The organism is Shewanella septentrionalis, assembly GCF_025370265.1.
In the GTDB taxonomy this organism is placed as follows: domain Bacteria; phylum Pseudomonadota; class Gammaproteobacteria; order Enterobacterales; family Shewanellaceae; genus Shewanella; species Shewanella hafniensis.
This window is the reverse complement of sequence record NZ_JAMTCC010000033.1, coordinates 1-57295: the sequence shown is the minus strand read 5'-3', so window position 1 is coordinate 57295 and position 57295 is coordinate 1. Positions and strand designations below refer to the sequence as shown.

The 57295-nt window shown below is 46.9% G+C and carries 50 protein-coding genes, 1 tRNA gene, 1 rRNA gene and 1 riboswitch; of the genes, 20 read left to right on the top strand and 32 right to left on the bottom strand.

Annotated elements, in window-relative coordinates; translation table 11 throughout:
• Nucleotides 1-38 precede the first annotated feature (38 nt).
• From rrf to fusA, 4 genes are all read left to right on the top strand, one after another.
• Nucleotides 39-154 (top strand): 5S ribosomal RNA (rrf, locus tag NE536_RS17375).
• 36 nt (nucleotides 155-190) lie between these two features.
• Nucleotides 191-267: transfer RNA gene (locus tag NE536_RS17370), tRNA-Asp, on the top strand.
• Between the two features lie 434 nt (nucleotides 268-701).
• Complete coding sequence (locus NE536_RS17365) at nucleotides 702-2156, top strand: diguanylate cyclase (protein WP_261273462.1); 1455 nt, start codon at nucleotides 702-704, stop codon at nucleotides 2154-2156.
• A gap of 441 nt (nucleotides 2157-2597) precedes the next feature.
• Nucleotides 2598-4691 (top strand): elongation factor G, encoded by a 2094-nt coding sequence (fusA, locus tag NE536_RS17360; protein ID WP_220592060.1) that lies wholly within the window; start codon nucleotides 2598-2600, stop codon nucleotides 4689-4691.
• Between the two features lie 196 nt (nucleotides 4692-4887).
• Here fusA and NE536_RS17355 read toward each other — a convergent pair whose 3' ends face one another.
• Nucleotides 4888-5775 carry a LysR family transcriptional regulator gene (locus NE536_RS17355; protein WP_261273461.1) on the bottom strand — a complete coding sequence of 296 codons (888 nt, stop codon included), beginning with the start codon at nucleotides 5773-5775 and terminating at the stop codon, nucleotides 4888-4890.
• A gap of 93 nt (nucleotides 5776-5868) precedes the next feature.
• On the opposite strand from NE536_RS17355, the gene NE536_RS17350 reads away from it, so the two are divergent.
• Nucleotides 5869-6021, top strand: a complete 153-nt coding sequence (locus tag NE536_RS17350) for a hypothetical protein (protein WP_006082989.1) — start codon at nucleotides 5869-5871, stop codon at nucleotides 6019-6021.
• A 266-nt stretch (nucleotides 6022-6287) separates the two neighbouring features.
• Here NE536_RS17350 and napB read toward each other — a convergent pair whose 3' ends face one another.
• The 11 genes from napB to NE536_RS17295 form a co-directional block, all read right to left on the bottom strand.
• Entirely contained in the window at nucleotides 6288-6719 is a 432-nt protein-coding gene (napB, locus tag NE536_RS17345) for a nitrate reductase cytochrome c-type subunit NapB (RefSeq protein WP_261273460.1), read from the bottom strand.
• Nucleotides 6716-9211 carry a nitrate reductase catalytic subunit NapA gene (gene napA / locus NE536_RS17340; RefSeq protein WP_261273459.1) on the bottom strand — a complete coding sequence of 832 codons (2496 nt, stop codon included), beginning with the start codon at nucleotides 9209-9211 and terminating at the stop codon, nucleotides 6716-6718. The genes napB and napA overlap by 4 nt, the downstream gene beginning before the upstream one ends.
• Nucleotides 9208-9477: a chaperone NapD gene (locus NE536_RS17335; RefSeq protein ID WP_006082986.1), complete on the bottom strand. Its 270-nt coding sequence runs from the start codon at nucleotides 9475-9477 to the stop codon at nucleotides 9208-9210. The genes napA and NE536_RS17335 overlap by 4 nt, the downstream gene beginning before the upstream one ends.
• A gap of 253 nt (nucleotides 9478-9730) precedes the next feature.
• Nucleotides 9731-11374: a DUF7305 domain-containing protein gene (locus NE536_RS17330; RefSeq protein WP_261273458.1), complete on the bottom strand. Its 1644-nt coding sequence runs from the start codon at nucleotides 11372-11374 to the stop codon at nucleotides 9731-9733.
• A gap of 18 nt (nucleotides 11375-11392) precedes the next feature.
• Nucleotides 11393-11962 carry a PilW family protein gene (locus tag NE536_RS17325; protein ID WP_261273457.1) on the bottom strand — a complete coding sequence of 190 codons (570 nt, stop codon included), beginning with the start codon at nucleotides 11960-11962 and terminating at the stop codon, nucleotides 11393-11395.
• Nucleotides 11963-11964: 2 nt separating this feature from the next.
• The gene (locus NE536_RS17320) at nucleotides 11965-12375 is read right to left on the bottom strand and encodes a prepilin-type cleavage/methylation domain-containing protein (protein ID WP_220592065.1); all 411 of its coding nucleotides are present in this window, start codon (nucleotides 12373-12375) and stop codon (nucleotides 11965-11967) included.
• A complete protein-coding gene (locus tag NE536_RS17315) occupies nucleotides 12372-12809 on the bottom strand; it encodes a GspH/FimT family pseudopilin (protein WP_261273456.1) in 438 nt (145 codons plus the stop codon). Before NE536_RS17315 ends, NE536_RS17320 begins: the two co-directional genes overlap by 4 nt.
• Complete coding sequence (locus tag NE536_RS17310; RefSeq protein ID WP_006086002.1) at nucleotides 12810-13190, bottom strand: type IV pilin protein; 381 nt, start codon at nucleotides 13188-13190, stop codon at nucleotides 12810-12812. It abuts the gene before it with no gap.
• 317 nt (nucleotides 13191-13507) lie between these two features.
• A complete protein-coding gene (locus NE536_RS17305; RefSeq protein ID WP_261273455.1) occupies nucleotides 13508-14716 on the bottom strand; it encodes a lipocalin-like domain-containing protein in 1209 nt (402 codons plus the stop codon).
• Nucleotides 14716-17370 carry an ABC transporter permease gene (locus tag NE536_RS17300; protein WP_261273454.1) on the bottom strand — a complete coding sequence of 885 codons (2655 nt, stop codon included), beginning with the start codon at nucleotides 17368-17370 and terminating at the stop codon, nucleotides 14716-14718. Before NE536_RS17300 ends, NE536_RS17305 begins: the two co-directional genes overlap by 1 nt.
• On the bottom strand, nucleotides 17360-18034 hold the full coding sequence (locus tag NE536_RS17295; protein ID WP_261273453.1) for an ABC transporter ATP-binding protein: 675 nt from the start codon (nucleotides 18032-18034) through the stop codon (nucleotides 17360-17362). The genes NE536_RS17300 and NE536_RS17295 overlap by 11 nt, the downstream gene beginning before the upstream one ends.
• A 462-nt stretch (nucleotides 18035-18496) precedes the next feature.
• Nucleotides 18497-18632, top strand: a riboswitch (glycine riboswitch).
• Between the two features lie 250 nt (nucleotides 18633-18882).
• On the opposite strand from NE536_RS17295, the gene NE536_RS17290 reads away from it, so the two are divergent.
• The 3 genes from NE536_RS17290 (at nucleotide 18883) to NE536_RS17280 (ending at nucleotide 26783) form a co-directional block, all read left to right on the top strand.
• Nucleotides 18883-20241, top strand: a complete 1359-nt coding sequence (locus NE536_RS17290) for an alanine/glycine:cation symporter family protein (RefSeq protein ID WP_261273452.1) — start codon at nucleotides 18883-18885, stop codon at nucleotides 20239-20241.
• A gap of 143 nt (nucleotides 20242-20384) precedes the next feature.
• Complete coding sequence (locus NE536_RS17285) at nucleotides 20385-25718, top strand: PAS domain S-box protein (protein WP_261273451.1); 5334 nt, start codon at nucleotides 20385-20387, stop codon at nucleotides 25716-25718.
• Between the two features lie 48 nt (nucleotides 25719-25766).
• Nucleotides 25767-26783 carry a response regulator gene (locus NE536_RS17280; RefSeq protein WP_028759378.1) on the top strand — a complete coding sequence of 339 codons (1017 nt, stop codon included), beginning with the start codon at nucleotides 25767-25769 and terminating at the stop codon, nucleotides 26781-26783.
• Nucleotides 26784-26871: 88 nt separating this feature from the next.
• Here NE536_RS17280 and ygfZ read toward each other — a convergent pair whose 3' ends face one another.
• A complete protein-coding gene (gene ygfZ, locus NE536_RS17275; RefSeq protein ID WP_261273450.1) occupies nucleotides 26872-27834 on the bottom strand; it encodes a tRNA-modifying protein YgfZ in 963 nt (320 codons plus the stop codon).
• A 176-nt stretch (nucleotides 27835-28010) separates the two neighbouring features.
• Nucleotides 28011-29240 carry a phosphoglycerate dehydrogenase gene (gene serA, locus NE536_RS17270; RefSeq protein WP_012088338.1) on the bottom strand — a complete coding sequence of 410 codons (1230 nt, stop codon included), beginning with the start codon at nucleotides 29238-29240 and terminating at the stop codon, nucleotides 28011-28013.
• A 154-nt stretch (nucleotides 29241-29394) separates the two neighbouring features.
• Between serA and NE536_RS17265 the strand changes: the two genes are divergently transcribed.
• Nucleotides 29395-30003: a DUF2238 domain-containing protein gene (locus NE536_RS17265; RefSeq protein ID WP_261273449.1), complete on the top strand. Its 609-nt coding sequence runs from the start codon at nucleotides 29395-29397 to the stop codon at nucleotides 30001-30003.
• Nucleotides 30004-30398: 395 nt separating this feature from the next.
• The gene (locus NE536_RS17260; RefSeq protein WP_063883912.1) at nucleotides 30399-31064 is read left to right on the top strand and encodes a helix-turn-helix transcriptional regulator; all 666 of its coding nucleotides are present in this window, start codon (nucleotides 30399-30401) and stop codon (nucleotides 31062-31064) included.
• Between the two features lie 172 nt (nucleotides 31065-31236).
• On the opposite strand, the gene NE536_RS17255 is transcribed toward NE536_RS17260, so the two are convergent.
• From NE536_RS17255 to sfsA, 10 genes are all read right to left on the bottom strand, one after another.
• A complete protein-coding gene (locus NE536_RS17255) occupies nucleotides 31237-32727 on the bottom strand; it encodes a curlin (RefSeq protein WP_261273448.1) in 1491 nt (496 codons plus the stop codon).
• A 14-nt stretch (nucleotides 32728-32741) separates the two neighbouring features.
• The gene (locus tag NE536_RS17250; RefSeq protein ID WP_261273447.1) at nucleotides 32742-33161 is read right to left on the bottom strand and encodes a curlin; all 420 of its coding nucleotides are present in this window, start codon (nucleotides 33159-33161) and stop codon (nucleotides 32742-32744) included.
• Nucleotides 33162-33724: 563 nt separating this feature from the next.
• A complete protein-coding gene (locus tag NE536_RS17245) occupies nucleotides 33725-34252 on the bottom strand; it encodes a DUF4124 domain-containing protein (protein ID WP_261273446.1) in 528 nt (175 codons plus the stop codon).
• Between the two features lie 407 nt (nucleotides 34253-34659).
• Nucleotides 34660-35505, bottom strand: coding sequence for a pantoate--beta-alanine ligase (gene panC, locus NE536_RS17240; protein WP_261273445.1), 846 nt, complete (start codon nucleotides 35503-35505; stop codon nucleotides 34660-34662).
• Between the two features lie 27 nt (nucleotides 35506-35532).
• Nucleotides 35533-36327, bottom strand: a complete 795-nt coding sequence (gene panB, locus NE536_RS17235; protein ID WP_106649539.1) for a 3-methyl-2-oxobutanoate hydroxymethyltransferase — start codon at nucleotides 36325-36327, stop codon at nucleotides 35533-35535.
• Between the two features lie 56 nt (nucleotides 36328-36383).
• A complete protein-coding gene (gene folK / locus NE536_RS17230) occupies nucleotides 36384-36872 on the bottom strand; it encodes a 2-amino-4-hydroxy-6-hydroxymethyldihydropteridine diphosphokinase (protein WP_115335433.1) in 489 nt (162 codons plus the stop codon).
• Nucleotides 36872-38413: a polynucleotide adenylyltransferase PcnB gene (locus tag NE536_RS17225; RefSeq protein ID WP_012586871.1), complete on the bottom strand. Its 1542-nt coding sequence runs from the start codon at nucleotides 38411-38413 to the stop codon at nucleotides 36872-36874. The genes folK and NE536_RS17225 overlap by 1 nt, the downstream gene beginning before the upstream one ends.
• A gap of 19 nt (nucleotides 38414-38432) precedes the next feature.
• Entirely contained in the window at nucleotides 38433-39347 is a 915-nt protein-coding gene (gluQRS, locus tag NE536_RS17220; RefSeq protein WP_261273444.1) for a tRNA glutamyl-Q(34) synthetase GluQRS, read from the bottom strand.
• Nucleotides 39348-39510: 163 nt separating this feature from the next.
• The gene (gene dksA, locus NE536_RS17215; protein ID WP_006082967.1) at nucleotides 39511-39954 is read right to left on the bottom strand and encodes an RNA polymerase-binding protein DksA; all 444 of its coding nucleotides are present in this window, start codon (nucleotides 39952-39954) and stop codon (nucleotides 39511-39513) included.
• A 163-nt stretch (nucleotides 39955-40117) separates the two neighbouring features.
• Nucleotides 40118-40822, bottom strand: a complete 705-nt coding sequence (gene sfsA / locus NE536_RS17210) for a DNA/RNA nuclease SfsA (RefSeq protein ID WP_006085987.1) — start codon at nucleotides 40820-40822, stop codon at nucleotides 40118-40120.
• 188 nt (nucleotides 40823-41010) lie between these two features.
• Here sfsA and pepB point away from each other — a divergent pair, with 188 nt between their 5' ends.
• Nucleotides 41011-42303: an aminopeptidase PepB gene (gene pepB, locus NE536_RS17205; RefSeq protein WP_261273443.1), complete on the top strand. Its 1293-nt coding sequence runs from the start codon at nucleotides 41011-41013 to the stop codon at nucleotides 42301-42303.
• A gap of 190 nt (nucleotides 42304-42493) precedes the next feature.
• Nucleotides 42494-43015 carry a GNAT family N-acetyltransferase gene (locus tag NE536_RS17200; RefSeq protein ID WP_261273442.1) on the top strand — a complete coding sequence of 174 codons (522 nt, stop codon included), beginning with the start codon at nucleotides 42494-42496 and terminating at the stop codon, nucleotides 43013-43015.
• 289 nt (nucleotides 43016-43304) lie between these two features.
• Here the strand turns inward: NE536_RS17200 and NE536_RS17195 are convergent, their stop codons facing one another.
• The 3 genes from NE536_RS17195 to NE536_RS17185 form a co-directional block, all read right to left on the bottom strand.
• Entirely contained in the window at nucleotides 43305-44192 is an 888-nt protein-coding gene (locus tag NE536_RS17195; protein WP_006082963.1) for a phosphoribulokinase, read from the bottom strand.
• 90 nt (nucleotides 44193-44282) lie between these two features.
• Nucleotides 44283-44528 (bottom strand): YheU family protein, encoded by a 246-nt coding sequence (locus NE536_RS17190; RefSeq protein WP_012196716.1) that lies wholly within the window; start codon nucleotides 44526-44528, stop codon nucleotides 44283-44285.
• Nucleotides 44512-45555: a hydrolase gene (locus NE536_RS17185; RefSeq protein ID WP_261273441.1), complete on the bottom strand. Its 1044-nt coding sequence runs from the start codon at nucleotides 45553-45555 to the stop codon at nucleotides 44512-44514. Before NE536_RS17185 ends, NE536_RS17190 begins: the two co-directional genes overlap by 17 nt.
• 188 nt (nucleotides 45556-45743) lie before the next feature.
• On the opposite strand from NE536_RS17185, the gene NE536_RS17180 reads away from it, so the two are divergent.
• Together NE536_RS17180 and NE536_RS17175 are read left to right on the top strand one after the other, a co-directional pair.
• Complete coding sequence (locus tag NE536_RS17180) at nucleotides 45744-46250, top strand: hypothetical protein (RefSeq protein WP_012088345.1); 507 nt, start codon at nucleotides 45744-45746, stop codon at nucleotides 46248-46250.
• Nucleotides 46251-46319: 69 nt separating this feature from the next.
• Nucleotides 46320-47915 carry a GMC family oxidoreductase gene (locus tag NE536_RS17175; RefSeq protein WP_006085980.1) on the top strand — a complete coding sequence of 532 codons (1596 nt, stop codon included), beginning with the start codon at nucleotides 46320-46322 and terminating at the stop codon, nucleotides 47913-47915.
• Between the two features lie 91 nt (nucleotides 47916-48006).
• On the opposite strand, the gene NE536_RS17170 is transcribed toward NE536_RS17175, so the two are convergent.
• Together NE536_RS17170 and NE536_RS17165 are read right to left on the bottom strand one after the other, a co-directional pair.
• Nucleotides 48007-48672, bottom strand: coding sequence for a cupin domain-containing protein (locus NE536_RS17170; protein ID WP_261273464.1), 666 nt, complete (start codon nucleotides 48670-48672; stop codon nucleotides 48007-48009).
• 133 nt (nucleotides 48673-48805) lie between these two features.
• Entirely contained in the window at nucleotides 48806-49588 is a 783-nt protein-coding gene (locus NE536_RS17165; protein ID WP_261273440.1) for an SDR family NAD(P)-dependent oxidoreductase, read from the bottom strand.
• A gap of 102 nt (nucleotides 49589-49690) precedes the next feature.
• On the opposite strand from NE536_RS17165, the gene NE536_RS17160 reads away from it, so the two are divergent.
• Both NE536_RS17160 and NE536_RS17155 read left to right on the top strand, forming a co-directional pair.
• Entirely contained in the window at nucleotides 49691-50026 is a 336-nt protein-coding gene (locus NE536_RS17160) for a winged helix-turn-helix transcriptional regulator (RefSeq protein ID WP_261273439.1), read from the top strand.
• A 113-nt stretch (nucleotides 50027-50139) separates the two neighbouring features.
• Nucleotides 50140-50550, top strand: coding sequence for a GFA family protein (locus tag NE536_RS17155; protein WP_261273438.1), 411 nt, complete (start codon nucleotides 50140-50142; stop codon nucleotides 50548-50550).
• A gap of 84 nt (nucleotides 50551-50634) precedes the next feature.
• On the opposite strand, the gene NE536_RS17150 is transcribed toward NE536_RS17155, so the two are convergent.
• The gene (locus tag NE536_RS17150) at nucleotides 50635-51096 is read right to left on the bottom strand and encodes a TIGR02444 family protein (RefSeq protein ID WP_261273437.1); all 462 of its coding nucleotides are present in this window, start codon (nucleotides 51094-51096) and stop codon (nucleotides 50635-50637) included.
• Nucleotides 51097-51150: 54 nt separating this feature from the next.
• Nucleotides 51151-53064: an ABC transporter ATP-binding protein gene (locus NE536_RS17145; RefSeq protein WP_261273436.1), complete on the bottom strand. Its 1914-nt coding sequence runs from the start codon at nucleotides 53062-53064 to the stop codon at nucleotides 51151-51153.
• Nucleotides 53065-53317: 253 nt separating this feature from the next.
• Here NE536_RS17145 and NE536_RS17140 point away from each other — a divergent pair, with 253 nt between their 5' ends.
• From NE536_RS17140 to NE536_RS17125, 4 genes are all read left to right on the top strand, one after another.
• Nucleotides 53318-53521: a YheV family putative zinc ribbon protein gene (locus tag NE536_RS17140; protein ID WP_012088350.1), complete on the top strand. Its 204-nt coding sequence runs from the start codon at nucleotides 53318-53320 to the stop codon at nucleotides 53519-53521.
• A gap of 648 nt (nucleotides 53522-54169) precedes the next feature.
• Nucleotides 54170-54502, top strand: coding sequence for a hypothetical protein (locus NE536_RS17135; RefSeq protein ID WP_261273435.1), 333 nt, complete (start codon nucleotides 54170-54172; stop codon nucleotides 54500-54502).
• A gap of 174 nt (nucleotides 54503-54676) precedes the next feature.
• Nucleotides 54677-55141 (top strand): hypothetical protein, encoded by a 465-nt coding sequence (locus NE536_RS17130; RefSeq protein WP_261273434.1) that lies wholly within the window; start codon nucleotides 54677-54679, stop codon nucleotides 55139-55141.
• Between the two features lie 66 nt (nucleotides 55142-55207).
• Nucleotides 55208-56005 (top strand): DUF6602 domain-containing protein, encoded by a 798-nt coding sequence (locus NE536_RS17125; RefSeq protein ID WP_261273433.1) that lies wholly within the window; start codon nucleotides 55208-55210, stop codon nucleotides 56003-56005.
• A gap of 251 nt (nucleotides 56006-56256) precedes the next feature.
• On the opposite strand, the gene NE536_RS17120 is transcribed toward NE536_RS17125, so the two are convergent.
• Nucleotides 56257-57295: IS91 family transposase (locus NE536_RS17120; protein WP_425347537.1), on the bottom strand; the 1039-nt coding region annotated here is incomplete at its 5' end.

Below are 57295 nucleotides of genomic sequence, written 5' to 3'. Positions count from 1 at the left end.
CGTGAGCCAGAGATGGACACGGTAATAAGCAGAATTTGCTTGGTGACAATAGCCTTGTGGAACCACCTGATCCCATCCCGAACTCAGAAGTGAAACGCAAACGCGCCGATGGTAGTGTGGGGTCTCCCCATGTGAGAGTAGGTCATCGCCAAGCGCCTAATTTAGCTTAATGTGCAAACGTTAAGTTAAAGGAGCGGTAGTTCAGTTGGTTAGAATACCGGCCTGTCACGCCGGGGGTCGCGGGTTCGAGTCCCGTCCGCTCCGCCAACATCAAGACGAAAGCCTCTACAGCAATGTAGAGGCTTTTTTCGTATTGGCATGTTAGAAAATTTTACTTTTGCCAAAATAATTACGGGTCTGCTTTATCTTTATAGACAGATAAGTCGTCGATATCATTAGCAATTAATCGTGGCCTGTTAGGCTCGCTAAATCTGAAAGCTCTAATCTGAGTATCAGAAATAAGTGATACTTTGCCTCATTCATTATTTACTTCAATGTTAGCCATCCTCACTCAAGAGGCTTTTATACCAGTCTACACATCCATTATTGTGTCGCGTAGGCACATATTCTGGCGTTTTGAGCCGACTATAGATAAGTAACTGCTTCGCACTCATCGTGATGGGAATTGGTATTATGCGGTTTTCACGTATACACTTTTTTACATTCCCCATCGAGCATCTGCTTTTAGGTTGAAATTATCAATGGAATTGCGTGGCTTATTGAGGTTATTGCCGCTATTGATGTGTATGCCATTACTGGCTTATGCCGACCGTTTAGCGATGGCGAATGCCAAGCTTGCTGGCCAAGACACTAGCGTTAGCACGATTCAGACAGTCCGTTATTGCGTTGATCCTGACTGGTTACCCTATGAAGGAATCCGAGAGGGTAAACATCTGGGTATTTCGTCAGACTATATTGATTATATCGAATCGCATTCCTCCCTTAAGTTTCAGCTGGTGCCGACTTCCTCTTGGACCGAGACCTTATCTTTTTTGCAAAGCGGACAGTGTGATTTAACTCCTATGCTGAATAAAACCCTGATACGAGAGACTTATCTGCACTTCAGTGATGTTTATTTTCGCTCTCCTAATGTATTGGTGTCACTTAAAGATCAGCCTTTCTTGCAAGGATTTGAGAATATTGGTGCACGTACTTTGGCCGTACCTAAAGGCTATCGTTTGGCCGAATATATTCAGCATTATTATCCTCAGATAGAGACGCTTACCGTTGCCAGTGAACCCGCAGGATTGCAATCTGTGCTGGATAAACGCGCCGATCTTTTTGTGGGATCGATGTTTTCGGTTAACTCTTATATCCAACAAACGGGATTTAATCATTTGAAAATAGCCGGTTGGGGTGGTCCAGAAGATGAGCTGCGGATGGGCGTCGCTTATGGTCAAGAGTCCTTGTTACCTATGGTAAATAAGGCCTTAAATGCTGTGAGTGAGCAAGAGCGGATCACGATTTACCAGAAGTGGAATAATGTGACTGTGATAGATGAGACTAATTATTCACTTGTTTACCAAGTGATCTGCGCGACATTTTTGTTACTGCTCATATTAGGGGCGAGAACTTACTTTATTAGTCAATATAACCGTAGACTCACCGATAAAAATCAGCAGCTCGAAACCTTGCGGCAGCAGCTTGAGACTTCTAATGCGGAACTTGAATTTTTATCTACCCACGATCCCCTGACCAAGTTGTATAACCGACATTACTTTAATCGCCTTTTTATTAATAATGAGCAACATGATAAATCTGCTAAGGCAGGCATGTGCCTGGTGATGATTGATATCGATTACTTTAAAGAGATTAATGACACGCTGGGGCATAACGTCGGCGATCGGATCCTTGAACAAGTGTCACAGGTGCTACAGCATTGTGTGCGTGAATCTGATGTGGTTGCCCGTTGGGGTGGCGAAGAGTTTGTGATCCTCTGTCAGCAGTCATCTTTACCCTTAGTTGAAAGCTTGTGTGTGCGGATAGCTGAGAGGATCAAACATTATCAATTTACTGACAATGTGCAGTTAACTTGCAGTTTTGGCGTCGCTAAGCTTGCCGATAGCGAACCTATGATGTTGTGCTTTGAACGTGCCGACCGCGCGCTTTATCGTGCTAAAGCGCAAGGGCGTAATCAAATGTGCACCGACAGGTAAGCATTAGCGCAAGTATGATTTACTGTTATTTAAGTAAATGGTTGCTACTGAGATGAGTTTACTAAGCCATCTTTATTTTTGAGGAAGGATTAGCATTATTGCACCAGCCGTAATGCTCATGGGTTAATGTTAGTGGTTTGTACCTAACAATATGATAGAAATTCATTAGAAATGACCTTATCCCATTAGAATGTAGTTTTTTTAACGTTTTTTATTGATTGAGTGAAAAATAAGCTAAAGAGTTTTACTCATTTGTTTTAGTTCGTGTTTATGGCCATTTTATTAAATTATTACGCGACTTTATCGTGAAAAAGTAGTCTAGCCATTTGCGCCGAGAAGGGTTCCAATTTACAATATGCGCCTAAAATAATCTGATGTGCGGTGTGTCGGTGTTTGTCGCATACTCCGTCTACTTCTTAAACTACTCATTAAAGTTGAATCATGACCGAATTATCCAAATACAGAAACATTGGTATCTTCGCTCACGTTGACGCGGGTAAAACCACGACCACCGAGCGTATCCTTAAGCTAACCGGTAAAATCCATAAAATCGGTGAAGTTCACGATGGTGAATCTACCACTGACTTCATGGTACAGGAAGCTGAGCGCGGTATTACTATTCAGTCTGCTGCAGTTAGTTGCTTCTGGAAAGATCACCGTTTCAACGTTATCGACACCCCAGGACACGTTGACTTCACAGTTGAAGTTTATCGTTCTCTGAAAGTGCTTGATGGCGGTATCGGTGTATTCTGTGGTTCAGGCGGTGTTGAGCCTCAATCAGAAACTAACTGGCGCTATGCGAACGAATCTGAAGTTGCGCGTATTATCTTCGTAAACAAGTTAGACCGTATGGGTGCTGACTTCTTACGTGTTGTTAAGCAAACTAAAGACGTATTAGCTGCTAATCCACTGGTTATGGTTTTACCAATCGGTGTTGAAGACGAATTCACAGGTGTTGTTGACCTGTTAACTCGTAAAGCTTATGTATGGGATGATTCAGGTTTACCAGAGAACTTCGAAGTTCAAGACGTTCCTGCTGACATGGTTGATCTTGTTGAAGAATACCGTGAAATGCTGATCGAAACAGCCGTTGAGCAAGACGATGCAGTGATGGAAGCTTACATGGAAGGCGAAGAGCCATCTATGGAAGACATCAAGCGTTGTATCCGTGCGGGTACTCGTACTATGGCATTCTTCCCAACATACTGTGGTTCTGCATTCAAGAACAAAGGTATGCAACTGGTTCTTGATGCTGTTGTTGACTACTTACCATCACCAGATGAAGTTGATCCACAGCCATTAACTGACGAAGAAGGCAACGAAACTGGCGAATTCGCTATCGTTTCTGCTGATTTACCGTTAAAAGCATTAGCGTTCAAAATCATGGATGACCGTTTCGGCGCCCTGACTTTCGTACGTATCTACTCTGGTCAACTGAAGAAGGGTGACACCATCCTGAACAGCGCTACAGGTAAAACTGAGCGTATCGGCCGTATGTGTGAAATGTACGCTGATGACCGTATTGAAATTGAATCTGCTCAAGCTGGCGACATTATCGCTATCGTGGGTATGAAAAACGTTCAAACTGGTCACACTTTATGTGACGTGAAACACCCATGTACTCTTGAAGCCATGGTGTTCCCAGAGCCAGTAATCTCTATCGCAGTTGCGCCAAAAGATAAAGGCGGATCTGAGAAAATGGGTATCGCTATCGGTAAGATGATCGCTGAAGATCCATCATTCCGCGTAGAAACTGACGAAGATTCAGGTGAAACCATCCTTAAAGGTATGGGCGAACTTCACTTAGATATCAAAGTAGACATTCTGAAGCGTACTTATGGCGTTGAATTGATCGTAGGTGAGCCACAAGTTGCTTACCGTGAAACCATTACTCAAATGGTTGAAGATCAATACACTCATAAGAAACAATCAGGTGGTTCTGGTCAATTCGGTAAGATCGAATATATCATCCGCCCTGGTGAGCCAAACACTGGTTTCGTGTTCAAATCTTCAGTAGTTGGTGGTAGCGTTCCGAAGGAATTCTGGCCAGCAGTTGAGAAAGGTTTCGCGAGCATGATGAACACAGGTACTATCGCTGGCTTCCCAGTGTTAGACGTTGAGTTCGAATTAACTGACGGTGCATTCCACGCAGTTGACTCATCAGCAATCGCGTTCGAAATCGCTGCTAAAGGCGCTTTCCGTCAGTCTATTGCTAAAGCTAAACCACAACTTCTTGAGCCAATCATGAAAGTTGACGTGTTCAGCCCAGATGACAACGTGGGTGACGTGATCGGTGACTTAAACCGTCGTCGCGGCATGATCAAAGACCAAGTTGCTGGTGTAACAGGTGTTCGCGTTAAAGCTGACGTACCGTTATCAGAAATGTTTGGCTATATCGGTACTTTACGTACAATGACTTCTGGTCGTGGTCAGTTCTCTATGGAGTTCTCTCACTACAGCCAATGTCCAGCTAGCGTAGCTGAGAAAGTTGTTGCTCAAGTTAAAGAACGTAAAGCTGCTGAAGCTAAGAAGTAATTCTTAACTTATCTTGGCTAATATTTAGTTAGCTAATAAAAACCGCTGTCGGCCCCTAGGCTCACAGCGGTTTTTTTATGGGTGAGTTCCAACGGTCATCACCCGCTTCGGTTGACGAAGCTTCGTATCTCTTTGTTTAAAGTCCGTATCCTTTTGTTTTACAGAATGTCATTTCTCGCTTTATCTTCTCAGTATTTCAGCGCTCAGTTTTTTGTTTACTCAATTCAAGCAAGGCCTTGGCCGCCGGTGTTAAAGGTAAACTTTGACGCCAAATAAGCGCCAGATCCCATGTCATTGCGGGTTGCATAGGTTTAAAGACCAGTTTGCTGGTGCTTAGTCTATTGCAGATAGGCTCAGGTAAAATGGCGACACCCATATCGGCCTCAACCATGGCGGCGAGAAAATCCCATTGGCCGCTGCGAAAGGCAATATTGAGCTGAACACCTGCTTTGCGGCTGAGCCGATTGATCAGTTTAGCGAGGGAGAAGTCTTCGTTATAGAGGATAAAAGGGTAGGGTTGGAAGTCCTGCCAGTTTAAGTGGTCTTTCTCGGCTAAGGGATGCCCCTCTGGCAGGCATGCGAGTAAAGGGTACTTAGTCAGGGGTTGATTGACGAGTTCGGTCTCATGGGTCGTGGGGAGCGCAGTAAAGGCGATATCGAGACTGTTATTGAGTAGGGCTTGCTCGCAGCCAAATCCGCCGTACTCATGCATGTGTAGCTCAACTCCTGGGTAGCGCTTACGATAGCTAGTGAGCAAACCTATAATTAGGCTGCTCATCATGGGACACACCCCTAGCCGTAATCGCCCCGACTTGAGACCGCTGAGGTTACTCATGTCCTCCTGCAATCTATGCCATTGACCGAGGATTTCCCGCGCACTATGCTCAAATAGCTGCCCTGCCTGAGTTAGCTCAACCTTTTGGTTATTTCGGATCAGCAAGGTTTCCCCTAGGCTTTCTTCGAGTCTTTGGATGATTTTGCTCAGTGTCGGCTGAGTGATAAAACATTTCTGTGCGGCGCGGGTAAAGTTTTCGGTTTCCACTAGGGTCAGAAAACATTGTAAGGTCTTGATTGGGATGTTCATGCTTAAATGGAATCCATATTATGGAATTTATTCATTTTACTAATGATGGCTTAAATATTACTTTGACCTTGTTAACAAAACAGGGGAATACCGATGAAATCAAGTTCGAGTCTATGGGTAGGGGCTTTGTGGCAGGCGGCTATGCCTGTGGCAAAAGAGGTGCAAAACGCTAAAGCGGCGCAAGTCACTAAAACGGCTCCAGCGGGTGATTTGCATAAAGCAAAACAACAAGTAAACCCAGCCTAGGCTGGGTTTTTACTTTTCTGCGTTTTAGGTTCTGCTCTTATCTTTATTTCCCTGTATTCTCACTTTGCCTTTTTAACTTCTGCTCAATCCTTCCTCGGTGAAAGAACTGTTCAGCAACGGACGCTGAGCCAGCGATAGACGTTTAGTCTTATATTTACTTGAATGCTCATTACTGACTCTAAGCCTATTCATTAGGATAGGATGCTTAAATAGTAAAAAAGCCACCCTATAAACTTGGGTGGCTTTGCTCTGCAGGGGAAAGTGATTTACTTGTCTGAGAACTGATTCTCCACGAGTGGTTGCTTGTTTTCGGCTTGAGCGACATGGCATTGAGTACAGAAATAGTTATGTCCGTTCACTGTGCCTTTATCATCAATCACATGGGACTTAGCGACAGGCGTGGCTTTCATGCGTTTTGCCTTGTCCCAACTATGGCAGCTTAAACAGCTATTTTTATCTAAGGTGATCTTGTAATCGTCCTTATGTGGGATGAGCGGGGGTTGCTCGCTAAAACTGCGCTCAATGGCGGTGCCGCGACTGGGATAAATCGCCATGGCATCGGCTGGGCGAATGTCGGTGATCGCCATGTTTCCTGCGAGAGATTGAATATTAACTGGTGCTACGTTGGTGACGGTTTGCTGACCTGAACAGCCGGTAATGGCGACTAGTAACGCAGTTAAGGTGAGTATTTTTCTCATTGGTTATTCTCCGCCTTGAAGACTTTCACTGGGCATTTTTTAAAGTCAGTTTCTTTTGACAGGGGATCGGTCGCATCCAATATCAGTTTGTTGACTAACTGGCGCGCATCGAAGAAAGGCATAAATACTACGCCGCGTGGCGGTTTGTTACGGCCTTTAGTTTCAACTCGGGTTTTCACTTCACCGCGCGGTGAGGCCACTATGACTTCGTCACCACGTTGTACGCCGCGAGCTTTCGCATCTTCTGGATGCATAAAAATCTGCGCGTCGGGGTAGGCACGGTAAAGCTCGGGTACGCGGGCGGTCATTGAGCCAGTGTGCCAATGCTCCAGCACGCGGCCAGTCGACATCCACAAATCGTACTCTTCATTCGGCTCTTCGGCGGCGGGCTCATAGGGCAGGGCGAAAATTACCGCTTTGCCATCTGGCTTGCCATAGAATTTAAAGCCTTCACCCACTTTGACATAAGGATCGCTCCCCTCAACGAAACGACGCAGCGTTTCTTTGCCATTAACGACTGGCCAGCGTAGGCCGCGGGTTTCGTGGTAACGGTCAAAGTCGGCTAAATCATGGCCATGGCCACGACCGAAAGCTGCATATTCTTCGAAAATACCTTTTTGCAGGTAGAAACCGAAGTGTTCGCTCTCATCGTTTAATTCGGCTTTGCAATCGGAAGTTGGGAACTTGTCGATCACGCCATTGGCAAATAGCACTTCATATAAGGTTTTATCCGCGTATTCCGGTTGTTTGGCTATCAGTTCGGCTGGCCAGACTTCGGAGACTTTGAATCGTTTCGAAAATTCGACTAGTTGCCACAGATCTGAGGTTGCGCCTTCTGGAGCTTTTACTTGTTGATGCCACATATGAGTACGGCGCTCGGCGTTGCCGTAAGCTCCTTCTTTCTCGACCCACATTGCCGTTGGCAAAATTAAATCTGCCGCCATGGCTGTGATGGTTGGATAAGGATCTGAAACCACGATAAAGTTTTCTGGGTTACGAAAGCCAGGGTAAATCTCATCGTTGATGTTAGGGCCTGCCTGCATATTATTGGTACACATGGTCCAGTAACAGTTGAGCTTGCCATCTTTTAGCATTCGGCTCTGGAGTACGGCATGGTAGCCAGGTTTGGCAGGAATTGTCCCTTCAGGCACCTGCCATAGTTTTTCGGTAATGGCGCGGTGCTTGTCGTTCGTCACTTCCATATCGGCGGGTAAACGATGGGCGAAAGTACCTACTTCACGTGCAGTACCGCAAGCCGAAGGTTGACCGGTTAATGAGAAAGGACTGTTACCCGGAGTGGCAATTTTGCCCGTGAGCAAATGGATGTTGTAAAGCATGTTGTTCGCCCACACGCCGCGAACGTGTTGGTTAATGCCCATGGTCCACAGACTCATGACTTTAACGTTAGGGTCGGCATAGGCTTTGGCTAAAATCTCCAGCTTCTCTGGCTCGACGCCACTCATCTTGGCGGCATATTCCAGCGTATAAGTGCTGACAAACTTGGCATACTCGTCAAAGTTAATGGGCGTGGATTTACCATTGCCTGGATTTTTAGCTTTTTTCTCTAATGGATGATCTGGACGCAGGCCATAGCCGATATCATCTACCCCAAGGGCAAACTTAGTGTGTTTGCTAACAAAGTCGGTATTAACGGCTTTATTTTCAATAATGTAATTGGCGATATAGTTGAGGATCACTAAGTCCGACTGTGGGCGGAACACCATAGGGTTATCGGCTAAATCGAAGCTGCGGTTCTCAAAGGTCGACAGCACATGCACTCGGCACGTTGGACTGCTTAAACGTCTATCGGATATTCGTGCCCACAGAATTGGGTGCATCTCCGCCATGTTTGCGCCCCAGAGCACAAACTGATCGGCGGCTTCTAAATCGTCATAGCAACCCATGGGCTCATCGATACCGAAGGTACGTATAAAGCCGCCCACAGCTGAGGCCATGCAGTGGCGCGCATTGGGATCTATGTTGTTGGTAAGGAAACCTGCTTTATGAAGTTTAGAGGCGGCATAACCTTCCCAGATGGTCCACTGACCTGAACCGAACATACCGACTGAGGTTGGGCCCTTAGTGGCGATGCTGTTTTTCCACTTAGCGGCCATAGTATCGAAGGCAACATCCCAGCTTACTGGGGTAAACTCGCCTTCTTTGTGGTATTTGCCGTCTTTCATCCGCAGCAGCGGCGTGGTTAATCTGTCCTTGCCGTACATGATTTTTGATAGGAAATAACCTTTAATACAGTTAAGGCCACGGTTGACTGGACTCTCAGGATCGCCCTTAGTGGCGACCACTTTACCCGCTTGGGTGCCGACTAACACGCTACAACCCACACCGCAAAAGCGGCAAGGGGCTTTATCCCATTTGATATTGTCTGGCTGTTCGGTGGCTTCAACCATTTTAATGGGAAGCGTGACACCAACGGCTGTTGCGGCGGCAACCGCTGCGTTGGCCTTGAGAAACTCGCGGCGGCTTATGCTCATAATCTTTCCTCACTTTCTTGTTCTAAAGGTGCGACTTGGTGGTAAATCAAACAGGCAGATAACACGCCGGACAGGGCATTAATGGCTTCAATATTGTCGAGAATCGCCCTTTGGCTACTCCCTTCGAGGGTGACAACCAATTTTCCCTCGGGCGTAACCGCATGAATATCGGCGCCCATTAATGAGCGGATATTGGCTTCAACCTGCTGTAAGACTTTAGGTGCGGCATGCACCACAAGGCTGGTGACGTGGTATTCCTGACTCATAAGTGCTGACCTGTAGTGGCGTTAACTCGGTTGCTTAATATTAAAAAGGAAAGCAACCGAGTGCTGATACTGGCGAGTCTAGACCTGATGAAAAATGTGGGTATACCTCACAAGAGGTATTGCAAGCGATAGTCGATCCGGATCAAAGTTTTGCGAGTGATCTAACTCTCAGTTTGAAATTTAAGCTGTGTGTTTATAGTGGATGAGGTGTGTTGTACTTGCCCGTATATGGGATACGGCCAATAATTCAAGATTATAAATATTGCCAACCTTTAAGTACTATCGCGGGGGGAATGGCATTGTCACTGCCTAAATCGGCTTCGCCTAAAGCATTGTCATAATGGATCTTGCCATCGCCCGTAGCGGTAATGGATTTGCCTCTTACCGAGCCGAAGATTTCGGGACCACCGGGCAGATTGACTTTGGATTTAGGCGCATAAAGCGCGGCGTAAATCGGCACGCTTCCACTGACAGTCACATCTTTATTTGAACCAGAGTAAATCGCTAATGGCGGTTTATTGCTGCTGGTTAGGGTTTGGCTTTTAATGTTATTACCGTTGTTGGTACCCGCCGTAAAGGAAACCTCACCATTCACAAATAGCGTTAGGCTTGAGCCCGGGGCGATATTGAGTTGGTTTGCGCCACTCATTTTAAAGTCACCATTGATGATCAGTGTGACATCCCCACCGCTGATGTTTAATACACCATCGCTACTCATGACTAAACTGTCGAGATTAAATACTGGGGTTTCAGAACCGAAGATGTTCTCTGAACTTGAGGACAGGGCAGGAAATGCATTACTGTTACCTGAACTCGCAGTCGAGCCCGTTGGGGAAATGGTAACATTCTGGGTTGATGCAATTGTTCTCGCGCCATTGTTGGGCATTTTAAACCCTCCCATTACGGCACCAATATCTAATGGATCACAGGACTTAGTGGGAACGGGAGGGACATTGGGTGCTAGATTCACCGTTTGGCCAATGCTGCTATTTTGATGAAAGGTGCCATCGCCGCCATATTGAAGTGTTCCATTCACTTTGGCACCGGGAGCCGTTGATGCGTTGTTATTGGCTTGCACTGAGCCTTCAACAGTGCCACTGTTTTTTAGCTCGAAATTATGACCCGCAGCGATATTCCCACCGACCGTACCTGTGCCTACGATGACATCTTTATTGCTTTGAATATTGCCCATTAGGGAAGATGAGCCGGTTAATGTGACATTTCCCGTTGCACTGACATCGCCGTAAATCGGCGAATTGCCCGACAAGGTTACATCGGCATTCGGTTCAACCGTCGTCACATTGCCTTTGCCGTGCTTATTGAGTTGGCTGTTGCCTTGATCATTATTGAAGCTATCGCCGTAGGCGCCTTTTCGTGAGTCATAACCATCGATTGTACTACTACCAGTCAGATTGAGGCTCTCGCAGGAAACGATGGCATCGTTAAAAATGTTATTGCCCTTTGCGCCTTTTAGGGCGAAGAGTGCATTGAGTTTGGCCTGACCTTCTAAGTGTTGCCCTGTGCTGTTGACGCTGAGTTCGGCGCTAGGGGTCACGGTTTTTGTCAATGTATAGGCGCTGCTGTCGATACTGCCTGAGGCACTCTTTGGCAGACTGTCATGTAAGGAGACCGCCGTGCTTTGAGGTGCTTTAATTAAAGTTGCTTTGAGGGTGTTATAGCTTTCATACATGCCTTGTTCGGCGGTGAGTTGCGCATTGACTTGCTTCTGGAAGTTCCCGCTCAGCCGCTCTTGTACTAAGTTATCTCGCAGTGATGTCACGACCAATAAACTGGCTAATATACTGAAGACTAAGACGATAAGTAACACTGCACCCTTTTGCTTATTAATACTGCCGCGAAGTGGCGAAGCGTGAGCAAATGAACGTTCCGTGTGCATGTCTGTGCTTCCTCGTGCCTATGGCACTTGTTGTGAATTTATGGCTTGTTGCCAAAGAGGTTTACGCAGTGCGATCTGTAAGCTAATACCCTGATCATATTGGGTCGGTAAAGCTAAGGGTTTCAAATTAATACTGACGAGTTCACCAGTTTGAGAGAAATGAGCCGCTTCTAGCCCAGTGAGAAGCGTTTGTGCGCCATCACCATCGTCGCAGGATAAGTTAGGTGCTAAAAAGCTAAAGGTTTCGGTGTAATCAGCGGTTTTACTTTGGCCTAAACAGCTAATACTCGGTTGGCTTGCGGAGGCACGCGTGCTTAGGACGAGTTCGTTAGCCGATACAAGGGCGACATTATCCGCCTGTTTGATGCTTTTACTGAGCGTTAGCGTGGCGTACCTTAAGGCGTCAGCGGCATTTTCTAGACGTTTACTTTCCTCAACAGTAGTCTTAAGTGGCGCAAAGAAATTGATCACAGCGATCATGATGATTAGCCCTAATACCATGGCAATCATCAGTTCGGATAAGCTAAACCCCGTTTGTCTTGAGGTGAGTTTAATGTGTCTCCGTTGAGTGCGATGAGCTGAAATCACAGTTAAACCTTACACAGATGCGGAAAGCTGGCGTTAAGACTGACGCTATTATTGGTATCGACTCGACCATCTTGCCAAGTCACAGTAATTGCCATGTTGTCTTGATAAGTGGCGGGTAATACTAAGTCAAAGCCTGCGGGGAAATCTTGGCTTAAACTGGCTCTAAAATTGATATCTTCGAAGCGGGCGGGTTGCTTTTGCACTTCGCATAATCTTGGCCAAATCTGCTCAATGACATTTTGCGCTTGCACTGTGGCAACAGTGTATTGAAAGCTATTGCTGGCATGTTGTAGCGATGATAGCTGCGCTTTTGCCAGTGCAAGCAATGAAGTGACTGATACCACGAGTGAAACTAAAACTTCTGTCATGGTAAAGCCAAGGTGCTTTTTACCTATGTGATTGAAGGCTTTCATGCACAATCCTCACTTTGAAGTTGACTTTGGCCGCTCGGTAAAATGCATAAATTCATGTTTTCACCTTGACTGTTCGTCAATGAAATACTGGTTTTGGCGGTGTTGCCCGTGGCACTGATGCTGATGCTAGTCAGTCCTGTTACATCAATTCCATGCGTCGGAGGCGTAAAAATCTTCAATTCGTTATCGTCGCTATCTTTAATGACCCAAAGTCCTGCTTCTGTTGCCGTGAGAGTAATTAAAGTACTGCGTTTTATCGCTTCGCTGCGGGCAAATTTATAGCTAGAGACCAATTCATTCGCGGCGGCTGTTAGCTGTTCACGTGCCATAACGTCGCGGTAAGAAGGGAGGGCTAAGCTGCCTAAAATACCGATAATCGCGACGGTAACCATAAGCTCAACTAAGGTAAATCCATGATTCCATGGGTTTGACATTTAATTCGTCCAACAATTGGCAGCGGGAGTTCGCACGCCTTTCTGATTAATGCTTAAGGTGCCACAGCTATCCGATTGGCGGCTGGTTGGGACTGCCGAGAGGGAGAAACTTAACTTGTCGTCCGCCGGTGTGTAGCTAAAAGTGTAGTAAGGACTGTTGGTTAAGGTTTGCGCAGCAGGATACTTACCTTGACGGGAATAATTGCGTTCTAATGCTTGCACGCTCGTCATCAAATATTGCTGGGCATCGAAACGACGACCTTGCTTTAGGTATTCGGAAAAAGAAGGGATAGCGATAGCGGCGAGAATGCCGATGATGGCTACGACGATCATGAGTTCAATTAAGGTAAAACCTTTCTCTATGCGGATGATAGAACTCATTCACAACTCCATTTGTGCTGGTTGATGCGTATTGCAGTCACTCATTAACGTGAGAGTTAAACTGTTATCTGTACGTTATGACAGCGTTGTCATTTCAATTTATGATAATGTATTTGGGTTGACATTAAAATGCAACAATTGGTTGATTATTAGTCTTGAACTCGATCGCAAATAGGGTGTTATTGTGGGCTTGGTCACGTATTGCGTGTTGCGATGTCTTTATACAACAGCAGCTTAAGATCATTCTCTGAATAACTATCTTGTTATGCTACTTCGCGCTGACTTAGCATTTCTGGTTATAAGAACTATGTTTGGGCTCAATAGCCCGTCAGTTCCATATAACCTGTACCAGTATGGCTGCCAGAGAGTTGCACTGGGCCTTCCCAGTAGGGCGTTGATAATGGCATAGCGCTATTGGGATTGAGCGGGATGATAGTGAGATCGATATTCTCGCTGGGGATTTTTACCTGCCAGCTAACGGGATAGTCGCCATTGACTGTGCGTTGCCATTTAAGAGGCGTCATCTGAATGTCATTGGGATTGTCAGTGGAATTGATGTTGCGCCCAGTGCCATCGGCAAACATTCTTCTGGCGCTATAAAATGCTGAGATAGGCGTATTCTTTGTGTTCTCTGTTGGCGACTGATCCCGTAACTGAAACAACATCAGCGTCGAGCCATCATTTAACCTAAGTGCAAACCAATCCCAGCCCTGTTGCGTTTTAGTGAGAAATTGCGAGCTCCATTCCCTGTCGAGCCAACCTTGGCCTGTGACTTGCTCCACTTTGCCATTGCGGTTGATTTCACCTGAAATTTCAATAAAGGGTTGGCTGTAGTAGTAAGAGGCTACTTGGCCGTCGCGGCTTTTAAGGCTATAGCCGTTAGCGCCTTGGTATTGTAATGGCGCTTGGCTATTCAGCTGAAGTCGATAGCTAAAATCAGGATTCTCCACCGTTAAGGTCGCGGGAAAGAGTGCATTGGTTTCGCTCTGCCAGTGCCAGTTATCGAGGCGGATTTGATAGGGATCTAATTTCACCTCGGCAAACTTGCTATGGCGGCGTGACCACTTTTCGTGGGCCAAGTGAGCATTACTCGAGGTTAATGCACTGTGGGCTAAATAAAGCTGTTGAGTCTCCCAAGTGGATTCACTTTTGGGCGTTGCATCTGTTACTTGCGGAACTATTATTTGTGGAGCGATTGTTTGCAGAGTTGTGGGTTTCAGGGCGACCCTAAACTGCGTCCACTGGGCGCCGAGTTGCTCACCTGTTTCTGTGGTTAAATTCGCGGTCAGATACCACCATTCCTGGCGAAAGCCATTGTGCGCCAAGTGATCCCGCGGAAATTCAAATCTATAGCCGGGAACAACAGGCGTAAAAGCTAAATCATCTTGATTAGTAGAGGTTTTTCCCACCACATTGGCCATGGATTTGGACTGAGTGTTTTGAGCCTGTGGCGTTTGGTCGCAGCCGCCGATAAGCATTAACCCAACTACTGCCCATACAATACTGTTTAGATTGAGTGTTTTCATCACAGGGTCTCCTGCTGCAGACTGGCGACCAGTGGCTTGCGGGTTTGCCAATACAGAGGTAAGAGTACGGCTAAGGTGCAGGTGGTTAAGGCAATCAGTATTGCTTCGCCATAGGCTTGCCAATCCCAAATCATTTTTATCGTCCAGCCAAAGGCTTGCAAGGTGATCTTGTTGATGAGCAGGTAACCTAACAGCGCGCCCGTTGGCATAGCGAGCAGGCAAGTGATCAGCACCACAATCAGCATCTGCATAAACACCATGCCGCGCAGCGCATTACGACTCACACCTAAGGAGTACAGCCGTGCCAGTGGCGCTTGCCGTGCCTGAGTTAACATTAAACAGGCACTAAAAAGGCCAATCGCGGCGACAATCAGCGTCAAACTATTTAGCACTAAGGTAATTGAAAAAGTCCGCTTAAACATGGCGATAGCTTGGGTTTTAATCTTAGTTTGGCTGTAGATTTGCGCTTGCGATAAGCCTAACTCGGCAGCCAGTTGGATTTGCAGTTCATCGAGCTGTGCTTCACTTATCCTTCTGCCCTGCGCGTCACCATGTAAACTCGCCGCCAAGCTGACTGGCAGCACAGGTAACTGTGCCTTTTGCCAAAGCGGCTGACTGATAATCACCTCGTTGCGGGTATTGCCGTGGTCATAATAAATGCCGCCGATAATGGCTTGGCTGTTACCCGTTTTCTCTAGCACATCCAAGGACACGCTATCGCCAAGCTGCAATTGATATTTAATGGCTAAGGGCTCGCTCACTAAGATCACGGGAGCATTAAAGTAGGATTGCCACAACGTGGGTAGGCTTTCTTTTAGGGCGCTGGTGTGGCGAATCGAATATTCATCACGGCTAAGTAGGCTAACTGGAATTGTTTGTGCGTGCGAATTATCCGTCGAGACAGGGAGTGAAAGCTGGGCTTCAATTTGCCACTGCTGATAAAGACCGCTGACTCTAGGATCGTGCATCAATTGGGTTTGAATCGTGTCGATGCGCTGGCTCGGTGGGCGAATATAGATATCGGCATGCAAGCGGGTTTCTAGCCAAGTCCGCAGGGTTTGCTCGAAGCTACCCACTAGGGTGTTCATCGACACATTGGCACTGAGCGCCAGCAAGATTGCCATCATAGCCAAGGAGAGCGGTGCGATAAGCTCGCGGGTTTCGGCGAGCAGATATTGCCATAATCCAGGGCGTGCCAAGGGCATTAACGCACTGACGCCCCAATGTAATAATTGCGGCAACAACAAGGGGATCGCGATAGCGACGATACCGAGTAACACTAAGCTGATGTTATAGCTTTGACTGAAGGGAAACAGCAGCGCCGCTACGGTTAGTAAACCACAGGCTAAGGCAAATTGAATGCTATGGGTTTTGCGGTGTGCCTGCATCTGCTGATAACGATTCGCCCCTTGTGCCAGTGCTTGGCGCGTAAGATCTAAATACAAGGGCAAGCAAGCGGCGAACGCAGCAACTAAGGTGAGGGCAATCGCCTCGATAAGCCAAGTCCATTGCCAAATACCGGGGAGTAAATGGGCGCCATACATTTGCTCAAGGGTCATGGCGACCATAGGTTGCAGCCAGTGGCTGAGTTGTAAACCACTGATAAAGCCCAAACTTGAGCCTATGACAACCAACAAAATTAATTCTAACATTAGCGCCGTCATCAAGGCGCGGCGCTCGATTCCCTGTTGTAATAACTGCACTAACAGTTTTTGTCGTTTCATTAAGCTGTAACGCACACCGTTGTAGGCGATAAAGAGGCCGACAACGAAGGCTAACATACTCATGGCATTGAGATTAAGGTGAAAACTGCGCGTCAGCGCTATTAGCGCTTGGCCTTGATCTTGCTGGCTAAAACTGGCCTTTTGCGGCGTAATGCCCAAAGTGTCGAGATGGGATTTTAGTTGAGGTAAGTTTTCTCGCTCGCTGAACATGGCGATATAGCTTAATCGGCCTTGCATATTCAGTAATTGCTGGGCGAGGGAAATATCGGCCAAGATGGCGCTGCCGAGGCCAAAATTATCATCAATTGCAATGACATCTAAGGTGCTATTTTCTAAAACAAGTTTACCCTCTGGCGCTACTTTGGCGGCTAGACTGCGGCTCATTATCACAGTGGGGGCGCCGTTGAGCAGATCGGCAAGCGGCAAGTCATTCATTTGCGGCGAGGTCGTTGACTGCGTTTCAGTCGAGGCGTTACTTCTCGCTTTTTGTAGCGTTAATGCGGCAATCAAATCGCTGCCTTCCAGTTGCCAAAACTGACCATTCTTACCGGAAATTTTGCCGTTCACCACGGCGAGACTCTGACTTAATCCAGCTCGTCTTAAGGCGAAATAAACAGATTCATCTAAGGTGTTTTGTCCAAGAGGCGGTGTGAGTAACACATCGGCACGCTGGCTCAAAAGCTCAGTCGCATCGCTATAACTGCGCACCGCATTGTCGTTGGTCGCTTTAACCCCAATCAGTAGCGTCACGGCCAAAGCTATACCAAGCAGAATGGCTCCTGCTTGTATGGGCGCATGGCGATAATGGGCGATAAACACCTTTAGGCTGAGCCATGTCAGTCTCAGCCAAGTTTGCTTAAGTCCTGTTTGCTTAAGCTCTATCTGCTTAAGCTCTGTGGGAGTCGCCTTAGTGAGCGGTTTATTGTTCATAGATAGCGACTGCACCTTGGGATAAGTGCCAACGTTTTTGCATAAAGGCGGCGCACTCTTCGCTGTGGGTCACCATCAAGATACTGGTTTGGCTTTCCCGTGCCAGTTCACACAGTAATGCCATGACTTGCTTACCCGATACATCATCTAAGTTACCTGTGGGTTCGTCGGCTAGCAGCAAGGTCGGTTTATGGGCTAAGGCGCGGGCGATGGCGACCCGCTGTTGTTGACCGCCGGACAGGGCTTCAACTGGGCGATGAAGTAATGGTAAGAGCCCGAGTTTTTCAACCAGATAGTCACACCAAGCTGACCATGGCTGCGCCGTTAAACTTAAGGAGAAGGCGATATTGTCTTTCACGTTTAGGGGCGTGAGTAAGTTAAATTGCTGAAACACAACGCCCAAGGAATCGCGCCTGAAACGGCTCCACTCTTTATCTTGCCAAGTGGAGGTGGACGCTTGTTCTAGCAATATTTCGCCCGAGTCTGGTGTTTCAAAACCGGCAATGAGATTGAGCAAGGTGCTCTTACCGCTGCCGCTCGGGCCTGTGAGTGCGACGGTTTCACCCCTGTGGATCTGTAGATTGACCGCTTGCAGCACTTGATGATATTGCTCACCATCGCGAAAGCCTTTGGTTACTTGATTAAGCTTAGCGACGTCGACCATTGAGCAACTCCTTTATATCCATTGGCGGCGGGTGTAGTCAGTAGTGTTTTCAACTGTGGCTGCAACATATCCTGGCTGCAATTTAGTGTTGCAATCCAGTGTTCAAGATAAAGCATTTTCTATTCAGATAGATACTGATTTTTCCAGTAATGGGATCATAAACGGGATCACAAAACATAAATCGTCACTTGCCGTAAAAATAGTCAATTGAGTTAAATCCTCGACGAACTGTGAGCAAACGGCTTGAGCTGACGCCGCGTTTGTTGCATTCTGTGCGTCCTGTTAGCTTGGGAGTTAATCTCAATCTAGCAATCCGTTCGGATGAAGGTAGCAGGAGAGTGGGGAATTGACCCCACACCGACGAGGCAACTTTGGTTTTAGTGAAGCGACGGTTTTATTGAATCGAATCTTCCCATAAAAACAAAGCACTCTTTCAGGTGCCGATAGGCGTGGACTGTTACTGGACGAGCCTCTGGAGAGACTGCCAATTGCACTTAATTTAACTTAAAGTGTGATCAGGTGGCGCCGAAGGCGAAAGTGTCGTGGTGTTATTGAACCGCGACGCGAAACGCTCAGGCAAAAGGACAGAGGAGAGGATGACTGCACAGTCCCTGTCGTTTGTCGTCGTGGGCTATTTTTACCCTTTGCTTGAGATAGCGTATTTTTGCATCTATTGAAAGCACTCGTTTAGAGGACTCGCTTGCTGCGCATTTCGCGTTCAGCTGGGGTGAATCTCAGTCGAGCACAGGCTAGAAATAGTTTGCAATAGCGTCCGACTGCGGCGCGTCACAGCCATTTCTTTTCCTCCTCCGTTTATTAATTTTGTTGTTTAATATTCGAGGAATATCATGAGTTTTCAAGCTTTTCTTGCCAGTATTAATGGCATCGTCTGGGGCCCAATCACCCTTTGTTTGCTGGTGGGCACGGGGATTTACCTCACTGCACGCCTCAAGCTTATCCAAGTTTTTCGTCTGCCTATGGCGCTGGGATTGTTATTTAAACCGGCAAAAGGTCATGGGGATTTATCGTCCTTCGCAGCGCTTTGTACTGCCTTGTCCGCCACCATAGGCACGGGCAATATTGTCGGCGTGGCGACGGCCATCAAAATGGGCGGTCCTGGGGCGTTATTTTGGATGTGGCTGGCGGCATTTTTTGGCATGGCGACTAAATATGCCGAGTGTATGCTCGCAGTAAAATATCGCACGACCGATGCGCGCGGCCAGATTGCGGGTGGCCCTATGTACTATATCGAGCGCGGCCTTGGTCTGCCTTGGATGGCGAAATTGTTCGCTCTATTTGGGGTTGGTGTGGCCTTTTTCGGTATTGGTACTTTTGCGCAGGTTAACGCCATCAGCGATGCGCTGACGATTGCCTTTGAAGTACCGACTTGGTTGACGGCGACCGTGCTGACAGTGCTCGTTGCCGCCGTTACTTTAGGTGGGGTTAAGCGCATTTCGAATGTGGCGCAAAAGCTAGTGCCTGCCATGTCGATTGGTTATGTGCTGGCCTGCGTGTGGATTTTAGTGGGATTTTCTGAGCAAATTTTACCCGCCTTAGGTTTAGTGATTGAATCGGCCTTTACGCCACTCTCGGCAGCGGGAGGTTTTTTAGGGGCGACAGTGGCGCAGGCGATTCAAATCGGTATTGCTCGCGGCGTGTTTTCCAATGAATCAGGTCTTGGTAGCGCGCCGATTGCAGCGGCTGCCGCTAAGACCAATGAATCCGTTGAGCAAGGTTTAGTCAGCATGACGGGCACCTTCTTCGATACCATCATTATTTGCACTATGACGGGCTTAGTGCTGATCATCACTGGTGTGTGGAGTGGTGAAACTGCGGGCGCGGCGATGACGAGCGCGGCGTTTGCCCTCGGCGGCTCAGCGGTTGTGGGTCAGTATCTGGTGACCATTGCGCTGGTGTGTTTTGCATTCACGACGATTCTAGGCTGGCATTATTACGGTGAACGCTGTTGGTATTACTTGGTCGGCGAGCGCGGTTTACGCTTGTATCAAGTGGTGTTTTTAGTACTGATCGCGGGCGGCGCTTTTATCAAGCTCGATGTGATTTGGTTATTGGCCGATACCGTTAATGGTTTGATGGCGATTCCAAACTTGATTGCCATTGTGGGCTTGAGGCATATCATCATCGCCGAAACCCAAAGTTATTTTGCCCGTATCTTACCGAATCAAACTTTAGAAACGGCTTCTTAGAGACGGCTTATTAGTGTTGTTAAAACAATAAATTACTTCACATTATTTTAACGTTCGCATTGTCGTCACTGGTTTCTTGGTTTACTTTATATGCACTATTTAAAAAATAGTGCATATAAAATCGAGGACTTTAAGGCGACGCCATGGACAAAAGTAAACTTCGTACTTTTCGCAGCAGAATATTATCCCACATAGCCTTGCCTCTCGTTTTAATCATGGCGAGCGTTTATGCTGTCAATGCTTGGTTTAGTTATCTCTCCACTGAGAATCGGCTTTACCATAGCCTGACGCAAGAGGCGAGTCACTCGGCTTCGCGTCTGCAATTGTTACTCGAGCACGCACAAGCTAATACCCAAGGCCTTGCTGATTTTATTGGTTTTTTGTCGAGTAAAGAAGATATGAATGACACTGAGAGCGTGAAAAGTGTCTTGATGAATCGGCTCAAACGTAATCCTGATTTCTTTGGCTCCGCAGTCGCGTTTAAACCCAACACCTTTCCCAATCGCAAACTCTTTTCTCCCTATGTTTACCGCGACACCAGTGGTAGCGACGATCTCCATTATATCGATATTGGTGCCGAGGGTTACGATTATACCGATGGTACTTGGGATTGGTGGAACAATGCCATCAATCAAGCGGCGGGCTACTGGTCAAAGGCCTACTTTGATGAGGGGGCGGGTAATATTCTGATGGTGACTTATTCGGCTCCTTTTGGTGAGGCGGAGCATTATTTTGGCGTCGCGACGGTTGACTTAGCGTTAGATGGCTTGCCAAAACAATTAGGAATTGCGCCTAATCGACTGGTGGTTTTAGACGATCAAGGACGGCTTATTTATCATGTTGATAAAGACAAAGTACTGGCCACGACTTCGACACAGTTGTTTGATAAAAATAAACATAGGAATGCTGACTTTTGGGCCTTACAAACGAAAGGACTTGATGGTCAGGCTAGGTTTGTTGACGACAAGGATGTGGTGTACCTCGCGAGTATTGCGACTGTCCCACAGCTAAAATGGCGCGTTATAGTGCTAGCACCAGAGCAAGATTTGTACACAGCACTGCTCGATGATATCGCATCCATAATACTCAATTTAAGTTTATTAACCCTCTTATTATTGTTGACTTGCTATCTGGCCGCTAAGCGACTAACTCGGCCGTTAGAGCAACTCGAGTCGGGTATCTTGTCCTTTGGGCAGGGGAAAACCCAGCAGCTCATAATTCCCCAAGGTGCTGTGAGTGAGATAGTGACGCTGAGCAATACCTTCAATCAAATGGCACAATTACTCGCAGAACGTGAGCAAGCCATTCTTGATTCCCGTGGTAACCGCTTTGCTCGCCTGATTGATGGTATGAGCGATAAGTCTTTCTATTGTTCCCTCGGTCCTGACGGCCAGCTGGCGCAGGTGAGCGAGGGCGTGACTAAGGTGCTGGGGATTTCCCCTGAACTGCTCAAGCGCAAATATCAAAGGCTATTTTCGGCCAATCCCCTCAATGAGCAAAACTGGCAATACACTGATTTGGCTTTGAAAGGCCAAAATGTGCCTTCGCATCAAGTGGAAATGCTGGATGATCAAGGGCATTTAAGAAGGCTCGATGTGTTTATGCAGCCATTAATGTCTGACACAGGTGAGCTAATGTCGGTGGAGATGTTATTTACCGATGTCACAGAGCAGTTTTCAGCGGCGGTCTGGTCAAATGCGGTACTGGAAGCCGCGCCAGAGGCCATGTTGATAGTTGATGAGCAGGGGAAAATCGTCTTTACAAACAGTCGCTGCCAGCAGCTCTTTGGATACGAAACGGGCGCTATGTTGGGGTTGCAGGTTGAGACGTTATTGCCGCAAGAGTTAGGAAATGGGCATGTGCTCGAGCGGCAAACATTCCTGCGTGAAGGCCGCGATAGAAGCATGGCAAATGCCCGTCATGTGCGGGCGTTAAAAGCCGATGGTAATGAATTTATTGCAGAAATAGCGCTGAGTATTCTTCCCACCGCCTTTGATGGACAGAGGCAAGTGGCGGCTTCAATACGCGATATGACACAAAAACTGGCCGTTGAGCAGAAGATCCGTGATAGCGAACAGCGTTTTCGTGGGCTAGTGACGAATATTCCCGGCGCCGTTTATCGGACTCGCATCGGGGATGTGTGGGTCATGGAATATATCAGCGACAATATCGCCGAGATTACCGGTTACGCTGCAAATCAATTTATTGAGAATCGCCAACGCACATTCGCATCCTTGATTTTGGAGGAGGATCTTGCCCTATGCCATCGCCACATCGACCGAGCGCTGGCACAACAGGAAACCTTTGAGGTGGAATACCGTATTTGCCACCGCGATGGCAGCATCCGTTGGGTGCATGAGAAAGGTAAGGCGAGTTATACCGAAGAGGGCATGCCACTCTGGTTTGACGGCAGTATCGACGATATTACCGAGAGTAAACTCGCCTTAGTCGAACTCGAAGCATCGCGTCAGCAACTGACCAATATTACTGAGTCGATTCCTTGTACTGTATATCAATTGCAATGGCATTCTCCAACAGACCGAAGATTTGCCTTCCTCTCTGGTGCGGCAATGAAGATGCTTGGGCTACATCGTGATGATCTGATGAGCAATTTTGACATCATAGCCGAGCGGATTTTTGACGAAGAAAGACCAGATGTTGTGCGAGCATTATCGGGTCAGAGTGAAGACAGGTTGCAATGGATACGTGAGTTTCGCTATCGCCACCCTAATGGCAGCATACGTTGGATGGAAGCTGGCGCGAGCGGTCATTTGGGTGAAGAGGGTGCCATCACGTGGAATGGTTATGTGATGGACATTACCCAACGCAAAACCATAGAGCAGGAGTTAGCCCTAAGTGAGGCGCACTTTAAGGCGCTGTTCGATGGGGCGACCATTGGCATAGTCAATGTGGATATTAAAGGCGTTATTTTAGATTGTAATGACCAATTCTGTGCCGATATGGCGCTGTCACGTAACCATTTACGTAATACTGCAATTTTTGAGGTTCTCAGTGAGCAAGATCAACCCATAGCCAAGGCGCAATTTCAGGAGTTGGTTGAAGGTAAGATTGACCATTATCGCGGCGAGCGCAGTTTTATTCGTCCTTCCGGTGCGCCTTTGTGGATGACAGTCAATGTGTCGGCACTGCTTGATGCCCAAGGACAATTTGAATCGGCCGTGATCAGCATGGTCGATATGACAGAACTTAAATTGCTCTCAGATGAACTGCTACTCGCCAAAGAGCAAGCCGATGCGGCCAGTAAAGCCAAGGGCGACTTCTTGGCGAATATGTCCCACGAAATCCGCACCCCAATGAATGCCATTATTGGCATGTCCCAGCTGTGCTTACAGACCGAGTTAGATAAAAAACAGAAGAATTATGTGGAGAAGATTGAGCGGGCATCGCAATCTTTGCTGTCAATTATCAATGATATTCTGGATTTCTCAAAGATTGAGGCGGGTAAGTTAGACATAGATTCAGTCCCATTTCAGCTCGACACTATGTTGGAAGATCTCAGCGATATGTTTTCTGAGAAAGCCGCCCACAAACAGATTGAATTATTGTTTGCCGTTGCGCCCAATGTGCCTCGTTATCTGTTAGGGGATTCGCTGCGGTTAGGGCAAGTGTTGATTAATCTGATGAATAACGCCATTAAGTTCACCGAACGGGGTGAGGTGTTATTGTCGCTAAGCTTAGTTGAGCAGCAAGATGATGATGTCGTGCTGCGTTTTAGTGTGCGTGACAGCGGCATAGGCTTAACTGAGCAGCAGCAAGCAAAATTATTTAAATCCTTTACCCAAGCGGATACTTCAACCACCCGTAAATACGGTGGTACAGGCTTAGGTTTGGCTATTTGCAAGCAACTCGTTGAACTCATGGGGGGCAATATTGGTGTCGAAAGTCAATTTGGTCATGGCAGCACTTTCTATTTCACTGTGAAGTTACAAATTTCCGAGGGCCAAAAATTAGTGCTTGAGCAAGAGCTTGAGGGCATGTCTGTGCTGGTGGTAGATGATAACGCGACCGCCAGAGACATAATGCGTACAACGCTCGAAAGTATGGGCTTTAGAGTCGATACGGTTCGTTCAGGTGAAGAAGCAATAAACCGCTGCCTACTGCAGACCTATGAAGTGGCATTAATCGATTGGAAAATGCCCAATATGGACGGGTTAGAAACCGCCCGTCAGATCCAACTACAGGCTAAGTCTCAGCCTAAGATCTTGATGGTATCCGCCCATGCGAATCATGAATTTATCACTCAAATTGAGCAATTAGCACTGGCGGGGTACATCAGTAAACCCATCAGCGCCTCACGCATGCTCGATGGCATAATGAATGCGATTGGCCGTGAAGGCATATTGCCAGTGAGACGCCGCACTGAAGAGCTGGCTCCGCAGTTATTATTGCCACTTCAAGGGAAACGTATCTTATTAGTGGAAGATAACGAGATGAACCTTGAAGTCGCCAGCGAGTTTTTAGAGCAAGTGGGGATTATTTTATCCATAGCGACCAATGGCCAAATTGCCTTAGATAAGCTATCCCAACAGCATTTCGATCTAGTGTTGATGGACTGCCAAATGCCGGTGATGGATGGTTATCAAGCCACTAAAGCAATAAGGAAAAGGCCTGAGTTGGCAAATTTACCTGTCGTCGCTATGACTGCGAATGCGATGGCGGGTGATAGAGATATGTGTCTTCGGGCTGGGATGAATGACCATATTGCCAAGCCCATAGAAGTGAATGTGCTCTATCAAACCCTATTGAAATACCTCGGCTCTTCTTCTGGAATTTCTGCTGCGATAAGGGCGGAAGCCTCAACTCGGTTAACTTCGTCCTGCACACAGGGTGAAGTCAGCAATGGCGCAGATCAAACGGTATTGCTCAAGTGGCCAGAACACCCTGAGTTGGATATCGATAGAGGTTTGCAACTGGTGCAGCATTCGACGCGTCTTTATCAACGAATCTTTGATCGTTTTGTGAGCAGTCAACGTAATGTCGTGGAGCAGGTTCGCAAAGCCATCGCGGCGAATCAAGTCGAAGATGCGGTGCGTATCGCCCACACCCTTAAAGGCTTAGCGGGTAATTTAAGTTCGGCAAAATTGGTGGAATTAGCGCGTTTGCTTGAGTTGCATTTAACAGAGAAAGCGCCCTATGAAGATGAATTAGTTCAGATTCAACCGCTAGTGGCCTCTATCTGCGATGCGATTGAACAGGCTAAGCCTGCGATAGTGAATCAAGCCGAGCCCCGAGCGGTGGACTTGCTATCAGATGAGGACTTGAGAGCCGCATTACGGGTCTTACGTCAGAATCTAGATGAAGCCGATGCCAGCGCTGTGGCAAAAATTGATGCGTTAAAGCCGAAGGTGAGTAGTGCAATGTGGCAAACATTAAGCCCCGCTTTATCTATGATTAACCAGTATCAGTTTGATGAGGCAATCGACTTAATTGACGATGTGATTACACAGTTAGGATAGAAAGCGGTAGCGCGAATTTATAATGTGTGACATTGAGTGGAGTTGTTAATGGAAAAAGCAACAATATTAGTCGTCGATGACACACCTGAGAATATTGATATTTTGATCGGTATTCTAGGTGATGATTACAAAGTCAAAGTGGCGATCGATGGGCCAAGGGCATTAGCGTTAGTGACAAAATCGCGGCCTGACTTGATTCTGCTCGATGTCATGATGCCAGGTATGAATGGCTATGAAGTCTGCAAGCTGCTAAAGCAAGAGCCGCTGACCAGCCATATTCCGGTGATATTCGTGACCGCCTTATCTGAAATTGCTGATGAAGCCCAAGGTTTTGCATTGGGCGCGGTGGATTATATTACTAAGCCTGTCAGTGCGCCTGTCGTTAAAGCGCGGGTTAAAACGCATCTTGCGCTCTATGATCAAAAACGTCTACTCGAACAACAAGTTAAAGTTCGTACCCACGAATTAGAAGAAACCCGTTTCGAGATTATCCGTCGTCTTGGCCGTGCTGCTGAATACAAGGACAACGAGACGGGTCTACATGTTGTGCGTATGAGCCATTACGCCCGCATATTAGCGATAAAGCTCGGCTTACCGACAACCTTTTGTGACTTGATTTTTAATGCGGCGCCTATGCACGATATTGGTAAAATCGGTACGCCCGATGCTGTGCTGAAAAAGCCAGGGAAACTTGATGCGCAGGAATGGGAAATTATGCAGCAGCACGCCGCCATAGGTGCAGAAATTATTGGAGAACATAGCGATCCGTTATTGCAAATGGCCCGTCGTATCGCCTTAACTCACCATGAGAAGTGGGATGGTTCAGGTTACCCCAATGGCTTGGTAGGTGAAGAAATTCCCCTTGAAGGGCGTATCACCGCGATTGCGGATGTGTTCGATGCGCTGACTTCGCAACGGCCTTACAAGCAGGCTTGGACGATTGAAGCAACTATGGAGCTATTTGAAAATCAAGCGGGAAAACATTTCGATCCTAAGTTGGTGGAGGAGTTCAAGCAAATCCTGCCAGAAGCAATTGCCATTCGAGATACTTATTTAGAAAATTGATGCTCGAAGTGCATTGACTAAGGTAAAGGCGCCATTGGCGCCTTTATTTTGCTTCAATATTTTATACTAATTATATTAAATCAAAGCATTACGCTTCATCTAATGAGTAGGGCAGGGCTTGGATCGTTAAATGTGATTGTTCATCGTCGGCAAAACGCAGCTGAGTATCATTAGGCGTGTCATTAGGAAGTACGGCGGTTAACAAGACTTGATTGCCACGCTGTACAAACTCAATGATTTGACCGCCACGGCGAAAACTGTCTTCCATCGCGATTTCGAGGCCTGATGCTAGGGTGATTTGAAGACTAGTGTGACCGCGCAAAATATACAGGGCGCGTTTATTACCACCGCGATATTTCATGCGCGCTATGGTTTCTTGCCCCATGTAACAGCCCTTATTGAAGCTGATACCGTTAACCGCTTGTAGATTACACATCTGCGGTACGTACTGGCTGGCATGGCTGGCGGCAAGGTTGGGGTAACCTGCTGCAATCTCTAACGCTTGCCATGCACTGGCGTCAAATACACTCAGTTCCGATTGCGCAACTAAAGCTGCTGCGGCATCTGGTGTTAATACTAAAATAAAACGTTCAGCGTCTTTTAAAATCGCACCCTTTTCAATGAGTGTGAGCTCTTGCTGAATGTCACCAAAATGTTTGTTCACGAATTGGCTTGCCTGTTCACCAGCAACGCCGAGCAGAGTCCACTCAGCGGATGCATTGCTTAAGGTGGCTTTGCTAAACACGGCATATTTTTGTAACTGGGGTAAATCGACTTCGATAGTATCCTTTGGCATCAACATAAAGAGCGCATCTTGAATAGCAAAGGTTCTGAAACTGGCCAGCATTTTACCTTTTGGATCGCAATGTGCGCCCCAGCGCCATTGGTCTTCGGCTAATGAGCTGATGTCTGTGGTCACTTGGCCATGGATGAAACTGCGGCCCTGTTCTCCAACCACTTTGATAAGGCCCATATGAGATAAGTTGGCAAGCATGGGTGGAGGCAAAGAAGCGTCCAGATCCCAATGGGGCGTAGAAACTGAAATAGTCATAGCGAGATCCTGAAAATGAAGACGATGTGAGAGGCTAGATTGTAACGGAATTCCTTTAGGCCCAAAAGCATAAGGCGCACATATCTGTGAATGACATGTGCGCCTCAGTCTTTGTACTTTAGCCTATACGCTTAATGCGATTGGGCTTAACGATTAAACAGCACGTGGGTACGCAGTTAAAACAGCACGCGGGTACGCAGTGTGCCTTCAATGGCCTTCAATTCCACTAAAGCTTCTTCGGCTTGGTGGGTATCAACTTCCATGACCACATAACCAATTTCTGCGGTGGTTTGCAGATATTGCGCGGCAATGTTGATGCCTTTTTCCGAGAAGGCTTGGTTGATCTTGATCAGCACGCCTGGACGGTTTTGGTGAATATGCAGTAAGCGTGAGGTGCCTTTATGCATAGGCAGCGAAACTTCAGGGAAGTTAACTGCAGATACGGTCGATCCATTGTCTGAGTATTTAGCGAGCTTGCCAGCGACTTCGATACCAATGTTTTCTTGGGCTTCAGCAGTACTACCACCCACATGCGGTGTCAGCAATACGTTATCAAGACCTCGAAGTGGGCTGATAAATTCATCGTCATTCGATTGCGGCTCAACTGGGAACACATCAATCGCCGCGCCCGCAAGGTGGCGCTCTTTGAGTGCGACTGTTAAGGCCTCGATATCAACCACAGTACCGCGTGAAGCGTTGATAAAGATGCTGCCCTTTTTCATCGCCGCAAATTCAGCTGCGCCTATCATGTCTTTGGTTTGTGGGGTTTCTGGTACGTGTAAACTCACTACGTCAGCTTGCGCCAGTAACTGTTCCATTGAATGAATTTGCTGTGCATTGCCTAGCGGCAGTTTGTCTTCGATATCGAAGAACACCACGCGCATGCCCAGCGTCTCAGCCAGAATACCAAGCTGAGTACCGATATGACCGTAACCGATTACGCCTAAGGTTTTACCGCGCACTTCGTAGCTGCCAGCGGCGGTTTTCATCCAGCCACCACGGTGGGCGATGGCGTTACGCTCAGGGATACCGCGCATCAGCATAATGATTTCGCCAATCACGAGTTCGGCAACACTGCGCGTGTTGGAGAATGGTGCGTTAAATACTGGGATACCAAGGGATTCGGCGGTGGCAAGATCAACTTGGTTGGTTCCGATACAGAAGCAACCGATCGCGATCAACTTCTCGGCACGTTTCAGCACCTCGGCAGTTAATTGGGTACGTGAACGAAGTCCCACGAAATGTGCATCTTTGATGGATTCAATTAATGCTTCATCGCCTAATGAGGCTTTGTGGTATTCGATGTTGGTGTATCCCGCACGCTCAAGTACATCGACTGCAGATTGGTGGACGCCTTCCAACAGCAGGATCTTGATCTTATCCTTGTCCAGCGAATGTTTCGCCATGATATGGGTACCCTCTAATTAATAGAAATGTTTCTTATGATATGCTGACAACCTTCACCCACCAAAATAGCACTTTTTTTACTCAGTGTGGAGGGCTAGATGGCTAAAGTTAATATTCTAAATTAAGAACAATATCGCATAAGAGGAAGAAACATTGAATAACAAAATCGCGTGGTGTGCTATTTACCTCTTAGTGCTCGTTTGGTCGGCGATAAATCCCGCAGATCCTTTCACTTGGTGGCTCGAAGCGGCTCCCGCATTAGTGGCTGTGCCACTGCTATTTTTTACCCGCAAACGCTTCCCATTGACGCCGCTGGTGTATGTTTTAGTGTTAGCCCATTGCTGTGTGCTGTTTATCGGCGCGCATTACACCTATGCTGAAGTGCCATTATTCGACACGATTGCCCATTGGATGGGCTCAGAACGTAATAATTACGACAAGTTAGGTCACTTTGCACAAGGTTTTATCCCTGCCATGTTAGCGCGTGAAATTCTGCTGCGTAATCAAGCGGTCAAACCCGGTGCTTGGTGTGCGTTTTTAGTCACGTGTTTTGTGCTCGCGTTTTCGGCGTTTTATGAACTCATTGAATGGTGGGTTGCCGTGGCAACAGGTGAAGGCGCTGAAGCCTTTTTGGGTACCCAAGGCTATGTGTGGGACACTCAATCAGATATGTTAATGGCATTAATTGGCGCAATTGTCGCACTCGTTTTATTGTCTCGTTTTCAAGATAAGCAAATAGCAGCACTTAAACTCAGACGCTAGTGGCCGTGAGTTGCTGATTGTTTCAGCTTGAGTCATAAGTTCATCCTTCCATAAAGCTTCTAACATGAGTGTGATGGCATTTAGCTGTCACACTTTCTTATTGCCTGGGTGTTATTTTTGTGTTGCAACTTTCGATGGGTGTCTTCATAGTTTGAAAGTACTAGATTTCGTGAGTCGGTTAAACCTAATGGAGTTTTATGCTGTTATTCCAATTATCTTCCGTCAGTTAGTCGAACTTACTAGGATTTAAAAGGGAATAGTACATTTGGGTGATGTTTTTCAGTCTTTAACTAGTCAGAATCAACTAGGTTAATGGAATGTTTAAAAATCTAACTAAAGAGGCTGGTCAAACATACCATTTTGCTAATAGAAATACTTTTCAGGGAGGAGAGTCATTGAGCACAATTAATGAATTAGTTTTTTTACATCAAATGGCGGCACCATGTCATTTAGCGTTACTCGCTGAATCCATAGGCTTGAAAACTCGTATCGTTAAGCATGCGGCGGAATTAGATTTAGATAAGAGTCGTCGAAGTTTTTATCTGATCACCCAAAAAGGCTCTGCACTCGATAACAAGGGGATCCCTTTACTGGCTTCGCGCTTAGTATCACACTTCCCCGTGGCGCTGTATCAAGTCGAGCGAGACTCTTTAGATCAAGAGTCAGCTATGTTACTTGGCATTCGAGGCATTTTATTTGCCGATCAACGTATGGATTTGATGTTAACAGGTTTACGTAAAATGGTGGCAGAGGAGCTGTGGTACGACAGAACACTACTGAGTAAGATGTTCCGTCGTGTAGTACAAAAACTCGATGGCAACAATGAGATGCCCTCCGATACTGTGGCTATGCTGCAGATGCTAACTTCCCGTGAGCGCACTATCATTCAATTTGTGTCGAGTGGCGCGAGGAATAAAGAAATCGCCCACAGATTGTGCATCAGCGAACATACGGTGAAGGCTCATATTTCCTCTATCTTCCGTAAAACCCAGTCCCGTAATCGTGTTGAGTTGTTGCGTTGGGCACAAACCTATCAGACTCACTTTGAGCTGTGCAGCTAGGTAGTTAAAGATATTGATCGTTAGCTTTTCGCTTTGAGTGGTTAATGTTAATAATTACTGGTTAATCAGAATAGAAAAGCGGGAATGTTTATTTAAACATTCCCGCTTTTTGTTCAACACCCTTTTGATAAACCACCAAAGAGTGTAGCTGTGGTGGTTTTAACAGGATTGACTAGTATTGCACTACAGTAGCAACGTTCATATTACCTGATTGATTAACGCTGATGCTGTTGTTATTACCAGCTTGAGAACCTAGTACTAAGTTATCGTTACCTGTTTGAGTGATCAACAGGCTGTTATTATCACCGCTTACTTCAAATGAACTACTTGCGTCACCACCAATCCAGTTACCGTTACCTGATTGAGCAATTTGTGCAGTGTTTTCATCACCTTCGATAATCAAATCGATAAGGTTAAGATCGCCATTTTGCAGTGCAGTGACATCGGCATTATTGTTGCCAGCAATGGAAATGACGGCTTCGTTTTGAGCGCCATCTTGCTCAACATCCACTTCGTTATCGCTACCTACTGCATCGACATAGGCAAAGTTAGTATCACCTTCTTGGCTAACTTCAATACTGTTATCTTGACCATCAGCAAAGGCAACGATTTCGTTGTTATTGCCTTTAGAAGATAAATCGAAGTCGTTATCTGTGCCGTAGGCGCCAAAGGTTGCGAAGTTAGCATCGCCTTTTTGTTTCAAGTCAACGTCGTTGCTATCGCCCCATACTTGGAACTCTGCACCGTTGACATCGCCTTTTTGAGTGATAGTAATATCATTATCATCACCTTGGATATCAGCCACTAAAGTATCGCCGATTGTGTTGCCGCTGCCATTTTGGGTAATATCGACAGTGTTGTCATCACCCGTAGTCATAGCAAGATAAGCTGTGTTGCCGTTACCTTTTTGATCCATTGAAATATCGTTGTCGCTGCCAGCAAGAGCGTAAACGAAGCCAACATGGTTATCACCTTTTTGGACCATGTCTACTGTGTTGTTGTCGCCTGCAATACCTTTAGCCGCGCCAAAGTTATTGTTACCCGCTTGATTAACAGAAATGTCGTTGTTGTTACCCACGTTAGCGGTTAAATCAAGGGCGATTAGACCCGCTTGGTTGTTGTCACCTACTTGGGTAATTTTTCCGTCGTTGTTGTTGCCTTCAACGCGGAATACTGCAAAGTTAGCATCGCCTTCTTGCTCAACAAATACGCTGTTTTCAACGCCAGTGATTTCAACTTGGCTTTCGTTGACTTCGCCTAATTGACTCACGATTGCAGTGTTATTGTTGCCAGTAACATCATTGCTGCTTTGGTTAAAGAAACCGTCTTGCGACACATTGACATTGTTGTTGTCACCGACAACATTTGCACTTGCCACATGCCAATCAGCTTGTTGTGTTATCTGGACTTTGTTTTCTGCACCCGTCGAATTAATTGCGGCTTCATGCCACACACCGTCTTGGATAACGGTTGCGGTTTGATCGTTACCTGTTTGCACAACTGCTGCAGCGTTAAGGCCACCCGTTTGTGAGACTAAGGTGTCTTGGGCTTGGCCTGACTGTACTACGCTAATTTCGCTCACTGTGCTGGCAGCAAAGGCTTGACCGCTTAAACCTGTTGCAATGGCCAAAGCAATAAGTGATTTTTTAGCTTGTGATTTCATGTGACGCTCCCTGTTTAATATTGAGTTATTGAGATTGCAGCACCGTCTGCAATCTGTTGAATCGAAAAATTGCCGCTTCCTAGCTGGTTCAGTTGCACGAGATTGTTATTGCCAATTTGTGTCACTGAAGCCGTATTTTGACTGCCCACTTGCAGTAGTTGCACTTCATTGTTTGAACCAATCTGTGAGATTAGCGCATCGTTATCATTGCCGACTTGTGTCACATCGGCTTTGTTATCGTTGCCTGATTGGAACAGTAATCCTTGGTTAGCATTGCCTTGTTGCACCAGTTCGATAAGGTTATCGCGACCGGAACGTTCCAGTAATGCCTGCAGGGTTATAGGTAACTCATTGACATTCAGCTCTTGTGCTGAGGTCATACAACTACAGAGCAGGAGCAGCGGTACCAAAAAGCGTATAGAGGTATTTGGCACGGGTGACTCCTTGCATCAAATATCTTGGGCTGTCTAAAACAACAGACACTCCAAATTCAGCCCTGAAGATACGAGTCCCGTTAATATGCCGCAATTGGCCAAAAGGGTATTTATTACGCAAAGGATTCACAGTAGATAAATGATGGATTTATCGTTATCCAATTGATTCAGTTATTTTTATCTGTTTTTTAGAGAGTGTTTTTTTAGGCCGAGTAGTCTAGTTGGTCTAGTAGTTAAGTCGTACTCGTTGCTAAGTTATCCTTCAGTTTTTAAACAATGCTGCAACCAAATCAAGCAATGCATCGATTATCACGTGATATTTTTCGGGGAAAAAAGTTATAGGAAATATGGTGAGAATAGTGTTGTGGGATTGACTCAATTCAAGAGCTATTTAGCGGTATTAAAGCATGTTTAAAGGCGAACTATATGGTGTTTATCTTCGGTTGACTTTAAATCACAATGAAGATTTTAGTGAGCGGTTTTATGAGTAAAAAAATTCGACCATAGTGGTCGAATTCCTTGGTGAATGAGTGACAAGCTGAGCACTAACCTTTTATATGAGATCAGTGTTTCTCTGGCTCCTTCGATTCTTCAGGGGAGACCTCTGCACTGATCTGGTTTTTTCTATCCTTCAGTTGCTGCATTGCGCTGTTATTGTTCACAGTCAGCGCATTGAAGCGAGTATTGATATCGTCCATTTCGTTGATGTATTCAGGATCGCTTTTTTCTTTATTTTGCCAATAACGTTTACGCTCTAGTTTTTGTAATTCACTGGCGCGCAGAATTTCAAAATAGCTGTTCTCCTGTTTAAGTCGATAGATTTCGCCATCGAGTAATTGCAGCAATTTTTCTTTAGAAATGGTTTGGCGATTCAGTAGCGCTTGCAGGGGATCGACAGGAATGTCCCTTTTATCTGAGTCGACTTCTGTGGTGATCCCCAACTGATATTCGATTTTATGTTGGCTAAATTCCTGCGGGCAAGCGGTTTGGCTAAAGACAATTTTGTCATCTTTACGGCATTTATAAATGGTATTTGCCTGTACTGCACTTGGCAAAATAACACAGATTAGGGTGAGTATCAGTCTTACCATTAGGCCACAAATCCTTTGTACACTTGTATAGCGATTATGATTTAGTTCTTTGATTACAATCGATAAATAGTCAGCTTAATGCTTGCGCCATTAAGTCTATTCAATCAGTGATTTATGCCTCGTCCCATGGGACGTTGGTTTTTGGGGCCATTAAACCTAAGGTATTAAAGTATTAGCTATATATCAGTAAAGGGGCAAATTTACTGTGTTTATTGTAGTGGCCAAGATTTTACTTATCGCTAACATCTGCATCATACTATGGCGTAAGTTAAGGGATAAAACCAGTTTTTTGACGATTCAATTTTTTGGCGCTAAGGTTGATTCTAAACGATAAATTTAATGGTGCGCGGCAGATTCAAAGCATAAAAAAGGGAGCGAGAGCTCCCTTTATTGATTGACGCTAAGTATTAGCGATCGAACCTTAAGTTATCGATAAGCCGTGCTTTACCTATATAGGCGGCGGCTAAAATCACTAAGGCTTGATCCTGATGTTGGGCCTGTTCTAGCGTGTGAGCGTGGCGAATTTCGAGATAATCCGGCGTAAAACCGGCCGCGATTAACTTGGCTTTTGCTAGCTCGGTCACTTGTTCAAAACTTTCACCTTGCTTGATCCCAGTGGCCATGGCATCTATGGCTTGTTTTAGTGCAGGCGCTGCGGCTTTTTCTGCGGCAGTGAGATAACCATTGCGCGAACTCATGGCTAAGCCTGAGTCTTCACGTATGGTATCAATACCGATAATTTCAATCGGTAATGACAAGTCTTCAACCATAGTTTTGATCACTAACAGCTGTTGATAGTCTTTATTACCGAATAGCGCCACATCGGGCTGTACTATGTTAAACAGTTTACAAACGATAGTCGCAACACCACGAAAATGTCCCGGACGGCTCGCACCACAAAGCACGTCGGAAATCCCTGGGACTTCGACATAGGTTTGCTGCTCTAGACCCTTGGGATACATCACGGCTGGCGTTGGGGTGAATAATAGCTCTGCGCCAGCAGCCGTGAGGGCTTCGCTGTCGGCAGCCAGTGTGCGTGGGTAAGCATCTAAATCTTCGTTCTGACCAAATTGCATTGGATTAACGAAAATTGAGACCACCACATGGTCACACTTGCTCGCGGCTTCTTTGACTAAAGTAATGTGTCCCTGATGGAGATTGCCCATGGTGGGCACAAAGGCGACGGTTTCGGCCTTGGCACGCCATGCACGCACTTGGGTGCGAATATCATCAATGTGGGCGCTAGTGATCATTGAGCCTTACCTTGCATAAATCGGTTATTAATTAAAAGTGTGTTCGTCGCCAGGGAATGTTCCTTGGGCAACTTCGTCGATATAGGCGCGCACGGCCGAGCGAATTTCACCGGTTTGTTTTAGGTAGTTTTTCGAGAAACGTGGAATATAACCACTTGAAATACCTAACACATCATGCATGACCAAAATTTGTCCATCGGTTGATGCGCCTGCGCCAATCCCAATAACTGGAATCGTTAAGGCTTGAGTGATCGCCGTTGCGAGTGGCGCAGGAATACATTCCACAACCAATAGTTGAGCACCAGCCGCTTCTAATGCTTTTGCTTCGTCGAGAATGCGCTGGGCATTTTCGGCGTCGCGGCCCTGCACTTTAAAACCACCAAATACATGGACTGACTGAGGTGTTAAGCCTAAGTGAGCACACACGGGAATACCGCGTTCCGTGAGCTTAGTGACAGTTTCAAGTAACCAGTGGCCACCTTCGACTTTGACCATGTTCGCGCCAGCCTGCATCAACTCAGTGGCGTTAACCATAGCTTGTTCTGGTGTGGCGTAACTCATAAAGGGCATATCGGCGATCAGCAGGGCACGTTCGATACCGCGACGGACACAGCGAGTATGGTAAGCGATATCTGCTGTAGAGACGGGCAGGGTATCGTCATGGCCTTGGAGAACCATTCCTAGAGAATCGCCGACGAGCAGCACATCTACACCTTCGCTATCGAACGCGCTGGCAAAACTGGCATCATAGGCTGTCAGTGCCGTGAATTTTCTACCTTCCTGTTTGTATTTCAACAGGGTTGAGCTAGTAATTTTAGACATATGGATGATCTTCAAACCAAATAGAAGTGGTGTTATAAGCTAACTGGGGACGGACTTCAATGATCAATGCCCAGTTGTTGTAACTCGGCCAACATTTTTGTATCGATAAGACTGCCGATTGCAGTGTTGCACGGCAGAATAAGATTCGGTGCGATTGCGGCTAAAGGCACGAGCACAAAGCTGCGCTCTTTCATGCCGTAGTGGGGCACTTGGAGTCTGGGAATGTCAATGTTCTCATTGCCATACAAGAGTAAATCGAGATCTAAGGTTCTGGGTCCCCAACGCTCAAGGCGCACTCGACCTTGGGTGTTTTCGATATGCTGCAATGCATCGAGTAAGGCTAATGGCTCAAGATCAGTATCGAAACTGACCACCGCATTAACATAATCGGGTTGCACGACATCGCCCATAGGCGTCGAATGATAATAAGGAGAAACCAGTAGACTATTGCCTAAGGCTAATGCGGACAATGCCGTGACGGCATTGTCCAATTGCGCCTTGGGATCGTCGAGATTCGCGCCTAATGCGACGTAGACGCGAGGCATTATTCCGCCGCTTTCGCTTTTGGCGTGCCACTTGTTTTAGGTGCGCTCGTCGCAGCTGAACCATCGGCATTCGGCGCGCGAGGACGGCGACGACGTTGAGTGGCATTACGGTTGCGATTGGGCGATTTAGTGCCGCTACGCGCAATGGCTAAGCGTTCCGTTTCATCGGCTTCAACAAACTGTTGCCACCAAGCGGCACTCTTAGCGACATTACCCGCCTCGACTTCGCCCCTGAGCAATAGCAAATCGTATGCGGCTCTAAACTTAGGGTGTTCCATCAGTTTAAAGGCGCGAGTGCCTTGGCTACGGTCAAAGCGTAACTGCAACTGCCAAATGTCTTTTGCTGGCGTACTAAAACGGCGTGGAATGCTAATGGTTTGGCATTGCTGCTCCATCACATCGCCCATAGCGGCAAAGAAGGCATCGTATAATGTCAGGCCACTTTCAACGGCAATATCTTCGGCGCGTTGACGCAGTGGATACCAGAGAAGCGCAGCATAGAAGAATGAAGGCGTCACCGGCTTATCTTCGTTAACTCTTTGATCTGTGCTCTTCATGATGGCTTGCACCATTTTCATGGTCGTGCCTTTAGGATCATCTTTTAGCAGAGCGGCCACTTGCGGAAATAGCGGCGCGAATAGCTTGTATTCTTGCATCAGTTCGAAGTTGGCTAAGGCTTTGCCTGCAAAGAAGAGTTTCAGCACTTCTTCGTACATACGCGCAGCAGGAATATCTTTTAGCAGTGGCGCTAATTGTTTAATCGGCGCCGCAGTGACGGTTTCGATACCCATGTTGAGTTTAGTGGCGAAACGCACCGCCCTTAACATACGCACGGGATCTTCACGGTAACGGGTTTCTGGATCGCCAATTAATCTTAGGGTGCCAGCTTTAAGATCTGTCATACCGCCGCCGTAGCTGCGGATCGAGTAATCGCTGATATCGTAATAGAGGGCATTGACGGTAAAGTCGCGGCGCTCAGCATCTTCGTCGATTTCGCCATAAACGTTATCACGTAGCAAACGCCCTTCGGCATTGGCTTTGGAAACTTTCTCATTGCTTTCGCCATGGTGACCACGAAAGGTCGCCACTTCGATAACATCGCGGCCGAAAACGATATGCGCCAGACGGAAACGACGACCGACGACTCGGCAGTTGCGGAATAGTTTTTTGATTTCTTCCGGCGTCGCATTGGTCACGACGTCGAAATCTTTCGGTTCAATCCCTAAGAGTAAATCGCGTACACCGCCGCCGACTAAATAGGCTTTAAAACCTGATTTATTCAGTCTGTATAATACCTTAAGGGCATTTTCGCTGATTTGTTTGCGCGAGATGGTATGGGCATCTCTCGGCACTAACTCTAAGCTTAACGCACCGGAACTTTGTTCTGGCGTTGTTGGTTCAATCTGAGCTTGAGTCGGAGCGGTCGTTTTAGGCGCGTCTTCAAATAGCTGTTTGCAGAATTGGCTGATACGGCGAAAAATGGGACACCTCGAAATATGATCTGTTATTTGATTAAAAATCTGGCGGCTATCATATACCAAATGCAGCCTAATGAGTATATCAGGGCTCGATCAGTATCTCAGATTGTTGCGGTATAGTGGATAATTGAAACTGATCCACGGCTTGAACGAGCATTTGCGCCACAGAACCTTGGGTCTCAACAGGTTGTTGACCTAAAAATGCCAGCGCCGCATTGAGGCTCGACTGCGGATGAAGCGTATCAATCGCCTGCGCATGATTCTGTTTGGAGAGTTTAAATCCCTGACTTAAACAGGCGAGTGGCAAGTGCAACCATTGCGGTGCAGCCAAGCCAAAGTTCTGATACAAACTCAGTTGACGACAGCTGGCTTCGATTAAGTCACAGCCTCTAACCACTTCAGTGATCCCTTGATAAGCATCGTCGAGCACCACGGCCAATTGATAGGCGTACAGGCCATCGCTGCGTTTGATGATGAAATCCTCGGCGGCAAAATGGCTATCGACGCAAATATGCCCCATGAGGTTATCGTCAAATTGTTGCACTTGCGCGGTATTAACTATCCGCACCGCCCCCGACTTAACCACATTTGCAGCTTGGGTTTGTGGCAAGCGGTGACAGCGGCCATCGTAAACGCCGCCCATGGCTTGAATTTGCTTGCGACTACATTGGCAGAAATAGGCTTTATCTTGGGCGAGCAGCGAATCAATTTGTGCTTGATAGGCCGCAGTGCGCTGGCTCTGATACAGAGGCACATCATCCCACTCAAATCCATAGGCTTCTAAGGTGCGCAAGATATCATCGGCCGCGCCTTTGACTTCCCGCGGAGGATCGATGTCTTCAATACGAATTAACCATTTACCCTGTTGCGAGCGCGCACGCAGATAACTGCCAAGGGCGGCGATAAGCGAGCCAAAGTGCAAGGCACCCGAAGGCGAAGGCGCAAAACGGCCGACATAGGGGCGATGAGTTGAAGTTGGAGAAGATAAAGTCGCCATAGTACTGAGTTAGCAGCTAGTGTCAGTCAAAGTGGGCGTATTTTAGAGGGATACAAGGATAAAAGCGAATCGGGGTAAATTGGAGTGAGCTTGGCTTCAACTCGAAGAGTCAAGGCGTTGTTAGAAACAAATAGGCGGGGAAATCCCCGCCCAGTATGCTTGATTAACCAGCCATTTGTTTCTCTTTGATCTCTGCAAGCGTTTTACAGTCGATACATTGATCGGCTGTTGGACGCGCTTCGAGGCGGCGGATGCCGATTTCGATACCGCAAGAATCACAGAAGCCGAAGTCGTCTTCTTCAATTTTTTGCAGTGTTTTTTCGATTTTTTTGATCAGCTTACGTTCTCTATCGCGAGCACGAAGTTCGAGGCTGAACTCTTCTTCTTGTGCTGCACGGTCAACAGGATCGGGAAAGTTTGCTGCTTCGTCCTGCATGTGGCTAAGAGTACGGTCGACCTCTTCACGCAACTGATTGCGCCAAGCTTCAAGAATTGTCTTGAAGTGACCCAGTTGCTTAGCGTTCATATACTCCTCACCCGGTTTTTCCTGGTAAGGATTTACACCTGCGATAGCGAGTACGCCAAGTTTTTTGGTGCCTTCAGGCATAACGCATCTCCTGTAATCATTTGCGTTTGTAGGGCGTCCTTAAGAACGGCCGCTATCTATAGCAGAATCTTCACATCGAGGCAAACTTTTCATTCTGCTTTGATTGAATTTTTTGACTATGTTCGCTAATTCAAATGAAATCAAATTTAACTCAGCCTTAACATCATACTCGGACAACACAGGCTTGGGCTAGGTGAATCTCAGTCGGGGACATTTCACAGCGATAGGCAAGGACTTCCACTCCAGCTAACACTGCTTTTTTCAGTAACTTAGCATATTCAGGGTCGATATGTGCTGCGGGAGCAACACTGAATATGTCACTGTGCTGCACCACAAACAGCAATACGGCTCTGTGGCCTTGACTGACCATGTGCATCAATTCACGTAAATGTTTTTGACCTCGAAGACTCACCGCATCAGGAAAATAACCTTGGCCATCCTCGAGCAAAGTACAACTTTTGACTTCTATATAACAGGCGGGTTTTTGAGCACCCTGTAGCAGGATGTCGATGCGGCTATTTTCATCACCATATTTAACTTCACGGCTTAGGCTGTCATAACCTGTGAGCTCCTTGATGATACCTTTATTGATGGCTTCTTCGGCTAAGGTGTTCGCTTGACCCGAGTGGATTCCGATTAGGCCAGCATCTGGCGTGGTCATCAGTTCCCATGTATGGGCATACTTACGTTTAGGGTTATCAGAGGTAGAAAACCATACGGTTTCACCGGGATACAGGCAATTACGCATAGAACCCGTATTGGGGCAATGCAGAGTGATCTCACTGCCGTCGCTTAACTGCACATCGGCCAGAAAACGTTTATAGCGGCGCAGTAAAATGCCCTGTTGTAGTGGCGGAGTAAATTCCATCGGTAGACCTATATCGGCTGTTCTAGGCCGCAAAGCCTAGCAAATTTCGCAAATGTTTACAGATTTTACCTGAGTAACTTCAGCCAATCGCTTTGCGTCATCGCCTGCTAGCAGTAAACTGCCGCCATAAAGTTTGTTCTGATTGCTGATTGATTGTTCTAAAACGAATCGAAAAATAAGGATCCCTAATGAGTGAACTAAAAGTAACTGAATTAATGAAAGTGCAATTAACCAAAGAAGCGCCGGCCGCCCACTGGGGCAAAGCTGATGTGACTTATACTGCCGACGGTGCGCAAATTCATTTAGCGGGTGGCGATGAGCTGCGTCAAATTCAAATGGCGGCCCGTAAACTGCGCAGTCAAGGCATTAGCTGTGTGGTATTAGCCGGGCAGCTTTGGGATCTCAATAGCCAGTGGGTGTTTGCCCAAGGTTTCGCGACGGCAAAACCTGGTTATCAAGTCCACTGGTGTGGTGATGAAGCTGTACAAGCTGAATTGCAACGTCGACTCGATGTGGCAACCTTTGCCCGTCAACTGATCAACGATACGCCTGAAAACCTGTCGCCGGTGAAGCTTGCCCAACAAGCGGCGAAATGGTTGGCTGAAATCGGTGGCAACAAGGTGAGTTATCGGATTATCGAAGGTGAAGCGCTGCTCGAAGAACTGTGGATTGGTATCCATGCAGTCGGCCGCGGTAGTGAGCGTCCACCGGCAATGTTAGAGTTAGACTTCAACCCATTAGCCGCCGATGCACCCGTGTCTGTGGCGCTTGTGGGTAAAGGGATTACCTTTGATTCTGGCGGTTACAGCATCAAAGCCTCTGAAGGCATGTTAGGCATGAAATGCGACATGGGCGGCGCGGCGACTGTGACTGCAGCGCTTGGTTTAGCAATTAAATCTGGCCTAAACAAACGGGTTAAACTCTTCTTATGTTGCGCTGAAAACTTGATCAGCGGCCGTGCTTATAAGTTAGGTGATATTCTGACCTACAAAAATGGTGTAACAGTTGAAGTGGTGAACACAGATGCGGAAGGGCGCTTAGTGTTGGCAGATGGTCTGCAAGCCGCTTCTGCGACAGGCGCTCCTTTTATTATCGATGCAGCGACCCTTACAGGCGCCGCTGTGATGGCAGTGGGTTCTAACTACAACGCGATTTTCTCGCCACAGACTGATGTGTTGCAACTGGCCCAGCAAAAAGCCACGAGTGTTGCCGAGCGTGTATGGCCGTTGCCGCTGGATCCTTGGCACAAAGAAATGTGTCCATCAGCCTATGCTGACACAGCCAACAGCCGCGCAATGAAAGGCGGTGGTGCAGGTGGTGCTTCTAATGCGGCTGGTTTCCTATGGCGCTTTGTTTCACCAGAAGCTAAATGGTTGCACGTTGATTTAGCGGGCGCTTTTGAAGATTCAGCTTCTGCCATGTGGGGCGCGGGTGCAACGACCCATGGCGTATTGACTATTAGTGAATTGATTAAAGGCTAAACCTAGCTCTACACTTAGCTCTAAGACTTAAGTCAGATAAGTTAGCTAAGATCCATTAAGGTTCTGCAGACTGGATTAAAACCGCCTACGGGCGGTTTTTTATTGGGTGAAATACTAGGCCGATAGTTTACTTGGCGTTTCAGCGGCTTCATGGCATGTTATGGCTGAGCGTTTTTAATCGGGAAACATGATGATAACTATACGAAAAGCAACGAAAGCAGATGCTCAGGCCTGCTGGGATATCCGCAATGCGGCCATCAATAAAGGCTGCGCCGGATTTTATGATGCGGGCGATCTGATTATTTGGACCGAAGGTGAACTGACCGAGCAATTTAGTCGTATCGTCGATGCACATTTTTATGTGGCAGAACAATCCAATGACGAGCCGCCGCTTAAGATAGTGGTCGGTATGGTAATGTTGGATGAACCCTACGCACAGTTAGAAGCGCTGTTTGTCTCCCCCGATACTATGGGGCTTGGGGTCGGTAAAGTGCTACTGCAATTTATTGAAACCATGGCTTTTAATCAAGGTATTGCCCAGCTGAGGTTGGAATCGACTTTGAATGCGGTGGATTTCTATCGCCACTGCGGTTTTGGTGGTGAAGGTTTAGAAGAGGAATCCATCTACTGCTCGCCCAGAGGCATAGCCTTAGAGTGCATGGTGATGTACAAGAATCTCGTGCGTAGAAAACCAGTTCAAAATGCAGACTGACTCAAGCACAGGTATGGAGTTAACTGTTTATTAAGAGGTTGCTGGCGAACCGAAGGGAATAAATGGATGTGGAATTAATTCTTCATAAGAGGTTGCTGACATACTCAAGGGAATCAACAGATCAAGATGGGGGAATTAACTCCCAAGAGTATGCCAACTATCGTTCTTTCGCCTGAAATCCCGATGTCGACAAGATTAGCGCTAATGGCTTAAATCAAACTTAATCTATTGCAAAAAAAGACTTTATTTCCTTAGCCTTTAGTCAAACCCGCCCTCAATCCGCTAGGGTTTAGTTCGCTTCTGGAGTATTGAGTTGCTGGCGTTTTTCCATCAAATCTTTAATCAAAGGCGTGAGGATAAGCTCCATGGCCAGTGACATTTTACCGCCGGGAACCACTAAGGTGTTAACCCTTGACATAAATGATCCTTGGATCATATTGAGGTAATAGGGAAAATCGACATTATTGATACCGCGAAAACGGATTACCACAAAGCTCTCGTCTAAGCTCGGAATATCTTTGGCGCTAAAGGGGTTAGAGGTATCGACCGTTGGCACCCGCTGAAAGTTAATGTGAGTGCGGGAGAACTGCGGCGTCATGTGCTTAATATAGTCATCCATACTGCGCACAATCGAGCCCATGACTTTTTCACGGCTGTGGCCGCGCTCCGATGTGTCACGGATAATTTTTTGGATCCATTCTAAGTTGACTATGGGCACCATGCCGATCAATAGATCGACATGCTGGGCGACATTGGCATCACCGGTAACCACGCCGCCATGCAGGCCTTCGTAGTAAAGCATGTCGGTATTTTCTGGCAAGGGTCGCCATTGGGTAAAAGTGCCGGGCATCTGGTTAAAAGGCACGGCCTCATCGAAGGTGTGTAAATAGCTGCGGGTTTCACCTTGGCCTGTGGCGCTGTAATCGCGAAAGCATTGTTCCAAGCGGGCAAAGTTATTGGCCTCTGGGCCAAAATAGCTGAGGTTGCGGTTTTCAGCTTGGGATTTGCGGATCATCACTTCCATTTCAGCGCGGGTAAAATGATGAAAGCTGTCGCCTTCGACAAAGGCGGCGTTAATCCCTAGTTGGCGAAAAATATGGCTAAAGGCGGTGGTAGTCGTGGTGGTTCCCGCGCCTGATGAGCCTGTAACTGCAATAATGGGATGTTTTGCTGACATTTTTTCTACCTAGCTAGGAACCAAAAGAGCCGCTTATGGGGAAGCGATAAAAACGCGAGTACTATTTATACGGTACAGAGGTAGGACTGGTCAATCTTGCTGCTGTGCTATTTGATCCGCCGAGCGTATCGCGAAGGACTCATCGTCTTCACTGTACTCTAATTTCAGCTTACCTTGTTTAAGTGCTTGTTGACATTGGACTATCGCCTGCGCCAGTTCCTGCTCATCAAGACTGGCAAAGCTGCCATCCTCCACTTGACCGAAGAGATATTCGCGGATCAAATTGGCGAGCGTTTCCTGCGGGAGTTGTAACAGGGTTTCATAGGGAATGAGCATCGGTGCTTCCTTGGGGAATATTGTCGCCGTTGATGGGGTCTACGCTAAGTGGGTCAACACTTTGATCGCCGAGTAAAAAGTGTAAAATCCGTCGCTCAAGATAGAAGCGCGGTTTCCAAGGTGTACCGCCTTCGATAAAGCCAACATGACCGCCATAGGGATGCAGTTCGTATTCTACATAACCCGATAATTGGTTTTGCTGGGGGATCACTTCATCGGTCATAAAGGGATCGTCCTTAGCATGTATGATAAGCGTCGGTTTAGTAATGCGGCTGACAAAGGGTAAACCACTGGCACGCGTATAGTAATCGTCGACGCCGTCAAAGCCGTGCAATGGCGCTGTGACTTTATCGTCAAAATCATAGAAGGTATTTAAACGGTCGACCTGCAACTGGCTCAGCGGCATAGAGATGGCTAAGTCAGGATCGTTTAATTTATGGCTGATTTTTTGCTGTAACTGTTTGATTAAATAGCTTTGATATACTTTCGAAAAACCATTTTCTAAACGTTTTGCGCAGGCGGACAATTGCAGCGGCGCCGAGACAACCACTGCGCGGGCTAATAAACTGTCATCCTGATATTCGCCCTGATACTTAGTCAGCACATTGCCGCCTAAGCTGTAACCTACGGCGAATAATGGCGATTGCGGATACGCGCTTTTCAGTGTCGATAGACTAAACTGTAAATCGTCCGTGTCACCACTGTGATAACTGCGCGCGAGGCGATTGGCCTCACCCGAACAACTTCTGTGATGGTGCACCACGGCTGCGAGTTGCTGTTCTTTGCAGGCTTGCAGTATCCGTCTTGCATAATGGGACTGAGCACTTCCTTCTAAGCCGTGGATGATCACCACTATCGGTTTGCCTGACTGCGGAACATCCTGCCAATCTAAATCGATGAAATCGCCATCGGGTAACTCTAAGCGCTGCCGCTGTAATGCTGGTTTGGCCACTTTAGTGAATACGGGTAAAATCGTTTGTACATGGGGGCTCTTGGCCCACCAAGGTGGCATAAAAGAATTTGGCATGGATGTTTATCTTGGTATCGGCTATTGCTGAAAATTAAAACGTGTGTTTAATTTATACCCAAGCGACCTCAAAATGCTGAAATTCTTATTCTGAAGTCGCTTAGATATAAACGCGTGGGCAGTGTAGCACAATTGTTTTTTATGCTGATATTTAGGCCGACATTTAGATTGATATTTAGGAGATAGAGATGAAGCGACGAACCTTTTTGATGGGCGCGTTTGCCGGTACGGCGGCGTTAGCCTTAGGGGTCAATCTTTATTCTCCTGAGTTTAGTTTGCCCGAGGACAGCGAAGGCAAAGATTATCGCTTATTGTTTAGCGTGCTTTTACCTGTGATGCTCGACGGTGCTTTGCCCGATGTGGCAACCCACAAGCTTGCGGCGCAAAATCGCACTTTAGATGCCATCAAACAGTCAATTTCTGTGCTACCCGAGGAGCAGCAAACCGAGTTATTTGAACTGCTCGATATGCTCGAAAATCGCCTCGGCTTACTGGTACTCACCTCGAGCATGACGCCGCTATTGATGCGCTCTCCCGCCGAGTTAACTGATATGTTAGAAACCTGGCGCCACAGTTATTTTGCGCTGTTACAAACGGCTTATCTCGGATTGCGGGAATTAGTGATGGCCAGTTACTACGCTTGCCCTGAACACTGGAGCCGCCTGCATTATGCCAAACCTGAACTGTTCAAATAGCTCGCCCGTTTGTAACCGAATAAAACGTCCAATAATAAGCATCTTACCCGCGACAGTGGAGCACTCAAGTTGGCAGTCATAGATCCCATAGTGAATGGTTTAAACTCAGGTTGGTTACATACCGACGCGAGCCAATTGCAAGAAAACCAACAGTTTGAAGCCGATGTTATTATTGTCGGCACAGGTGCTGGCGGCGGTGTGGCGGCCGAAATCCTCACCCAAGCAGGGCTAAGCGTGATCATGATTGAGGCGGGGCCGCTAAAATCCTCCAGCGATTTTAATATGGAAGAGCGGGTCGCTTATCCCAACTTGTATCAACAAGCCGCGGCGATGAAAACCGCCGACAAGGCGATTGGGATTTTTCAAGGCCGCGCAGTCGGTGGCTCAACCACAGTTAACTGGACCACTTCTATTCGCACGCCGACCGAAGCGTTAGCTTTTTGGGCGCAACATAAGTCGGTTGCAGGGCTTAATCGCGAGAGCTTAGACCCTTGGTTTGAGCAAATGGAGCAGCGGCTTAATATCCATGAATGGAACTATGAGCCTAATCGCAATAATGCCGCCCTGAAGCAAGGTTGTATCAATCTTGGTTGGGAATACACAGTCATTAAACGCAATGTGGCGGGTTGTTGGAATACCGGCTATTGCGGCATGGGCTGTCCGGTCAATGCGAAGCAATCTATGTTAGTCACCACGATTCCCTCGGCACTTGAGAAAGGCGCACAGCTGATCAGTCGCGCTAAAGTGACTAAGATTGAGCACCATAATGGCCAAGTGTTTGCGTTAAAGGCGCAGGCGTTGGATGTGAATTTACGACCCACTGACGTTGAGCTGTTATTTAAGGCTAAACATTATATTTTGAGTGCGGGCGCTCTCCATACGCCGACGATTTTGATGCGCTCGCAGGTGCCCGATCCCCACAAACTTTTGGGTAAACGCACTTTTTTACATCCGACTTTGTTATCCGGCGGCGTGTTTGCCGATTCGATCAATGGCCATAGCGGCGCGCCGCAATCTATCTATTCCGATGAGTTTGTGTGGAAGAATGACGCCGATGGTGAGCTCGGTTATAAACTCGAAGTGCCACCGGTGCATCCGATTTTAATCGCCTCTAAAACCTTAGGTTATGGCGCGAGTCATGCCGAGTTAATGGCGCAGTTCAATCAGTTGCAAGTGACTATTGCCTTGATCCGCGATGGTTATCATCCCGACAGTCAGGGCGGTGAAGTGCACTTAACCCCTAAGGGATTTACCCTAGATTATCCGCTGACCGATGCCTTTTGGCGGGCCGCGAGACGCGCTTTTGCCAGTATGGCGGAGTTACAATTCTCGGCGGGCGCCTTAAAAGTGTTGCCGATCAGCGATGGCATGCCTTACTTATCTTCGTGGAAGGACGCCAAAGAGAGCATTGCGCAGATGTCACTCGCGCCACTGCGTACTATCGTCGCATCGGCCCATGTGATGGGCGGTTGTCCCTTCGGCGAAGATGAAAAGCTTTCTATGGTCAACAGCTATGGTCAGTCGCACTATTTAGAAAATCTGTCTGTAATGGATGGGTCTATCTTCCCGACCAGCCTTGGCGCTAACCCGCAGCTGTCGATTTATGGCATCACAGCACGTAATGCCACTGCACTCGCGCAAAAGCTCACCGACGGTAAAGGGTGATGTTACCTAAGCCGATAATTCTGATGTAGAAGGCTCAGCTGCAGAAACGTATGCTGCAGCATATGTTGCCTAAGACAATGCTCGCCGTGGCTTAGGGCTGAATGGTGCTAATGGGTAAATGTCCTGTTTTCACTAAGATAATGGTTTCCTCTTCGACAAAAGGAAAATGACCGCTCATGTGCGGACTGCGTATCCAAGTGTGGCGCGGATATTCCCCTTGATCATCTTGAAACTTGCCCGATAACACCAATATTTCTTCGCCGCCAAAATGCCGATGGGGTTGAAAGGTTTCACCTTTAGGCCATTTCACTAACGCGGTATGTTCATGCTCGAATTCATGTAGCGGCATCACTTGCAAGCCGCCTATGCCTTGTAACCAAGGAGTCTGCTGAGTATTAATCTTGACCACATCAAGATCTCGCGGATTGAATTGATTGAGTTTGACTAAAATAACGCAGCCTTCTTGGCTAAACGGCGCGTGTTGGCTCCCTGGCGGATGGCGAAGATAACTGCCCGCGGGGTAATCGCCGTTTTCATCGGAAAATACCCCCTCGAGCACAAAGATTTCCTCGCCCAGCGGATGCGGGTGGGTCGCAAACTGCGAGCACGCGTCATATTTCACTATGCTGCTAGTGTGTCCTGACTCTTTAGCCTCCCGTTCGAGTGGTTTGCGCCAAACGCCTTGAGCAGGACTTGGCAACCATGGTTGCTGCTGTGTATCAATAACGACACGTTCGCTAAAGTTCATATTGAGCATAGTGTTAGACATTATTTAACCTTAACTTAGAATTATGATTGTTTACTGTGTTCGTTGCGTCTTACTGCGCTAACAGTGTGCTAATTGAGTAAGCACACCGTTACGCACTAGCATACTCGCTTTGTCTGCAATATTAGTTGCGTCCAGCCATCACGCCGCCATCAACATCCCAAATCGCGCCAGTCACCCAGCTGGTGTCATCGGATAAAAGAAAACAAATGCTGTTCGCCACATCGGCTGGCATGCCGACTCGACCAATCGGGTGAAAAGCGTTGAAGCTTTCAATCACTTGGTCTAGCTCTGCCTCAGGGATAAAAGCGTTATAGATGGGCGTATTCACCACGGCGGGTGAAACCGCGTTGACGCGAATATGCTTGTCCGCCAGTTCCATCGCTAAGTGCTGGGTTAATGCGTGTAATCCGGCTTTGGCCATGGAATAGGCCGATGAAGGTGTGGCTTTAACCGCTTGTTTTGCCCACATAGAACCTATGTTCACTATACTACCACCGCCCGCATCGATCATCTTGTGGGTTACGGCTTGGGTGATCCTGAACAGGGCTTTATTTAACGCCATGTAGAGATCGTAATCAGCCTCTGAATGATCGATAAAGGATTTGGGATTGAAATAGCCCGCTGCATTGACGAGGTAGCCAACCTTTTGCTTAAGCTGGGTGATGTGCGCAACCAACCGATTAACATCCGCAGCTTGGTAAAGGTTGGCTTGAAAACCGTCGACGCGTAACTCGGCTGCTGGATGGGCATGTTTGATTGCAGCAACGGCTGCGGTGAGTTTATCTTGCTGATTGCCGACGATGAGCACTGATACGCCTTGTTCGGTCAGTTGTTTGGCCGTTTCGAAACCTATGCCGCTGCTACCACCGACAATAATGGCGAGATTTGAGGTATTAAATTGCATTTTCTACTCCTAAGTATTATCAAGGTGGTAATCTTAAGAACTCAATAACTGTTTGAACAGTAAGTACAAATAGGTAAGGCAGGTACTTTTTGGTACATCTTTATGAATAACAATGAAAAATTTATTTCACGCAAATCGCCCCCTGAGCGTTCAGCGCGTATGGTCGAGACGATTTATGGCTGTAAGTGGTCATTAACGGTTTATCAGCTGTTGGCCAGTGGGGTACAAAGACCGGGGGAAATGGTGCGCTGCGTTGAGGGGCTCTCCACTAAGGTATTGAATCAATGTTTAAAAAAGAACATAGAATTTGGCATCTTAGATAAGGTCATTTATAACGAGCTGCCGCCGCGTGTCGAGTATCAAGTGACTGAGTTTGGCCAAAAATTTCTGCATATTTTGGATGAGCTGGAAAAGTTACAGCAAGAAATCGATGCTTAATTAACGTTCTTTTGTAGCGGTTCAATGTCGATAAGGTAAATCGCAGCGGTTTATTTTATCGAGATGAAGCGCTACTCAAGGGAGCGTGCGGGTAGTCGGAAATGGGAGTGTGTATGCCTAAAAATACATTACGGGAAGGTGGCTGCTTGTGCGGGGCGATTCGTTATCAGATTGAAGGTGAACCCTTCGATGCGGATTATTGCCACTGCCGTTCGTGCCAAAAAAGCACGGGCTCTGCATTTGGGGCTTGGATGGACTTCAAGATAACGCAAGTTATTTGGCTTAAAGGTCGGGTGACTGAGTTCGCATCGTCCGAGCTTATTCGCCGTGGATTTTGTGATAAATGCGGTACATCATTAACTTACCGACATCTTCAATATCCCGATTACTCGACCTTGAGCATAGCGAGTCTGGACGACGCTAACCAAGTTCAGCCCAAGTACCATATTTACACTGAGAGCCAGCTGAACTGGTTGGTGATTGAGGATAACTGTCAACGCTATCCACAAGGCCGCAGCTTTTAGCGGCTCAGATGGTCATAGTGTTAATTTGATTGAGCTCGATCTAACTTAGCTGTGCTCGATTTAACGTGATTTGTTTGGATTAGATCAGGGCGCGATGAGGCCGATTTCGTTGGCGTCCATGTCACTGAGTCCAAACAGGCTTAAGTAGCTCACGAGATTTGTTGCTTGGCCGCTTGGGCTGAGTTCATTGAGTTTATTCAAGATGGTTCGCTGCGCTTTACGTTCCATCATTAGCTCAACGGCGAGCATCTGCTGATACTCTTGCTCATTTAGGCTGGACTTAGCGAGTTTACGTAATTTGCGGTAGGGCATTAGAAATCTTTCATCCCATTCACCCACAGCGCTCATCAGCGATTGCCATTGGTCTGTGCTGTATTGCTGCGGCCCAGACACATCCATAGTGATATCTAAATATTGCGCCAGTAGCAGTAGATTGACGTTCACCTGACAGCTATTTTGCAATTCGAGACAGAGCGCTTTGTTTTGCGCATAGCTCATATCACACCATTGCCAGAGTTGACTGTCGAACTGGGTTAAAACCGCCATACTATTTCCTTGTATTGCCGCTGCTACTGACTTTTATTTAAAAGAACGCTGGAGTTATTGTTGCTCCATGACCTCAAGTTCCATTGCATCTATCTCTTCTTGCAACTCGAGCCATTGCATTTCACTGTCTTCTAAGGTTTGCGTCAAGCTCGTTCGCTCGGTTAGTACTGAGGTTAGCTTGGCTTTGTTATCTTGATCATACAATTCGCTATCGGCCAGCAAGTGTTCTAGCTCGGCGAGGCGTTCGCTCAGCTTTTGCTGTTCGGTTTCTAACTTAGTTTGTTTGCGCTTGAGCGGCGATACCTTTTGGCGGATCTCGGCCTCGAGGCGTTTTTGCTGCTTTTTATCGGCGGCAGGTTTGATCTCATCGCTGGTGCTGCTTTGATTCGAGTTGGCTTTCGCCGCATCGAGCAACCATTGGTGATAATCGTCTAAGTCGCCATCAAAAGCGCGCACTTCACCTTGATCCACCAAATAGTAATCACTACAGGTTAAACGCAGTAAATGCCTATCATGCGAGACGACAACCATAGCACCTTCAAAGGTTTGCAATGCCATTGTCAGGGCGTGGCGCATCTCTAAGTCTAAATGGTTGGTGGGTTCATCGAGCAGCAATAGGTTAGGGCGTTGCCAAACTAATAGCGCTAACACTAAACGGGCTTTCTCGCCGCCAGAAAAGGGCCGCACAGGTGAGAGCGCCATATCGCCATTAAAACCAAAACCGCCTAAGAAGTTACGCAACTCTTGTTCGCGGGCATTGGGCGCCAGACGCACTAAATGCTGCATCGGCGTATCGTCGAGGCGCAAAAATTCGATTTGATGCTGGGCAAAGTAACCGATATTGACGCCAGGATTAGGTTCATACAAACCTGTCATTGGCGATAACTGACCCGATAACAGCTTGATTAATGTCGATTTACCTGCGCCGTTACGGCCGAGCAAACCAATGCGCGCACCCGGCACTAAGTTTAAATGCACCTTGCTCAGGATTGGCTTATCGCTATAGCCGATCGCAACTTGCTCCATCTTAATCAGTGGATTGGGCAGGGCTTCTGGAGCACGAAACTCCATATAAAATGGGCTATCGGCTTGAGACGGCAACAACTCAGTCATGCGCTCTAGTGCCTTTAAGCGGCTCTGCGCTTGTTTGGCTTTACTGGCTTTGTAACGGAAACGGTCAACGAAGGACTGCATGTGTGCACGTTCTTTTTGTTGGCGTTCGAAGGCAACCTGTTGTTGCGACATACGTTCGGCACGAATGCGCTCAAAGGCACTGTAATTGCCTTTGTAGAAATTGAGTTTTTGATTTTCAACGTGGACGATTTCATCAACGATTTCATCGATAAAGTCCCTATCATGGCTGATTAAAATCAGCGTGCCTTGATAGGACTTAATCCAACCTTCGAGCCAGTACATGGTATCTAAGTCTAAGTGGTTGGTGGGTTCGTCGAGGAGCAATAAGTCAGAGCGGCACAGTAGCGCTTGGGCTAAGTTGAGGCGCATACGCCAACCGCCCGAAAAGCTTTTGACTGGATTGCTTTGATCGGCTTCACTAAAGCCCAGACCCGCTAACAATGAACCCGCGCGCGAATGAATCGCATAACCACCGATAGCGTCGATTTTGCCGTGTAACAGTGCGATGGCATTGCCGTCGTTATCTTCTTGGGCCTTGTGTAATAGGGCTTCTAATTGACGATATTCGCTATCGCCATCGATCACATATTCCAGTGCCGAGACGTCGAGCGCAGGGGTTTCTTGGGCCACAGTGGCAATTTGCCAGCCAGAAGGCAGACTAAATTCACCTTTATCTAGGCTTAAGTGACCTAAAATTAATGCGAGCAGTGAGGATTTGCCTGTGCCGTTAGCACCGACTAAACCGACCTTATGGCCGGGATAAATCGTCAGAGAGGTCTCATCTAGCAGGGTTTTGCTGCCACGGATTAATTGCGCTTGGTTGATGCTGATCATTGACTACAACTTGGTTAGAACGTGAATTCGTCAGGGCACAGATAATAGCGTACAACCTAGTTTCAAACCACAGCCTGACCCGATAACTCGGACAATTATTCGACTTTTCAGGATGATCTTTAGCGAATCGCATCACATCGACCTAAGGCCTCATACTTTCAGGTAACGCTGGTATTCAATCATCAGTGTGGCAAAATAGCGCCAATTTCTTCGGCCGAGTCCCTTGGCCCTGCTATCTGGTCCTTTATCTATTATGACAAACACTAAAATCAAAAAGCGTTTCGTAGCCGGTGCTAAGTGCCCAAAATGCAGCGCTAAAGACAGCATTTTACTCTACAAGGAAAACGGCATCGAAACCGTTGAATGTACAGAGTGCGATTACCGTGAACAGCAAACCGATGAAAAGGTGACAGAAAAAGCCACCGGCGCTGTGATCGGCGTGTTTAAACCGGACTAGGTTGAAGCTTCAATTCATCAAAGTTAGTTTCGAAAAAGATTCACAATATGTGCAGTGTCGATTGGCAATATTGCTCCAGCGACACGCAGCCTATTGTTTTTAAAATAAGCTTCCCTGAGGGCTCGACGGTGGCATTCATGCCACCTACGGTCACTTCTGTAATAATGCCAATCCTAACTAACCCTCTCGCTGCCAGTTCTGCTAAAAAGCTATTATCCCAAAGCTGGCTAGCATTCATTTAGTGAATTGAAAACTGACGAATGAATTGCCCTACAAAATCTCACCTATTTACCCAATGTTTGGCCCTACCGTAAAGCGACTAACAATGTATGGGTATACAGTCGTATTTAAATTTAGATGCTTTTGAGTGTTTTTACACTCATTAGTTTGCGCGTTTATCTCGCCTAAAATTTATAAAACCCTTAAAAATCATCCGCATAAACTTTCCCAAAATTAGTTAATAGGTTTGGAAAACGCGCATGCGCGTTTTTCCGGATGGTGTATTAGATAAAAAGCTGATAAGTTCTTTGCAATACAAACAGTTAATGATGCGCGTTTTTACTGGTCTAATGAGGTAAACGCGCATGCGCACTAATAAAATGTTATAAGTACACTGTAAACTTTAATTACACTAAACAGAGAGAAGCAATGACAACCTTAGTTATTCATCACCCTGAAGAAGAAGTCGCTGCAAACCAGAAAAAATCATTTTCAATTTGTTGTTCAACTGGTATTGGACAGGGGTTTGCAATATCCAAGGCTAAAGTAGCAATCTTAAAACTGGGTGATAAGGTTGTTATTTTGTGCAATACAAAAGGGTTTGAACGTCGCGCTGAAGGTGTACTTGATAAACTAATCCATTCTGGGGCTACAGGCTCGGGTTTAAAAAGGTATGACGTCTATATTAAAAATATTTCACAAGTTGGGTACCATCGCAGTGACTTTGGCAAGTTAACTCATAACGGGATAGCCGTATTTTAGAAAAAAACATTCACTTTATAAGCACTTATAACAAGCCAAAGCAATTGGACGCGCATTCTGCGCGCCATTGTTTGGGGCGTTAGTTGCTTGGGAAGTTTGATGCTCTTAATAAGAGTTCTATGTGTTGTAGTTTCACTTAGTCTTAGTGGATTTGCCGGAGCAAAGGAGTTGAAATTGGAACAAGAGAAATATGTACCGCCGACTATGCCGGACTATCCAGCTTCGTATGAGGAGATAATGCTCACGTTAGCACCGTACTACCACGCGAAGCGACCAATGGACTATTTCTTTGAGCTTTATGTACTCTCTGTTCTTGGGTATCTTCCTGAAGAATCAGTTGCCCTGGTAGAATTCTCTGAGAAGCATCCAAGTTTCTTTTCATCTACGAACGGCGATTGGAAGGCATACGTCGTCAATGAACTCCATCTTTCTGAAACTATTGAAATTGCTATATGGGATCTTTGGATTCGTAATTCTAGAAACGCTAAAGATAACGGCTGGAATTATCACCCGTGGCATTTCGCTAAAAATTTCTTAGAAAACTATAGTGCAAAAGGAAGTAGAGTAGATGTGTGGGAGGCTGGGGCCTTGGAGTCAGCAAAGCAACGAATCCAAGTCTTCCGCAGTGGAGGCAACTAACAATCAGCGGCAGAGCGACAGCCAACGCTGGGCGTTAGCTGCTACATTGATAGATTTGAGAAATTTATGACGATCAGACAAGATTTTACGAGTTATCAGCTTTCAATTGGTAAGAGTTTGAAGGTTGAAGAGAACAGAATAAGAGAACTTATTGGTAAGGAGCATTGGCTAACAGACGGAGAACATAAGGAGCAATTGTTGAGAGAGGCGATTGCAAATGTATTACCCGAGACATTTAGAGTTGGCACTGGGTTTATTTGTTACCCAGCAGACGAAACGAGCTCAGGACAAATTGATATTTTGATTACACCTAAGTCCTCTCCGACATTATATAAAAAAGGAGAGTTACACTTTGTCACTGCAAGCAGTGTAACTGCGATTATTGAAGTGAAGACAAAGCTATCTAGAGGGAAGAAGCTTCGAGATGTAATTGAGAAACTGAGTCGCCAGATTCGAGATATCCGCTCTACTAATCAGAATTGCTGGGCTGGTCTTTTCATATACAATAAAGGGCGTTTGACAGACCAAGATGTGCTAACTGAACTCCAATCTATTACTGGTAGTGATCCTCTTGGCTGTATTAACTGTGTCGCTATTGGAGAGGACATTTTTATTCGTTATTGGGAAAACGGACATCGTCAAAGTGGTTTGCAACAACAAGCGATTTGGCATTCTTATACTTTAAAAGGTCTATCTCATCCGTACCTAATTAGTAATGTTATTGAACACTGCACTGGTCAAATTGATGAACAACAGGCTCAAACACTGTACCCGTTGCGTGGTGAATATGGTAAAGAAGCTTTAAGGTCTCGTTATGCATTTTTAGGGCAGGAAACTGTCGAACAATTTGAAGAGCGCAGCTAACAAATAAGGATAGGCCGCGCGTAGCCGCGACCTATCCCAAGTGTTGAACAAGCCCGATGCTGGTTGTTGACACTTTATTATGCAAATAGCGGATTGAGAATTTGAGGGTGCTAAGGTCGTACTTTGAAAGAAACTTTTTGCAGACATGACCCGCCCTTAGCGAACGAGCTAATATTTTTATCACTTTTTTATCAAGCCTTTATCGAGTCCTCATTTTGTTTGGTTAACCCGTTATCCTTATACTTCTCGCCTTAAGCGGTGATATTAGCCCCTGTCGGTCGATGACGCATATGAACGCCCATAAAATGCATAGCTTGATGGCAACAAGGGCAATAGCGCACGGCTAAGGCACGTTTGACCTCTGGTAATACGGGGAAAGTGGCTCCTGCGACAGCTAGCATCAGTTGGATTTGTTGCCGTAGCGTTTTGGCGTTGCCTCGCAGTAAGCCATAGTCTCGTACTCGCCGTAATCCTTTGGGTAACACATGTTGTAATATCAACCACAGAAATTCGACGGCGGGCAAGCTGCGTACTTGTTGGCAGCGAGTCTGACTGTCTTGATAGGTAAAACTCACCTGATTATCAACATGATGACAAATACTGCTGTCGGGTAAAACGCCCCGATAAAGGTAGCGCGACAGATATTGCAGTGCATGTTCGCCTTTACCGACGAACTGACAATCGACCACCCATTTTGAGGGAGATTGATGTGGCAGTTTAAGCTGAAGCGTGTCACTCAGATAAGCCTGTAAACGTGCTCGCCACACCTTGGCAAGATTAAAGGCGTTAAATAAGTAATGGGTTTTACACTTACGCCATTGCCGCTTGCCAGAGTGGTAGCTCCCTGCAGGGATAATGAAGTGCAGATGTGGATGGTATTCTCTGCGTCGACTGTGAGTATGCAGTACGCCGGTGAAGCCGATGTCACCACTGAGCTTAGGGGAGCGTGCTGCAAAGTCTTTGAGTACACTCGCTGCCACGGTAAACATGGCGTGATAGAACGGCTCGGGTTGCGACTTCGCTATGGCTCTTAATTCAAACGGCAAGGTAAAGGTCACCATAAAATAATTCACCGGTAATAACTTAGCTTGTTGTTTACTCAACCAGTCACATGTGGTGCCGTGTTGGCACTGTGGGCAACTGCGATGACCGCAAGAGAGCGGAAACTCAAGCTGTTGCTCGCAGGTTTGACAACCCCAGCAGCTCACTCTCGCCGTGTTACAGCGACAGCTGAGCATGGCATGGATAGCAGCATGCATTTCTGGGGTGATTTGATGGGCATAACGCCGC

What these genes read in the sequence shown, in the direction of transcription:
- gluQRS (WP_261273444.1), bottom strand. Translation starts at nt 39,347, where the DNA reads ATGGCGACTTTATCTTCTCCAACTTCAACTCATCGCCCCTATGTCGGC.
- NE536_RS17170 (WP_261273464.1), bottom strand. Translation starts at nt 48,672, where the DNA reads ATGCTCAATATGAACTTTAGCGAACGTGTCGTTATTGATACACAGCAG.
- NE536_RS17185 (WP_261273441.1), bottom strand. Translation starts at nt 45,555, where the DNA reads ATGCCAAATTCTTTTATGCCACCTTGGTGGGCCAAGAGCCCCCATGTA.
- NE536_RS17150 (WP_261273437.1), bottom strand. Translation starts at nt 51,096, where the DNA reads ATGGCGGTTTTAACCCAGTTCGACAGTCAACTCTGGCAATGGTGTGAT.
- NE536_RS17315 (WP_261273456.1), bottom strand. Translation starts at nt 12,809, where the DNA reads ATGTCAAACCCATGGAATCATGGATTTACCTTAGTTGAGCTTATGGTT.
- NE536_RS17200 (WP_261273442.1), top strand. Translation starts at nt 42,494, where the DNA reads ATGATAACTATACGAAAAGCAACGAAAGCAGATGCTCAGGCCTGCTGG.
- dksA (WP_006082967.1), bottom strand. Translation starts at nt 39,954, where the DNA reads ATGCCTGAAGGCACCAAAAAACTTGGCGTACTCGCTATCGCAGGTGTA.
- NE536_RS17140 (WP_012088350.1), top strand. Translation starts at nt 53,318, where the DNA reads ATGACAAACACTAAAATCAAAAAGCGTTTCGTAGCCGGTGCTAAGTGC.
- panC (WP_261273445.1), bottom strand. Translation starts at nt 35,505, where the DNA reads ATGATCACTAGCGCCCACATTGATGATATTCGCACCCAAGTGCGTGCA.
- NE536_RS17180 (WP_012088345.1), top strand. Translation starts at nt 45,744, where the DNA reads ATGAAGCGACGAACCTTTTTGATGGGCGCGTTTGCCGGTACGGCGGCG.
- fusA (WP_220592060.1), top strand. Translation starts at nt 2,598, where the DNA reads ATGACCGAATTATCCAAATACAGAAACATTGGTATCTTCGCTCACGTT.
- NE536_RS17155 (WP_261273438.1), top strand. Translation starts at nt 50,140, where the DNA reads ATGCCTAAAAATACATTACGGGAAGGTGGCTGCTTGTGCGGGGCGATT.
- folK (WP_115335433.1), bottom strand. Translation starts at nt 36,872, where the DNA reads ATGCCTCGCGTCTACGTCGCATTAGGCGCGAATCTCGACGATCCCAAG.
- NE536_RS17145 (WP_261273436.1), bottom strand. Translation starts at nt 53,064, where the DNA reads ATGATCAGCATCAACCAAGCGCAATTAATCCGTGGCAGCAAAACCCTG.
- sfsA (WP_006085987.1), bottom strand. Translation starts at nt 40,822, where the DNA reads ATGGAATTTACTCCGCCACTACAACAGGGCATTTTACTGCGCCGCTAT.
- NE536_RS17310 (WP_006086002.1), bottom strand. Translation starts at nt 13,190, where the DNA reads ATGAGTTCTATCATCCGCATAGAGAAAGGTTTTACCTTAATTGAACTC.
- NE536_RS17190 (WP_012196716.1), bottom strand. Translation starts at nt 44,528, where the DNA reads ATGCTCATTCCCTATGAAACCCTGTTACAACTCCCGCAGGAAACGCTC.
- NE536_RS17305 (WP_261273455.1), bottom strand. Translation starts at nt 14,716, where the DNA reads ATGAAAACACTCAATCTAAACAGTATTGTATGGGCAGTAGTTGGGTTA.
- panB (WP_106649539.1), bottom strand. Translation starts at nt 36,327, where the DNA reads ATGTCTAAAATTACTAGCTCAACCCTGTTGAAATACAAACAGGAAGGT.
- serA (WP_012088338.1), bottom strand. Translation starts at nt 29,240, where the DNA reads ATGGCGAAACATTCGCTGGACAAGGATAAGATCAAGATCCTGCTGTTG.
- pepB (WP_261273443.1), top strand. Translation starts at nt 41,011, where the DNA reads ATGAGTGAACTAAAAGTAACTGAATTAATGAAAGTGCAATTAACCAAA.
- NE536_RS17280 (WP_028759378.1), top strand. Translation starts at nt 25,767, where the DNA reads ATGGAAAAAGCAACAATATTAGTCGTCGATGACACACCTGAGAATATT.
- NE536_RS17125 (WP_261273433.1), top strand. Translation starts at nt 55,208, where the DNA reads ATGACGATCAGACAAGATTTTACGAGTTATCAGCTTTCAATTGGTAAG.
- NE536_RS17330 (WP_261273458.1), bottom strand. Translation starts at nt 11,374, where the DNA reads ATGCACACGGAACGTTCATTTGCTCACGCTTCGCCACTTCGCGGCAGT.
- NE536_RS17165 (WP_261273440.1), bottom strand. Translation starts at nt 49,588, where the DNA reads ATGCAATTTAATACCTCAAATCTCGCCATTATTGTCGGTGGTAGCAGC.
- NE536_RS17320 (WP_220592065.1), bottom strand. Translation starts at nt 12,375, where the DNA reads ATGAAAGCCTTCAATCACATAGGTAAAAAGCACCTTGGCTTTACCATG.
- NE536_RS17365 (WP_261273462.1), top strand. Translation starts at nt 702, where the DNA reads ATGGAATTGCGTGGCTTATTGAGGTTATTGCCGCTATTGATGTGTATG.
- napB (WP_261273460.1), bottom strand. Translation starts at nt 6,719, where the DNA reads ATGAGAAAAATACTCACCTTAACTGCGTTACTAGTCGCCATTACCGGC.
- NE536_RS17290 (WP_261273452.1), top strand. Translation starts at nt 18,883, where the DNA reads ATGAGTTTTCAAGCTTTTCTTGCCAGTATTAATGGCATCGTCTGGGGC.
- NE536_RS17135 (WP_261273435.1), top strand. Translation starts at nt 54,170, where the DNA reads ATGACAACCTTAGTTATTCATCACCCTGAAGAAGAAGTCGCTGCAAAC.
- ygfZ (WP_261273450.1), bottom strand. Translation starts at nt 27,834, where the DNA reads ATGACTATTTCAGTTTCTACGCCCCATTGGGATCTGGACGCTTCTTTG.
- NE536_RS17245 (WP_261273446.1), bottom strand. Translation starts at nt 34,252, where the DNA reads ATGGTAAGACTGATACTCACCCTAATCTGTGTTATTTTGCCAAGTGCA.
- NE536_RS17295 (WP_261273453.1), bottom strand. Translation starts at nt 18,034, where the DNA reads ATGGTCGACGTCGCTAAGCTTAATCAAGTAACCAAAGGCTTTCGCGAT.
- NE536_RS17255 (WP_261273448.1), bottom strand. Translation starts at nt 32,727, where the DNA reads ATGAAATCACAAGCTAAAAAATCACTTATTGCTTTGGCCATTGCAACA.
- NE536_RS17160 (WP_261273439.1), top strand. Translation starts at nt 49,691, where the DNA reads ATGAATAACAATGAAAAATTTATTTCACGCAAATCGCCCCCTGAGCGT.
- NE536_RS17335 (WP_006082986.1), bottom strand. Translation starts at nt 9,477, where the DNA reads ATGAGTCAGGAATACCACGTCACCAGCCTTGTGGTGCATGCCGCACCT.
- NE536_RS17285 (WP_261273451.1), top strand. Translation starts at nt 20,385, where the DNA reads ATGGACAAAAGTAAACTTCGTACTTTTCGCAGCAGAATATTATCCCAC.
- NE536_RS17350 (WP_006082989.1), top strand. Translation starts at nt 5,869, where the DNA reads ATGAAATCAAGTTCGAGTCTATGGGTAGGGGCTTTGTGGCAGGCGGCT.
- NE536_RS17300 (WP_261273454.1), bottom strand. Translation starts at nt 17,370, where the DNA reads ATGAACAATAAACCGCTCACTAAGGCGACTCCCACAGAGCTTAAGCAG.
- NE536_RS17355 (WP_261273461.1), bottom strand. Translation starts at nt 5,775, where the DNA reads ATGAACATCCCAATCAAGACCTTACAATGTTTTCTGACCCTAGTGGAA.
- NE536_RS17195 (WP_006082963.1), bottom strand. Translation starts at nt 44,192, where the DNA reads ATGTCAGCAAAACATCCCATTATTGCAGTTACAGGCTCATCAGGCGCG.
- napA (WP_261273459.1), bottom strand. Translation starts at nt 9,211, where the DNA reads ATGAGCATAAGCCGCCGCGAGTTTCTCAAGGCCAACGCAGCGGTTGCC.